Origin of the sequence: Seonamhaeicola sp., from assembly GCF_028281565.1 — a bacterium.
GTDB lineage: Bacteria > Bacteroidota > Bacteroidia > Flavobacteriales > Flavobacteriaceae > Seonamhaeicola.
Genome location: NZ_JANQJQ010000015.1, coordinates 1 through 57671, shown reverse-complemented (window position 1 = coordinate 57671; position 57671 = coordinate 1). Strand labels below are relative to the sequence as shown.

General features: G+C 37.7%; 54 protein-coding genes (1 of these 54 running past the window's edge). 32 read left to right on the top strand and 22 right to left on the bottom strand.

Going from position 1 to position 57671, the window contains the following annotated elements; genetic code table 11:
- The 11 genes from Q0983_RS07245 to Q0983_RS07195 all read left to right on the top strand — a co-directional run.
- Positions 1-625: the 3' portion of a VWA domain-containing protein gene (locus tag Q0983_RS07245; RefSeq protein WP_299550734.1), read on the top strand. The gene continues 413 nt to the left of window position 1, outside the view; only the last 625 of its 1038 coding nucleotides appear in the window; its start codon lies beyond the left edge, outside the window; its stop codon occupies positions 623-625.
- A gap of 95 nt (positions 626-720) precedes the next feature.
- Positions 721-1329 (top strand): peroxiredoxin-like family protein, encoded by a 609-nt coding sequence (locus Q0983_RS07240; RefSeq protein ID WP_299550732.1) that lies wholly within the window; start codon positions 721-723, stop codon positions 1327-1329.
- 5 nt (positions 1330-1334) lie between these two features.
- Positions 1335-2183 carry a tetratricopeptide repeat protein gene (locus Q0983_RS07235; protein WP_299550730.1) on the top strand — a complete coding sequence of 283 codons (849 nt, stop codon included), beginning with the start codon at positions 1335-1337 and terminating at the stop codon, positions 2181-2183.
- 27 nt (positions 2184-2210) lie between these two features.
- Positions 2211-3986, top strand: a complete 1776-nt coding sequence (locus Q0983_RS07230; RefSeq protein ID WP_299550728.1) for a BatD family protein — start codon at positions 2211-2213, stop codon at positions 3984-3986.
- Positions 3987-4014: 28 nt separating this feature from the next.
- Positions 4015-4773 (top strand): tetratricopeptide repeat protein, encoded by a 759-nt coding sequence (locus Q0983_RS07225; protein ID WP_299550726.1) that lies wholly within the window; start codon positions 4015-4017, stop codon positions 4771-4773.
- Positions 4774-4827: 54 nt separating this feature from the next.
- Entirely contained in the window at positions 4828-5124 is a 297-nt protein-coding gene (locus tag Q0983_RS07220) for a hypothetical protein (RefSeq protein ID WP_299550724.1), read from the top strand.
- Between the two features lie 90 nt (positions 5125-5214).
- Complete coding sequence (locus Q0983_RS07215) at positions 5215-6777, top strand: SulP family inorganic anion transporter (RefSeq protein WP_299550722.1); 1563 nt, start codon at positions 5215-5217, stop codon at positions 6775-6777.
- A 6-nt stretch (positions 6778-6783) separates the two neighbouring features.
- Positions 6784-7587, top strand: a complete 804-nt coding sequence (locus Q0983_RS07210; protein WP_299550720.1) for a universal stress protein — start codon at positions 6784-6786, stop codon at positions 7585-7587.
- A 42-nt stretch (positions 7588-7629) separates the two neighbouring features.
- Positions 7630-8307 carry a DUF2490 domain-containing protein gene (locus tag Q0983_RS07205; RefSeq protein WP_299550719.1) on the top strand — a complete coding sequence of 226 codons (678 nt, stop codon included), beginning with the start codon at positions 7630-7632 and terminating at the stop codon, positions 8305-8307.
- A 67-nt stretch (positions 8308-8374) separates the two neighbouring features.
- Positions 8375-10237 (top strand): SulP family inorganic anion transporter, encoded by a 1863-nt coding sequence (locus Q0983_RS07200; RefSeq protein ID WP_299550717.1) that lies wholly within the window; start codon positions 8375-8377, stop codon positions 10235-10237.
- Positions 10238-10262: 25 nt separating this feature from the next.
- Positions 10263-10892 (top strand): carbonic anhydrase family protein, encoded by a 630-nt coding sequence (locus Q0983_RS07195; protein WP_299550715.1) that lies wholly within the window; start codon positions 10263-10265, stop codon positions 10890-10892.
- A 47-nt stretch (positions 10893-10939) separates the two neighbouring features.
- Here the strand turns inward: Q0983_RS07195 and Q0983_RS07190 are convergent, their stop codons facing one another.
- On the bottom strand, positions 10940-11467 hold the full coding sequence (locus Q0983_RS07190) for a CvpA family protein (protein ID WP_299550713.1): 528 nt from the start codon (positions 11465-11467) through the stop codon (positions 10940-10942).
- Between the two features lie 69 nt (positions 11468-11536).
- Here Q0983_RS07190 and Q0983_RS07185 point away from each other — a divergent pair, with 69 nt between their 5' ends.
- The 3 genes from Q0983_RS07185 to Q0983_RS07175 all read left to right on the top strand — a co-directional run bounded on the left by Q0983_RS07185 (position 11537) and on the right by Q0983_RS07175 (position 13994).
- On the top strand, positions 11537-11893 hold the full coding sequence (locus Q0983_RS07185; protein WP_299550710.1) for a hypothetical protein: 357 nt from the start codon (positions 11537-11539) through the stop codon (positions 11891-11893).
- 145 nt (positions 11894-12038) lie between these two features.
- Positions 12039-13058, top strand: a complete 1020-nt coding sequence (pheS, locus tag Q0983_RS07180) for a phenylalanine--tRNA ligase subunit alpha (protein ID WP_299550707.1) — start codon at positions 12039-12041, stop codon at positions 13056-13058.
- Between the two features lie 18 nt (positions 13059-13076).
- A complete protein-coding gene (locus Q0983_RS07175; RefSeq protein WP_299550705.1) occupies positions 13077-13994 on the top strand; it encodes a bile acid:sodium symporter family protein in 918 nt (305 codons plus the stop codon).
- Between the two features lies 1 nt (position 13995).
- Here Q0983_RS07175 and Q0983_RS07170 read toward each other — a convergent pair whose 3' ends face one another.
- Positions 13996-14448: a pyridoxamine 5'-phosphate oxidase family protein gene (locus Q0983_RS07170; RefSeq protein WP_299550703.1), complete on the bottom strand. Its 453-nt coding sequence runs from the start codon at positions 14446-14448 to the stop codon at positions 13996-13998.
- A gap of 7 nt (positions 14449-14455) precedes the next feature.
- Positions 14456-16045, bottom strand: a complete 1590-nt coding sequence (locus Q0983_RS07165) for a sulfatase (RefSeq protein ID WP_299550701.1) — start codon at positions 16043-16045, stop codon at positions 14456-14458.
- A gap of 97 nt (positions 16046-16142) precedes the next feature.
- Between Q0983_RS07165 and Q0983_RS07160 the strand changes: the two genes are divergently transcribed.
- Positions 16143-16538, top strand: coding sequence for a hypothetical protein (locus tag Q0983_RS07160; RefSeq protein WP_299550699.1), 396 nt, complete (start codon positions 16143-16145; stop codon positions 16536-16538).
- 124 nt (positions 16539-16662) lie between these two features.
- Here the strand turns inward: Q0983_RS07160 and Q0983_RS07155 are convergent, their stop codons facing one another.
- Entirely contained in the window at positions 16663-17025 is a 363-nt protein-coding gene (locus Q0983_RS07155) for a DUF559 domain-containing protein (RefSeq protein WP_299550697.1), read from the bottom strand.
- A gap of 116 nt (positions 17026-17141) precedes the next feature.
- Positions 17142-18143, bottom strand: a complete 1002-nt coding sequence (locus tag Q0983_RS07150; protein WP_299550696.1) for an NAD(P)H-dependent glycerol-3-phosphate dehydrogenase — start codon at positions 18141-18143, stop codon at positions 17142-17144.
- Positions 18144-18276: 133 nt separating this feature from the next.
- Between Q0983_RS07150 and Q0983_RS07145 the strand changes: the two genes are divergently transcribed.
- On the top strand, positions 18277-19215 hold the full coding sequence (locus Q0983_RS07145) for a nicotinic acid mononucleotide adenyltransferase (RefSeq protein WP_299550695.1): 939 nt from the start codon (positions 18277-18279) through the stop codon (positions 19213-19215).
- A gap of 144 nt (positions 19216-19359) precedes the next feature.
- On the opposite strand, the gene Q0983_RS07140 is transcribed toward Q0983_RS07145, so the two are convergent.
- The 5 genes from Q0983_RS07140 to Q0983_RS07120 all read right to left on the bottom strand — a co-directional run bounded on the left by Q0983_RS07140 (position 19360) and on the right by Q0983_RS07120 (position 23003).
- Positions 19360-19722, bottom strand: a complete 363-nt coding sequence (locus tag Q0983_RS07140; protein ID WP_299550693.1) for a methylglyoxal synthase — start codon at positions 19720-19722, stop codon at positions 19360-19362.
- Between the two features lie 81 nt (positions 19723-19803).
- Complete coding sequence (locus tag Q0983_RS07135) at positions 19804-20853, bottom strand: hypothetical protein (protein ID WP_299550691.1); 1050 nt, start codon at positions 20851-20853, stop codon at positions 19804-19806.
- A gap of 61 nt (positions 20854-20914) precedes the next feature.
- Positions 20915-21493 (bottom strand): nicotinate (nicotinamide) nucleotide adenylyltransferase, encoded by a 579-nt coding sequence (gene nadD / locus Q0983_RS07130; protein ID WP_299550689.1) that lies wholly within the window; start codon positions 21491-21493, stop codon positions 20915-20917.
- A gap of 7 nt (positions 21494-21500) precedes the next feature.
- Positions 21501-22088 (bottom strand): guanylate kinase, encoded by a 588-nt coding sequence (gene gmk, locus Q0983_RS07125; RefSeq protein ID WP_299550687.1) that lies wholly within the window; start codon positions 22086-22088, stop codon positions 21501-21503.
- A 57-nt stretch (positions 22089-22145) separates the two neighbouring features.
- Positions 22146-23003: a YicC/YloC family endoribonuclease gene (locus Q0983_RS07120; RefSeq protein ID WP_299550685.1), complete on the bottom strand. Its 858-nt coding sequence runs from the start codon at positions 23001-23003 to the stop codon at positions 22146-22148.
- Between the two features lie 301 nt (positions 23004-23304).
- On the opposite strand from Q0983_RS07120, the gene Q0983_RS07115 reads away from it, so the two are divergent.
- Together Q0983_RS07115 and Q0983_RS07110 are read left to right on the top strand one after the other, a co-directional pair.
- Positions 23305-24330, top strand: a complete 1026-nt coding sequence (locus Q0983_RS07115) for a LacI family DNA-binding transcriptional regulator (RefSeq protein ID WP_366141002.1) — start codon at positions 23305-23307, stop codon at positions 24328-24330.
- A gap of 33 nt (positions 24331-24363) precedes the next feature.
- Positions 24364-25260: a hypothetical protein gene (locus tag Q0983_RS07110; RefSeq protein WP_299550683.1), complete on the top strand. Its 897-nt coding sequence runs from the start codon at positions 24364-24366 to the stop codon at positions 25258-25260.
- A gap of 203 nt (positions 25261-25463) precedes the next feature.
- Here the strand turns inward: Q0983_RS07110 and Q0983_RS07105 are convergent, their stop codons facing one another.
- The 10 genes from Q0983_RS07105 to Q0983_RS07060 all read right to left on the bottom strand — a co-directional run bounded on the left by Q0983_RS07105 (position 25464) and on the right by Q0983_RS07060 (position 37220).
- The gene (locus Q0983_RS07105; RefSeq protein ID WP_299550681.1) at positions 25464-27116 is read right to left on the bottom strand and encodes a sodium:solute symporter; all 1653 of its coding nucleotides are present in this window, start codon (positions 27114-27116) and stop codon (positions 25464-25466) included.
- A gap of 6 nt (positions 27117-27122) precedes the next feature.
- A complete protein-coding gene (gene xylA, locus Q0983_RS07100; RefSeq protein ID WP_299550679.1) occupies positions 27123-28430 on the bottom strand; it encodes a xylose isomerase in 1308 nt (435 codons plus the stop codon).
- A gap of 13 nt (positions 28431-28443) precedes the next feature.
- Positions 28444-29928 carry an FGGY family carbohydrate kinase gene (locus Q0983_RS07095; protein WP_299550677.1) on the bottom strand — a complete coding sequence of 495 codons (1485 nt, stop codon included), beginning with the start codon at positions 29926-29928 and terminating at the stop codon, positions 28444-28446.
- 332 nt (positions 29929-30260) lie between these two features.
- Complete coding sequence (locus Q0983_RS07090; protein ID WP_299550675.1) at positions 30261-30776, bottom strand: hypothetical protein; 516 nt, start codon at positions 30774-30776, stop codon at positions 30261-30263.
- On the bottom strand, positions 30766-31977 hold the full coding sequence (locus Q0983_RS07085; RefSeq protein ID WP_299550673.1) for a hypothetical protein: 1212 nt from the start codon (positions 31975-31977) through the stop codon (positions 30766-30768). Before Q0983_RS07085 ends, Q0983_RS07090 begins: the two co-directional genes overlap by 11 nt.
- Positions 31977-34184 (bottom strand): general secretion pathway protein GspD, encoded by a 2208-nt coding sequence (locus tag Q0983_RS07080; protein ID WP_299550671.1) that lies wholly within the window; start codon positions 34182-34184, stop codon positions 31977-31979. Before Q0983_RS07080 ends, Q0983_RS07085 begins: the two co-directional genes overlap by 1 nt.
- A 36-nt stretch (positions 34185-34220) precedes the next feature.
- Complete coding sequence (locus tag Q0983_RS07075; protein WP_299550669.1) at positions 34221-35630, bottom strand: GspE/PulE family protein; 1410 nt, start codon at positions 35628-35630, stop codon at positions 34221-34223.
- 3 nt (positions 35631-35633) lie between these two features.
- Positions 35634-36113: a general secretion pathway protein gene (locus Q0983_RS07070; RefSeq protein WP_299550667.1), complete on the bottom strand. Its 480-nt coding sequence runs from the start codon at positions 36111-36113 to the stop codon at positions 35634-35636.
- A 5-nt stretch (positions 36114-36118) separates the two neighbouring features.
- Entirely contained in the window at positions 36119-36532 is a 414-nt protein-coding gene (locus Q0983_RS07065; protein WP_299550665.1) for a general secretion pathway protein GspG, read from the bottom strand.
- A 10-nt stretch (positions 36533-36542) separates the two neighbouring features.
- Complete coding sequence (locus Q0983_RS07060) at positions 36543-37220, bottom strand: DNA-binding response regulator (RefSeq protein ID WP_299550663.1); 678 nt, start codon at positions 37218-37220, stop codon at positions 36543-36545.
- 375 nt (positions 37221-37595) lie between these two features.
- Here Q0983_RS07060 and Q0983_RS07055 point away from each other — a divergent pair, with 375 nt between their 5' ends.
- The 7 genes from Q0983_RS07055 to Q0983_RS07025 are packed head-to-tail and all read left to right on the top strand — an operon-like array spanning position 37596 to position 50499.
- A complete protein-coding gene (locus tag Q0983_RS07055; protein WP_299550661.1) occupies positions 37596-41177 on the top strand; it encodes an RHS repeat domain-containing protein in 3582 nt (1193 codons plus the stop codon).
- Positions 41178-41203: 26 nt separating this feature from the next.
- Positions 41204-41620 (top strand): hypothetical protein, encoded by a 417-nt coding sequence (locus Q0983_RS07050; protein WP_299550659.1) that lies wholly within the window; start codon positions 41204-41206, stop codon positions 41618-41620.
- Positions 41621-41631: 11 nt separating this feature from the next.
- Positions 41632-47517, top strand: a complete 5886-nt coding sequence (locus Q0983_RS07045; RefSeq protein ID WP_299550657.1) for a DUF6443 domain-containing protein — start codon at positions 41632-41634, stop codon at positions 47515-47517.
- Positions 47508-48122, top strand: a complete 615-nt coding sequence (locus tag Q0983_RS07040; RefSeq protein WP_299550655.1) for a DUF1629 domain-containing protein — start codon at positions 47508-47510, stop codon at positions 48120-48122. Before Q0983_RS07045 ends, Q0983_RS07040 begins: the two co-directional genes overlap by 10 nt.
- An 11-nt stretch (positions 48123-48133) precedes the next feature.
- The gene (locus Q0983_RS07035) at positions 48134-48706 is read left to right on the top strand and encodes a hypothetical protein (RefSeq protein WP_299550652.1); all 573 of its coding nucleotides are present in this window, start codon (positions 48134-48136) and stop codon (positions 48704-48706) included.
- 52 nt (positions 48707-48758) lie between these two features.
- Entirely contained in the window at positions 48759-49937 is a 1179-nt protein-coding gene (locus Q0983_RS07030) for an RHS repeat-associated core domain-containing protein (protein ID WP_299550651.1), read from the top strand.
- 4 nt (positions 49938-49941) lie between these two features.
- On the top strand, positions 49942-50499 hold the full coding sequence (locus Q0983_RS07025; protein ID WP_299550649.1) for a hypothetical protein: 558 nt from the start codon (positions 49942-49944) through the stop codon (positions 50497-50499).
- 53 nt (positions 50500-50552) lie between these two features.
- Here Q0983_RS07025 and Q0983_RS07020 read toward each other — a convergent pair whose 3' ends face one another.
- Positions 50553-50882, bottom strand: a complete 330-nt coding sequence (locus Q0983_RS07020) for a helix-turn-helix transcriptional regulator (protein ID WP_299550647.1) — start codon at positions 50880-50882, stop codon at positions 50553-50555.
- A 142-nt stretch (positions 50883-51024) separates the two neighbouring features.
- Here Q0983_RS07020 and Q0983_RS07015 point away from each other — a divergent pair, with 142 nt between their 5' ends.
- The 5 genes from Q0983_RS07015 (at position 51025) to Q0983_RS06995 (ending at position 55388) form a co-directional block, all read left to right on the top strand.
- Positions 51025-52605, top strand: coding sequence for a hypothetical protein (locus Q0983_RS07015; protein WP_299550645.1), 1581 nt, complete (start codon positions 51025-51027; stop codon positions 52603-52605).
- 36 nt (positions 52606-52641) lie between these two features.
- Complete coding sequence (locus Q0983_RS07010) at positions 52642-53577, top strand: tyrosine-type recombinase/integrase (RefSeq protein ID WP_299550643.1); 936 nt, start codon at positions 52642-52644, stop codon at positions 53575-53577.
- Entirely contained in the window at positions 53564-54448 is an 885-nt protein-coding gene (locus Q0983_RS07005; protein WP_299550641.1) for a tyrosine-type recombinase/integrase, read from the top strand. Before Q0983_RS07010 ends, Q0983_RS07005 begins: the two co-directional genes overlap by 14 nt.
- Before the next feature lie 203 nt (positions 54449-54651).
- Positions 54652-54930 (top strand): hypothetical protein, encoded by a 279-nt coding sequence (locus Q0983_RS07000; RefSeq protein WP_299550639.1) that lies wholly within the window; start codon positions 54652-54654, stop codon positions 54928-54930.
- A 239-nt stretch (positions 54931-55169) separates the two neighbouring features.
- Positions 55170-55388: a hypothetical protein gene (locus Q0983_RS06995; RefSeq protein WP_299550637.1), complete on the top strand. Its 219-nt coding sequence runs from the start codon at positions 55170-55172 to the stop codon at positions 55386-55388.
- A gap of 16 nt (positions 55389-55404) precedes the next feature.
- On the opposite strand, the gene Q0983_RS06990 is transcribed toward Q0983_RS06995, so the two are convergent.
- Complete coding sequence (locus Q0983_RS06990) at positions 55405-55809, bottom strand: hypothetical protein (RefSeq protein ID WP_299550635.1); 405 nt, start codon at positions 55807-55809, stop codon at positions 55405-55407.
- A 434-nt stretch (positions 55810-56243) separates the two neighbouring features.
- On the opposite strand from Q0983_RS06990, the gene Q0983_RS06985 reads away from it, so the two are divergent.
- The gene (locus tag Q0983_RS06985; RefSeq protein ID WP_299550990.1) at positions 56244-57107 is read left to right on the top strand and encodes a ribonuclease domain-containing protein; all 864 of its coding nucleotides are present in this window, start codon (positions 56244-56246) and stop codon (positions 57105-57107) included.
- Between the two features lie 12 nt (positions 57108-57119).
- Positions 57120-57470, top strand: a complete 351-nt coding sequence (locus Q0983_RS06980) for a barstar family protein (protein WP_299550633.1) — start codon at positions 57120-57122, stop codon at positions 57468-57470.
- Positions 57471-57671 lie beyond the last annotated feature (201 nt).

Genomic DNA, 57671 nt, shown 5'->3' with positions numbered 1-57671 from the left:
TAAAGCATTTCCCCAGTTGCCTATCACAACGGATTACGCTTCGGCTAAAATGTTTTTGCAGGGTATGAACACCGATATGTTGTCGTCTCAGGGAACTGCTATCAGTGAAGCCATAAAGTTGGCCACGACTTATTTTGATGATGAAGAACAAACCAATCGGGTGCTTATTATTATTTCTGATGGCGAGGACCATAGCGAAGAGGCAGCCGCTATAGCTGAAGAGGCCAGTGAAGCGGGGATCAGGATTTTTACTATTGGAGTAGGTGATGTAAAGGGAGGCCCCATTCCTATAAAGCGGAACGGGGTTGTTTTAAATTATAAAAAAGATAATCAGGGAGAAACCGTTATTACCCGTTTAGATGAAGACATGCTTAAAACCATTGCAGAAGAAGCTAATGGAGCCTATATAAACGGTAAGCATACCAAAGATGTAGTAGAGAATATCAGAGATATTTTGAGTAATATGGATAAAACTGAGTTTGAAGCAAAACAGTTTGCCGATTTTAAAGACCAATTTCAATGGTTTTTAGGCTTTGGTATTTTCTTTTTATTGCTGGATGTGTTCCTGTTGGAACGCAAAACAGCATGGTTAAAAAAGCTGAATTTGTTTAATGAGAATTTATAAATTCTTTAACGGAGAAAACATACAGGGTTTTATATATTAGAATTTAAAAGAACATTTGTCGCATTGGACACAGTTGAAGTGTTATGATAAGAAAAATGAAAAATAGAAATACCTATATCGCATTCATGCTTTTGTTTATATCAGCATTTACCTGTGTTGCTCAAATGGCGGAGAAAAACACTAATATTTCGCCTTTATTGATAAGTGAAAAAGTCCCTGATTTAAGTGTTACCTCCATAGAAGGCGATAAGGTGCCGTTAAAAGATGTCTTGAAAAAAGGCTCTTCAGTCATGCTATTTTATAGAGGCGGATGGTGCCCATATTGTAACAGACACCTTTCAGCAGTTGGTGAGATAGAGCATGAGATCAATGCGCTTGGTTATCAGATAATTGGTTTTAGTCCGGATTCACCTGAAAATTTAAAAGTATCTAAAGATAAAAACGATCTCAAATACAAACTTTTTTCAGATGCTGATGGAGCGTTAAGTAAGGCTATGGGCATAGCTTTTAAAGCTCCTAAGCGTCATGCGAGTAGACTGGATAAGTTTTCGGCAGGACTTAATCCCGGGTTTTTACCGGTTCCATCGGTATTTGTTGTAGATACACATGGCACCATCCTGTTTGAGTATATCAGCCCTGATTATAAGCAAAGGATAAGCTCTGAATTGCTATTGGAAGTTTTGAAACAATTAAAAGAAAAATAGGAAAGATGAAACGCGTATTATTTACCATCATAGTATTATTTGTATCTTTTTCTTTTGCGCAGGAGAAACAGGATAAAGAGAGACAATTGGCTTTAAAGAAGGCCAATAATTATGTTTATGAAGGAAATAGTTTGGTTGGTGAAGACGATTTCATTTCCGGTGAAATGGAATACAGAAAGGCTATTTCGGAAAACCCAAATTCGGTTGAGGGTAGTTATAATCTGGGAAATGCTTATTACAAAAAAGGCAATTATGACGAGGCATTGTATCGCCATCAAAAGGCAGCAAATAATAGTACCTCTAAAGAGGAAAAACATAAAGCTTTCCACAATATTGGTAATGTTTTAATGCAAAGAAAACGCTGTAGAGAAGCTGTTGAGGCCTTTAAAAGTGCTTTGAGAAATAATCCAACCGATGATGAAACGCGTTACAATTTAGCTTTGGCAAAAGAATGTGCCAAACAAGAACAGGAAAATAAAGATCAAAACGAGGACGATCAAAATAAAGACCAGAATAAAGAAGACCAGGAACAAAAGGAAGATAATAAGGATAAAAAAGATCAGGACGGCGATAATAAGGAGGACAATAAAGACGAAGGAGACGAAAAGGAAAAAGAAGGTGATGATAAAAAAGATGAAGAAGGAAAACCTAAAGATGAAAAAGACGATGAAGGAAAACAAGGTGACAAGAAGGATGATAAAAAGCAAAAGCCTAAACCTCAACAAGGGAAAATGTCTCCGCAGCAGATAAAGAATTTGCTTGAGGCCATGAATAATCAAGAACAAAAAGTTCAGGAAAAAATGAACGCTGAAAAGCAAAAAGGGATCAAAGTAAAAACCGATAAAGACTGGTAGCCGGGATAGAAGACTGAAGTTGGAAGCATGAAGATAACTAAACACATATCAATCATTGTATGGCTGCTTATTTCAAGTTTTGCAGTGGCTCAGGTAAAGTTTGAAGCCAAAGTAAGTAAACAAAAACTTGGGGTTAACGAGCGCTTGCGTATTGATTTTGAAATGAACAAGGATGGCGATAATTTTAATCCGCCAAGCTTTTCAGGGTTTACAGTTGTTGGGGGGCCAAACCAATCGGTAAGCAACTCATGGATTAATGGGGTTAGAACCTATAAAAAAACGTACAGCTATTTTTTAGCACCAAAAAAACGAGGCACTTTTACTATTGCTCAGGCATCCATAACCATAGACGGAGAAACTTATAAAACCACACCTGTAAAGGTAGAAGTTACAGCGGCTGTTGATATTCCCAAAGACCCCAATGACCCAAGTTATATAGCGTCTGAAAGTATTCACTTGGTTGCTGAAGTCTCTAAAACGGATCCTTATTTAAATGAAGCCATAACCATTGTTTATAAATTATATGTGTCACCAAAAATTGCGGTCGACAATTGGAATGAATTAGATAGTCCGAGGTATAATGATTTTTGGAGCCAGAATATAAATACGCAAGGTCAAAAAGTTCAAAACGGCACTTATAAGGGCGAAGATTATCGTTATTTGGTTTTAAGAAAGACGGTTTTATATCCACAGAAAACAGGAAAACTTAATATTGAACCTTTAACCTTAGATATTGCCATGCGTGTTCCAACCAATAGGCGGGATATTTTTGGTAGCCGCTTAATGACCCGTGTAAACAAAACGATTTCTGCGGGCAACAAGACCATTCATGTAAAATCCCTGCCTGAAGCCGGTAAACCGATTGATTTTACAGGAGCTGTGGGCAGTGATTTCAGGTTAAATGTTTCGGCTTCTAAAACAGAGCTGGATGCTACAGAATCATTACAAATAAAAGTAAGTGTTAAAGGGAAAGGGAATTTAAAACTGTTCAAGCTTCCTAAGATCTCCTTACCAAGTTCTTTGGAAGTTTATGAGCCGGAACACAAAGAACAAATAAAAACCAACTTAACGGGTATGCAGGGAAGTATTTCCGATAGTTATACAGTGGTACCTCAATACAAAGGGAAATACCCGATACCTAGCATTTCATTTTCTTATTTTGATTTAAAAACAGAGCGTTATAAGAGACTGTCATCGGAAGAAATAGTTATTGACGTGCTTAACGGACCGTCATCAAACAATGCCAGTTCGGATAATGCCGCGGTTTCAAATAATAAACAAGCTATTGTACTTAATAGCGACCAGTTTGCTTTTATAAAGACCAAGACAAATTTCAGCAGTATTAATCCGACATATTTCTTCAAAACCAAGGCGTTTTGGAGTTTGGTCATATTGCCTTTTTTAGCCATTCCACTAGCAATTGTTATTAGAAACAGAAAGGCCAGCAGGGACGCCGATGTTTACGGAAACCGAATAAGGAAGGCTGATAGATTGGCAAGAAAATATTTAAAAGGCGCTAAAAAATCGCTTGGACAAAAAGAAGCTTTTTATATCGCTCTGGAAAAAGCATTGCATAATTATTTAAAGGCGAAATTGCATATTGAAACCAGTGATTTAAGTAAAGATAAAATCATTAATCTGTTAAAAGGTAAACAAGTTGCAGAGGAAGTAATTAATGATTTTGTTAGTATTATAGAGAGCTGTGAGTTGGCAAGGTACACACCAATAGATCATGTTACCATGCAGGAAGATTATGAAAAAGCGGCTAAAACCATTTCTTTAATTGATAAACAAGCACGGTAATAGCATCCTGAACAAAGTAAAGAATCTAATGAAACATATAATTTACATCATTATTGCTTTGGTAAATTTTAGTGCTTTTGCTCAAAATCAATCCTTATTTGAGCAGGGGAATGCGTTGTACAATGATGGTAAATATGCCGAAGCTATCGATAAATACACAGCTATTATAGAAACCAATAATCATTCTGCCGATTTATATTTTAATTTAGCCAATGCACATTATAAACTTAATAATATTGCACCCAGTATCTATTATTATGAAAAAGCATTAAAGCTTGATCCTGATGATGCCGATATTAAGAACAACATAGCTTTTGCCAGAAACATGACCATTGATGCCATTGAAGTGGTACCGGAAGCAGGGGTTTCAAGATTAGTGAAAAACATGACCAATACCCTAAGTTTCGATAATTGGGCTAAAGCATCGGTGGCGCTGGTTTTTTGTTTTGTTATCCTATTTCTGATCTATTATTTTGCGTATTCTACCCTTATTAAGCGCTTAACCTTCATAGGTAGTTTAGCCGCTCTGCTTTTGGTTTGTGTAACCTTGGTATTTGCATTTCACAGATATAATTTAGACAAGAAAGATAATCCGGCTATTGTTTTTGTGCAGGAAGCGAAAGTTAAAAGCGACCCTAACTTAAGAAGCGAGGAAGCCTTCAGATTGCACGAAGGAACAAAGGTCCAGGTGATTGATGTATATAACGATTGGAATAAAATTGAGCTTTCCGATGGCAAAACAGGTTGGGTAATTTCAGAGGACATTAGGCTGTTGAACGATTTTTAATATATCCTTAACAAAAAAAAGTATATATTTGTTTTTTAAAATTTTTTAAAACGGGTGTCAAGACAGGTTATTTCTATATTTTTTTCATTGGTTTTTGTGTCTTTTTTGGTGGCACCATCAATCATTGTATTGGTAGATGATTCTGTTGACATTTCCATTTTTTATACATCTTCTGAAGAGGAAGAAAAGGGCAATGAGAAAAATAAAGACGTAGAAAAGCTATTTTTTGAAAGCCTTTGCGCCGATACGGCCTTTACCTTTTCTAATATGGAAAGTGAATTAGAGTATTACTATAAAAAATACGCTAAACCTCATTTAAATTTAATTTCTCCCCCTCCCGAGTTAACATAACGTAAATACTGGTTTTACTGGCATTTTTGCCATTCAATTAATTTTCAAATACCCTGAAATAATCTCTTAGGGTAAAAAAATATTTATGTTATGTTTAAAACAATCAAAAATGATTTGCCGGCAAGTATTGTCGTGTTTTTTGTGGCATTACCGTTATGTTTAGGTATTGCCTTAGCAAGTGGAGCACCACTGTTCTCCGGATTAATTGCAGGAATAGTAGGAGGTATCATTGTAGGGATCTTAAGTGGATCTCAAATTGGGGTAAGTGGTCCGGCTGCAGGATTAGCTGCTATTGTATTAACGTCCATAGGAGCACTTGGTGGCTTCGAAAACTTTTTGGTAGCTGTGGTGCTTGGCGGTGCTATTCAAATTTTATTCGGAGTCCTAAAAGCGGGAGTCATCGGTTATTATTTCCCGTCTTCAGTAATTAAAGGGATGTTAACCGGTATAGGAATTATAATTATCTTAAAGCAAATACCCTACTTTCTGGGTTATGTTTCAGAAAAAGGAGAAGGGACCTTTGAACAAATCTTCAATTCCTTTTCGAATATTAATTTGGGAAGTGCTTTAATAGCTGCAATAGGTTTGGGTATATTAATTCTATGGAATAATGTACTAACTAAAAAAGCAAAGATTTTTCAGTTAATACAGGGCCCATTGGTTGCAGTAATAGTGGGCATTATTTTTTATTCGGTTTTTGGTTCTTCAGAGACCTTGGCAATTCAGGAGGAGAGTTTGGTAAGCGTACCAATTCCATCGGATGTATCATCATTTTTTGGTCAATTCACATTTCCTAATTTTAGTGTCATTTTCCAGGGAGATGTATGGATCGTAGCCTTTACTATTGCCTTGGTGGCCAGTCTGGAAACCTTACTTTGTGTTGAAGCTACCGATAAACTTGATCCGCTAAAAAGAGTGACCCCAACCAATAGAGAGTTATTAGCCCAGGGAACGGGTAATATGCTTTCCGGGTTAATTGGTGGCCTGCCAATAACTCAAGTAATTGTAAGAAGTTCGGCTAATATTCAATCGGGAGGAAGAACAAAGCTGTCTGCCATTATACATGGTTTCTTCCTGATTATTTCGGTAATAGCCATTCCAAAATTACTTAACCTGATTCCACTATCGGTATTAGCGGCCGTTTTATTGATAGTAGGATATAAGTTAGCTAAGCCGGCATTATTTAAAAAGATGTATGAATTAGGATGGAAACAGTTTATTCCCTTTACCGTTACGGTTTTCGGTATTGTGTTTATTGACTTGTTATACGGCATTGGCTTAGGTTTAGGCGTAGGTATCATTGTTATTCTGCTGAAGAGTTATCAAAACTCTCACTTCCTTCATATAGAAGATAAAAGTAATGGCAAGCACAAAATTAAAATGACACTTGCAGAAGAAGTTACATTCTTTAACAAAGGAGCTATTTTAAAAGAGCTTGATAGTTTACCAAGGGATACCTATTTAGAGTTAAATCTCATAAAAACAAGATATTTGGATAATGATATTATAGAAATATTAGATGACTTTGCCTTTAAGGCCGAAGAGCGAAATATTGATATAAAACTAGTTTCTAAAAGAGGCGTTGTTGAAAACCCGGAGAGTTTTATAGAATTCTTTAAAACAAGACCGGCATCCAGTTTAAGTTTAAATTAAGAAATCATGAAAAATAATAACAAATACAAAATATTAGTACTAATAGATTTAAAAAACAGTTCGGATACTGTTTTAAAGACCACTGCCAATTTAGCCAAAATGATTGGTGGAGATATTGACCTTTTACATGTGAGAAAACCAGTTGACATTGTGAAAAACGATAACCAACTGTCTTCAATGCGTACTATTAACAAAGATTATATTACAAGTAAAGACCATATAGAAAGCATTGTAAAATCTGTGGATAAGGAATTAAATATAAGTTATAATTTAATTTATGGTAATGTGAAGCGGGAAATAGAAGAACATATACAGAGTGCCAATCCGGATATTATTGTTTTAGGAAAAAAGAGGTTTAACACCCTGAGGCTTGTTGGTGATAAACTTACTAAGTTTATTCTTAAAAAATACAAAGGGATTGTACTTATAGCTTCCAATAAGCATGTTTTAGGATATAATGAAGACTTATCTTTAGGTGTTTTTAACCACTTTGAGCATTCATCTGACAAAGATTTAGCAAAAAAATTAATGGCTTTGACTCAAAAGCCCATAAAGTCATTTAAAATTCAAAAGACTACAGATAGTTCGGGCCAGGGCCATAGTGATTTGGCATCAAAAGACACCATTGAATATGTCTTTGAACCCAATGACAACGCTGTTAGTAACCTGTCTAATTACGTATTAAAAAATAATATTGATTTATTGTGTATTAACAGAGATAAAATAGGTTCTAAAAATAAGGCAGTATCTAATTTGGATATAAACAACATAATAAAGAAGCTGCATGTTTCTTTATTGCTAACCGGGTGATAGCTAAATGCTGAAAACTCAGGGTTTCATTAAAATATTTTTATGATAAAGCAGGTATGGAGCGTTAATCTGGCAGCATTGGTAATTGGACTAATGCTGCCAATATTGGCTCAAGGTCAGGACAGTAATTTTGGTAACTGGTTAATTTACATTGGTAGTAAAAAATTAGACCAGAAGTGGAACCTTCATCATGAAGTTCAATACAGAAATTACGATGCGGCAGGTGACCTTGAACAACTGCTTTTAAGAACCGGACTGGGTTATACTTTCAATGAAGGCAAGAGTAATGTATTACTGGGTTACGGCTACATTCTTTCTGAAAATTATGTCGGTGATACTGATGATAAGGTTTCGGTTAATGAACACCGTATTTTTCAGCAATTTATTTCAAAACAAAGTATTGGTAGCGTCAGTTTAAGTCACCGTTACAGGTTTGAACAACGGTTTGTGGAAAGTGACTATAAAATGCGCTTTAGGTATTTTTTGGCGTTAAGAGTGCCATTCAAAAACAAGGAAAAGGAAAACTGCAAATTTTATTTATCAGCCTATAATGAGATATTCTTAAATACTAGGAGTGCTGTTTTTGACAGAAATCGCCTTTATGGTGGTTTAGGCTATACCCTTAATAAAAATATTAGAATAGAAGCAGGTTATATGAACCAGTTTTTTGAAACCGGAGGCAGAGACCAATTCAACTTAATAACGTTTGTGAATTTTTAGGCTTGTAAGAAAAATTTAAAAGTGCTATCTTTTTGTTTTTAAGTTAAACTAAAAACCAATCACAAAGATGAAAAACTTATTCTCTAACATTAAAGGCGATGCTTTCGGCGGTATTACCGCTGGTATTGTAGCGTTACCCTTAGCATTAGCTTTTGGGGTATCGTCTGGCTTGGGTCCTAGTGCTGGTCTTTACGGTGCTATTTTTATTAGTTTTTTTGCGGCACTTTTTGGTGGTACAAATACACAGATTTCTGGTCCTACTGCGCCTATGACGGCTGTAAGTATGGTAATTATTGCCGGGATCATAGCAGCCAATGATGGAGATGTAAATAAAGCACTTCCTGTAATTTTAACCGTCTTTTTATTGTCAGGATTAATGCAAATTGGTCTGGGCATATTGGGCCTGGGGAAGTATATTAGATATATACCATATCCGGTGGTATCAGGTTTTATGACGGCCATTGGTGTCATTATATTAATTACTCAGATTTTACCATCGATAGGTTATTACCCCAAGGAAGATGCAGAGCTTGTAGAAACGTATAAAATTCAGGCTGAAGATGTTATTCTTGAAAACATTATTGAGGACGAAGCCAATGAAGGGATTTTAGTTCTTGAAGATTTCAATGAGACTATTAAGCGGGCTAATGGAATAACTGAAGAAGAAATATTAATGGAAAGTAAGACATTAGCAGGTAAAGATGCTTCGGGTGTTTTAGGAACTCTTAAAGTACTGCCCAGAGCTATAAAACAAATAAACTGGTTAGAGCTGGCTCTGGCTTTAGGAACTATTTTTATTATCTATGGATTTAAACGGATCACAAAGGTGGTTCCAAGTACTTTAGTTGCACTGATTGTGATGTCCGGAGTTGCTATAGGCTTTGGATTAAATTACAGACCTATTGAAGAGATTCCCAGCGGACTACCAATCCTAAATATGGAAATCTTTACCCAATTTAAATTAAATAATCTGACGCCATATATTTTTACAGCACTTACTTTGTCGCTTTTAGGAGCTATAGATTCGTTGCTTACCAGTGTGGTGGCAGACAATATGACCAAGACCAAACACAAGCCAAATAAAGAATTGGTAGGCCAGGGTATTGGTAATAGTATTGCAGCCGTTTTTGGAGGGATCCCCGGAGCAGGAGCTACCATTCGTACGGTGGTAAACATCACTTCGGGAGGTAAGACCAGGTTATCCGGTATGATAGCCGGTCTGTTGCTTTTTATTATTCTTTTAGCGTTAGGGCCTATAGCTTCTAAAATCCCGGCAGCTGTTCTGGCCGGTATTTTAGTTACAGTGGGTATTGGCGTAATGGATTATAAAGGCTTAAAAGCTATACCAAGTTTACCAAAAGATGTTAATATCGGTCCTATCAAATTTAGTATGGAGGTTGTAATCATGCTAACAGTTTTGATCTTATCTACTTTCTGGAATTTAGTTTACGCCGTAGGTATTGGTTTAGTGATAGCGTCTTTAATGTTTATGAAGAAAATAGGAGATTTAACTGCCGAACGCTCCGATGTAAAACCATTAAAGGAAGAAGCCTGGGAAGACGAGGTTGGTTTCCCGGAAAGCCTGAAAGAAGAGGTATTCATCAAGCACATTAAAGGGCCTTTATTCTTCGGCTCTACAAGCGATTTCCAACAATTGGCAGCTCAGATTCCGGATACCGCTAAAACAGTGGTCATGAGGTTTGACAGAATGCAATACATGGATCAATCAGGGTTATATGCTTTAGAAGATATGCTGTTGGATCTGAGAAAAAAAGGGGTCGATTTTCTATTCGTCGACTTATTACGTCAACCGCGCTATATGATGGAGCGCATTGATATTATACCGGATTTTGTACCGGAGGAACATATTTTTGACACTTTTGATGAGTGTATGGTATGGATAAAAGAAAATATAGTAGATAAACATTGATTAAACTTAATAAGAGAAGATAATTATGAAAAACGAAGCAATTACAAAAGCAGTTCAGGATACATTAACACCGGCAGGTGTTCTGGAAGATTTATTGGAAGGAAACAAAAGATTCGTTGAAAACAACATGCAATCTGTAGACAACGGTGCGTTAGTATCGCAAACCGTTGGAGGTCAATTTCCTAAAGCCGTTGTCTTATCATGTATAGACTCAAGAGTACCGGTAGAAACGGTTTTAGACCAGGCCATTGGCGATATTTTTGTTGCCAGAGTTGCGGGAAATTTTGAGAACACAGATATATTGGGAAGTTTGGAATACTCTTGTAAGGTAGCCGGAAGTAAACTAATCCTGGTACTTGGGCATGAGCATTGTGGCGCAGTAAAAGCTGCCTGCGATGGTGTTGAACTGGGCAATATCACAGATTTGTTGGCAAACATTTTACCGGCGGTTAAACAATCAGCTGATGAAGTAGAAGGGGAAGCGAATTCATCAAATTCTGAATTTGTTGCCAAAACCGTGGAGAACAATGTCAAGCTTACCATAGAAAGGATCAAAGAGCGGAGCCCGATCTTAAATGAGATGGAAGCTAACGGTGAAATTCAAATTGCAGGTGGTGTATATATGCTGTCATCAGGGAAAGTGGAAATGCTTTAAAAGTTAGATATAATAATCAATAAAAAGCCACCTTTTTGGTGGCTTTTTTATGCTTCATTATTCATTTCTTCAGTATCGGAAGGTTCTTTATTCTCAAACTCCAAAATATAGGGAAATATAGTCGGTACTAAAGATTTAACCGGGTAGTAAAGTACAGATGCATTCAAATCGTCTTCTTCAGCAAAAGGGATCGTCTTATTAAACTTGTCAAAAACAATTAATATCACACTTAAGATTACCGCTATTTTTAAAGCGCCAAAAACACCTCCAAGGAGCTTATTTATAAACCCTAAAGCTGCAAAATCAGCTATTTTCGTCAGTGCTTTTCCAGCTAATGCAATGGTTAGTACAATCACTACAAACGTAATAGCAAAGGCTACAATGTTAATGTATTTTTGTTCCCAATCCACTTTATCCATTAAAAAATCGGCAGCAAAATTACTAAAGTGAATAGCACCGTAAACGCCGGCTACCAGAGCCACTAAAGATGCTACTTCAACAAAAAGCCCTTTCATCAGACCTCTGATCAGGCCGAACAGAATTAAAGCCCCCAGAACGATATCAATAACCCCCATAATATTTCAATTTAAACAAATATAAATAAGTCCTACCTAGTTTATTAACTTTGCAAATTAAAAATTAGTATGTCCAGAGACGAAGAATTAAAAGCACGTTGGGAGCAGGTAGTTGAAAAATTATCTGATCAGTTTGCAGACGGAGACACGTTAGACCTTGATGCCATCATCTATTTAATTGGTGTACAAGAACTTGGGCAACTGGACAGAACTTTTAAAAAAGATCAGAAGTTAGACCTCATGCATATAGCCATTTGCAAGCTGTTAGTGCCTTATGGTTATTATGAACTGGACTTTGTAGATCCTGACGGTTGGCCACATTACAAAGTGCTGGAAAAATTACCACATTTAAAAGCCGGTGAACAAAGTATATTAATGAAAGAGGCTATAGTGAACTATTTTCTGGAAACCGAATTTATTCAATAAATCAGCAAGTCTCTTTTCTTTTCTGTCATTCCTGCGAAGGCAGGAATCCATAAATGGTAAGAGTTCTAATGCTCATAATTATCGGGACTATCACTAACGCATTTCTAACAAAAATCATTAAATTTGCCATCATTTTAAGGATATCATGGTAGATAAATTAAAAGAACTTATTGCAGAAGCCGAGGCGTTTAAGGCACAAACAAAGGAAGAGGTAGAGGCGTTCCGTATAAAATACCTGGGTAAAAAAGGTATTTTAAACGATTACTTTGCCGAGTTTAAAAATGTGGCAAACGAGCAAAAGCGTGAGTTTGGTCAAACCATAAATCAGCTTAAAAAGACAGCGGAAGACAAAGTAGAAGCCTTAAAAGAAGAACTTGAAAGCAAAGAAGAAGTAAAAGGTATTTACGGAGACTTGTCGCGTCCGGGAGAACCTATCCAAATAGGGGCACGTCATCCTATTTCCATAGTAAAAAATCAAATTATAGATATCTTTTCACGTATTGGTTTTAATGTTAGTGAAGGGCCTGAAATTGAAGATGACTGGCACAATTTTACAGCATTGAATTTACCGGAATATCATCCGGCACGTGATATGCAGGATACATTTTTTATTCAAACCAATCCGGATATTTTATTACGTACACACACCAGTTCGGTACAGGTGCGTTATATGGAAAAGAACAAACCGCCTATCAGAACTATTTCACCGGGCAGAGTGTACAGAAACGAAGCTATTTCGGCACGTTCGCACTGTTTTTTCCACCAGGTGGAAGGTCTGTATATAGATAAAGATGTAAGCTTTGCTGATTTAAAGCAAACCCTTCAGTATTTCACTACGGAAATGTTTGGAAAGTCTGAGATAAGGTTGCGGCCGTCTTATTTCCCATTCACGGAGCCAAGTGCTGAGGTAGATGTTTATTGGGGCTTAAAAACCGAAACCGATTACCGTATTACCAAAGGAACCGGTTGGCTGGAAATTATGGGTTGTGGTATGGTAGATCCTAATGTATTGGAAAACTGTGGTATCGATTCTAAGGAATATTCCGGGTTTGCTTTTGGAATGGGTATTGACCGTATTGCCATGTTGCTGCATCAAATAGGGGATATCCGTTTGTTAAGTGAGAATGATGTTCGTTTCCTTGAGCAGTTCAAAAGTGCTCTGTAACCCTGTGTTTCCGATTTTATGAGAACCCTGTGTAAAAGCATTGAAACGTATTTTTACGTACTCATTGTACTTGTTGCCTTTATTGGTTTTCTGTTTCCCGAGTTGTTCTCCTGGGTAAAATCTTATGTAAAACAAATCCTAGGTGGTATCATGTTTTGTATGGGTGCTACTCTGACTTTTAATGATTTTAAAAGCGTCATTAAAACACCAAAATTAATTGGTGTTGGGATACTTCTTCAATATACTTGCATGCCTTTATTGGCTTATGCTATTTCAAAGGTGTTACAATTACCAACGGAACAACTTATAGGGATGGTCATTGTTGGTTGTTGTCCGGGAGGTACGGCCTCTAACCTTGTAACGTATTTATCAAAAGGAAATGTAGCATTATCAGTTACCATAACATTGTGTTCCACAATGTTGGCGCCTTTGCTTACACCATTAATTCTTTTTGGCTTATTAGCCGAAAACATGCCTATTGACGCGTTTACGCTTATGAAAAGTGTATTCTGGATTGTGGTTTTTCCCATTTTTGATGCCTTGATCATCAGACACTTTTTTGAGAAGCAATTTCAGAAAGTGGCATTTGTATTTCCCAGTTTAGCTATCATACTTATTTCGCTTTTGGTTGCTTTTATTGTGGGAGTAAACAAGGATTTATTAATGACTTTGCCTCTGTTGCTATTTTTAGCTATTGTACTCCATAACGGGTTGGGCTATACTTTAGGGTTTTATATATCGAAATTTTTCCGTTTTTCTACCAAAGATTCCAGAACCATTGCTATTGAAGTAGGTATGCAAAACTCCGGTTTGGGATTAGCCTTAGCCAATCAATTCTTTAGCGCGGCAGTAGCTTTACCAAGTGCATTATTTAGCATTTGGCACAATCTGTCCGGAGTCCTTATAGCTAAAAAATGGAGTGCTTCAAAGGGATAAATTAAAGCCCATAGGCCTTTTTAGCACTTGCTATCTGTTCTTCCACTGTAGTATCAGGATAAAGGATGTACCTGGGAGCAATAATGGGCTTAGCACTTTTTACGGTAATTTTAAAAATGGATGAAAACGGAAATTTACCTTCTGTAATTTTTAATAAAGGTTTTTCCAAAGATTCGAATGCATCTTCCGTTTTAGAAATGACACTTGCTTTGCCTTTTAATTGATACCCTTTTTGAACGAGGACATCGATAAAACTCAGGCAGATATTTGGGTTCTCCTTTATGTTTTTAACGGATTGAGGCGATGCGATGTTAGCAATAATAATGGTTTCATCATCAATAAAGGTAAAGATCTCTTTAGGAGAAACATTCGGGACATTTCCGGATGAAGACGTTGCCAGCCAACATAAAACACTCTTTTCAATATAGGCTTTTATATCTTCTGAAAGTATCATTCAAAATTTAATCTTTAGTGACTTTACTCTTCCACCAGTTAGCGTTAGGTTCAAAGTCAGCAGACAGGAATTTCATGCGCTCTTTTTCCTTATCAGGCCAAAGTTTGTTTACAATTTGATGATCACGTGCCTGATCTTTTTCGGCGTCATACAAAGCATCTTTCACGGGGAATTTAGCATTAACTTCATTTAACCAGGACTTCAACTGTTGTTCCATTTTAGAAGCCAATTCAGGTTGTTCACTGGCAATATCAGTTTGTTCCGAGGGGTCGCTTTCTAAGTTATAAAGTTCATTTCTGCCATTTTCCCAGTAGTGAATGAGTTTCCAATTTTGTTCTCTGATAATGGAAGAGGGCTCACCGCCCTGATTCCCGTAATGCGGATAATGCCAATACAGCGGGCGCGCTTCCATTTGGGTGTTTTTATTTTTCAAAACAGGTTTTAAACTAACACCATCAACATGTTGCTCAGGTAATAGGTCATGACCTGTTAAATCTAAAAGAGTTGGGTAAAGATCCGATCCCATAACAGGGTAATCTACACTTCCTGGTTCTATTCCCGGAGCTTTGATAAAATAAGGCTCCCGTATACCGCCTTCCCACTGATATCCTTTGCCACCTCTTAATGGTAAGTTAGAGGTTGAAAAGGCATCGCCTGAAGCCACCCCACCATTATCTGACGTGAATACAACAATGGTGTTTTCGTCCAAACCTAATGCTTTAAGTGTGTCTAAAACTTCACCTACGGCATCATCCATGGCTTCCACCAAACCGGCATAAACAGGGTTGTCCTGTACTTGTCTGATTGGAAGCACACGTTCCATTATATAACCGGTACTGTCTATGCCTTTTTTTTCAGCTTTGTCTCTGTACTTTTGCCATTTTTCCTGAGTGGTTTGTATGGGCCCGTGAACAGCGTAAAAGGATAAAAAAGCAAAGAATGGCTTGTCCTTATTTGACCTTATAAAATCTGCGGTTTCATTAGCTAATCGCATACTCAAGTTTTCACCATCTTCTTTATTGATTAACTTGGGGTTGTCCCAGGGAGAAAAATAACCCCCTTTGGGGCTACCGGCATCCCAGCCACCAATATTGATGTCAAAACCATGGTCTTCGGGGTGAGAGCCATCATCCCCCAGATGCCATTTCCCCGCAAAAAACGTATTGTAACCGGCGTTTTTCATGGCCTCAGCTAAAGATATATCATCTTTTGGCAAGTTATGAACGTACGCTGCCGGAAGTAATTTGTCGTACCTGTTTCTGGTACGCCATGCTTCTCCTGATTTTGCGCCAATCCAATCGGTTATACCATGCCTTGCTGTAAACTGACCCGTAAAAATACTGGCCCTGGAAGGACTGCAAACTCTACAGTTGGCATAGCCCTGAGTGAATATAGTTGATTGACTGGCCAGCCTATCAATATGCGGGGTTTCATAAAAAGTGCTTCCCGTACAACTGAGATCGTTAGCGCCTAAATCATCCACTAAAATGAAAACTATGTTTGGCTTAGTGGTTTCAATACTAGATTTTTCCTGTTTGCATGAGCTTAAAATAATGCTGAAGAGAAATAATGAAAGTAAAATCTTTTTAGTTGGCATAGCTGATGAAATAAATGATGACAACGAATTTAAAGGTTTTATTTCAAAACCAAATATTTAAACCCCTATTTTTGCAAACCGAACAGAACTGGAAAAAATGAAAAAGGATATTGAAATTCCACAGGTTGAAGGTGTTTATATTGCCGTTGTTAACGAGTATAATGACGTTTATAAAACGCAGGACTGGAATGCCTATATAATTAACGATAAAGAAGTTGATCTGGATATGGTCATCATTGTTACCGGTGGCTATTCCGAAAGTAAAACAACTTCGGTTTTAAGAAAGAAGCTTGATAAACTTCCCCGGAAGAGCTATGCTAAAATTGAATTGATGCAGGAAGGTCTATTTGCGTTGAATAATACCTTTAAAGTCTCTTTTTTTGAGGGAAATAAGATGTTTGATAAAACCTATTTGTTTAGAAAAAATACTATAAACCTAAAGGCGTTGCAACCCGTGCCGCTAATGAATGTACAAGGGGTTTTGGTTAAGTAAACCTGCCATTTTCGAAGGGAAGGGATTATACGCAATTTATAAAATTGTTTCTATACAGTAAATTCTCCTCCTTTTAAAGGAGGAGTGGCTTCAATTTAGCCAAACTAAATTGAAGACGAGGTGGTTATTCATTATTAAAACAGTTACTAATCCCTTGAAGAACCAAAGCTAAATTCTCAAACACCATTTTATTCTCAAATCGAATTAGGTTAAAACCCAGACTTTCTAAACGTTTAGTTCGTTCCAAATCATAATTTTGTTGTGCAAAATCTAAATGAACAGCTCCATCTAATTCCACAATAAGCTTTTCACCAGGGCAGTAAAAATCAACTATAAAATATTCAATACTGTGCTGTCTTCTAAACTTTCGCCCTCTTAATTGCTTTCTTTTCAAATGCTTCCAAAGGGTGGCCTCAGCTGAAGTCAGATTTTTACGAAGATATCTTCTACGCTCTTCCAGTTGTTTAAAATTATGAATATTGTCCATATCTTATTGAACCTTTCCATTTCAACCCTTCCGACTTTAATTCTTTAAAGAATTAAAGCCACCTTCCCTTTCAAAGGGAAGGAATTATTATAGCCTAATATTCCTTTTCAGTAATGCTAATTCAACTTTTCAGTTAATCGTTTAAAAACCTTTTTAGGGTTTTTACCTTCGTACAATATTTCATAAACAGCATTAATAATAGGAATGCGGGTTCTTTTATTGTTACGTACATAGAGCAGGTGGGCACTTTTAGTCGCATAATAACCTTCCGCGACCATATTCATTTCCATTTGTGCTGATTTCACGGTATAACCTTTACCAATCATATTGCCGAACATCCTGTTTCTTGAAAATGTAGAATAACCGGTAACCAATAAATCACCTAAATAAGCGGAATTATTAATATTTCGTTTCATTTTATGCCTTTTCTTAATGAAACGGTTCATTTCTCTGATGGAGTTGCTCATTAACACACTTTGGAAATTATCACCATAACCTAAGCCATGTGCTATTCCCGCAGCTATAGCATAAATGTTTTTCAGCATGACAGCGTATTCAACGCCTATGACATCATCGCTAATTTTCGTATTGATATAATTTGATGCTAAACTTTTTGCAATGTATTTGGCCCTGTTGGCATCAGAACAAGAAATGGTAAGATATGACAACCGTTCCAATGCAACCTCTTCAGCATGGCAAGGGCCTGCTATAACGGCGATATTCTCATAAGGAACCTTATAAAATTCATGAAAATGTTCCCCGACCAACAACCCCGATTCCGGCATAATCCCTTTAACAGCAGACACTATTGTTTTTTGAGAAATATCTACAGTCAGTTTTTCCAATTCACTATGAATGAAAGCTGATGGAATTACAAAAAATAAAACATCAGCCCAATCGGCAATCTCGTTTATATCATTACTTAGCTTTAATTGCTCTAAATGAAATTCAACCGAACTTAAATAATTTGGATTGTGCTGTTCTTTTAAAAGGTGTTCTTTGGTATAAACACTGCGCATATACCAACCCACTTCATCAAGATTTTCACAAAGCATTTTTACAATGGCTGTTGCCCAGCTTCCACCGCCAAAAACAGCATATTTTAAAGGCTTTTCCATAAAAAGTGTGTCTTTTTTGCGGTTCAAAAGTACATAAAAATATTAAAGCCATTTAGTTGCTTAATCTAATAATAACAATTTTTTGGCACGCGTTTTGAATTCCAGAAAGTATAAACCCTAAAACGAGAACAATATGAAGACTATAAAATTACTTTTCGCATTTGCATTAACGGCAACATTATTTACATCATGTTATACTGAAGTGCGTGTTGATGATTTTGATGAGCCCGCAATTTCTTTAAATCAGTTGTTGAGTTCCTATGAATTGTGGTATGTTGATATTAATGCCACAAAAGGTTTCGGCGAAACGCCTTTTTTACAAAAAGCATTTACTGTTTCTTTTAGAGGCGGTGTGGTCTATGCCAATAATAATATAGTTGGATTAGGAAATAATGGGAACGGGTTTGGCATTGATGTAGGTGAGTACGATGCATACGATATGATTTTAGATGTACATCATGATATTGACGGGTTTTCAACCTTCGATATTTATCAGATAGACGGGAATACCATTGAACTTTACAACCCCAATAACGATACCTCTTACTTTTTAGACGGTTATCAACGCAGTAATTTTGATTACGATTTTGTGTTCTATGATAATATTCACTATTTCCTGCAGGAATATGAAGCCTGGGAAAAAGTATATACCAGTGAGTTTGGGGCTATCAACGAATTTGATAACGAAAACTTTTTACAGTTTTTGCCCGGCGGCAATGATTCTACGTTCCAAAGTTCTCAGGATGATATCGGAACCAATGTAAATAATCTTATTTGGGATTACACAGGCGTTTATGGTGTAGGAGATGTTACCAACGATATGTATCTAAAAACTTTAACATTAGATTATGATTTCTTTGACAATGAATTCTTTGAATTGACCGTTATAGATGACGGAACCATAGAGTTGTACCATCCTACATCTGAAACCGTATACGAATTTAAAGGAAGGGGGTATATTCAATATTTGAAAATTACAGATGCCAAAGGAAAAACAACAACTGTTGAAAAGAAACGTAAGTTTAAAAAAGAAAAGAAAGACAACCCTAGAGAAAATACAAGAAACAAGTAGGATGAGATCCTGCGCTACAGCATAACAAAATTTTGGTTGGTTATTTAGTTTAGAAACCGTTTAAAGTAACTTCTCTTTAGGCGGTTTCTTTTTTTAGATCCGGCATTAAGCTAATCCAGTTGAAATTTCTACAAAGTCAAATGGTCAGAGTGCTCTAACAAGTAATTCAGCAGTGGCAGGGTTCGTTGCCAGTGGCACATCATGCACATCACATAATCGCATTAGCATAATAACATCCGGCTCATGAGGGTGCTTTTCCAAAGGATCTCTAAAAAAGATGACCATGTTGCATTTACCTTCGGCAACTCTGGCAGCAATTTGAGCGTCACCACCCAGAGGTCCGGATAGCATTTTAGTAACCTCTATACCCGCCTTTTCAACCTTACCTCCTGTGGTACCGGTAGATATGATATCGATTTTCTTTTCCTGAAGTTTTTCTTTGTGTTGATTTAAAAACTGAACCATTTCAGCCTTTTTACCATCATGGGCAATTATAGCTATTTCCATTTTATTTAGATATAAGAATATGAAACGAAGTTAACGTAATTTAAAACCTAAACCGCCTTGGGTATGGTTAAATTTTTGTGATTAATGCTTCGGAGCTCTTGCCAACCCGGAAACGCAATGCCCTTTATTCCAATCGGGGCCATTTAATCCGGCATACAACATATAATAATAGTCACCCATTTCGAAGACTTGTGGGGTTAACAAGCCATCAGAATCCCAGGCATTTTCATCTTCAGCCACTGTTAGAATGGGGTTATACGGATTGGGTTCAAAGGTTTTAAAATCTTTAGTTCGTACATGGCCTATTTGAAATATGCCCTCTTTATCCCTGCCTCCGTAAAATATGTGAAAATATTCAGGGCCTTTTAAGATTTCAGCTTCTCTAACGCCATAAGCATCCCAGGCTTTCCCACTACCTTTAAAAACAGGGTTATCAGGGTTTTTTGTAACCTTTTTAGGGTCGTTCAATGGGGCTGTTGCAAGACAAACTGCAGGATTGTGGTCGTAACTAATCAGGCTGGTATAAATGATATGAATGGTGTCTTTTACAATAGCTACAGCCGTATGGCCGGCCACAATTTTTTCATGTTCAAATTCGGAATAGATGACCGGATGATCTACAACACGTTTCCAATCACCCATGTCACCATCACTTACCAAAAGGCCGGTTTGTTTAGGCGACATGGTTCCCGGGATGTTTTCTTTAACCAGATAGTACATATAGAATTTTTTATCCAAAGGATTATAAAACGGACAAGGGTATTCAATGGATTTACTATCCATGCCTGTTTCCGGAGGTGATAATATAGGGTTTCTGCTATCATGAACAACCCGTTCCGGATTTTCAACCGGAGCGTAACTATGCCTTAAATCCCAAAACTTGTGTTCATCACGTTTGCTCCAAAAATAATGAATGGTGTCTTTAACAATCAAAGTATGGGCTGCTGCTGCCCATTCCGGTGGATCAACTGTAATCAAAGGGCTTGCGCCTTCCACACGTTCAAATTTTGCAAAGACTTCAAATGGAATACTGTTGTCAATCTGCTTTTTTTGTTCCGCTTTTTTATTGCATGACGCTATTAGGATCAGTAAAGAAAATACGGATAGCGGGAAGAAGTAATTGGTTTTCATTTAAAACGATGAAATTAATTGTCTGCTCTGTTTTTTCCCTAGTAAGGTACTGAAAAAAGAGTTACTTATAAAAATTCATTTCGTCCAGATACTCCCAAACATGTTGTGGCAACATGGGCTGCACATTTTTACCTTCTTTAATGGATTTTCTAATGAACGTTGAGGAGATTTCCATAACCGGAGCATCAATAAAATGCACCTTTTCGTGGTCATCAAATTTGGTTTCTACGGTTTGCTTCGGAATTCTGGGGTAGACGTAGATGTGATAATTTTCAAGAATTACATCAGCGTTTTTCCACTTGTGAAAATGCTTTAAATTATCCTCCCCCATGATCAGACAAAATTCATGCTCCGGATATTTTTCTTCTAAATGAGCCAGTGTGTTAATGGTATAATTAGGCTGTGGCAGTTTAAATTCAATGTCGCTTGGTTTTAATTTGGGATACTCTTTGGTGGCTCTGTAAACCATTTCCAAACGCTGGTAATTATCCAGTAACGTGCTTTTCTTTTTAAAAGGATTATGAGGCGTTACTACAAACCAAACCTGGGACAGGTCACTATACTCCGCAATATGATTTGCAATAACTAAATGCCCAACGTGAATGGGGTTAAAAGATCCAAAATATAAACCAACCTTCATTATTACGTTACGAGTTTACAAAATCGTTGACTAAAACTTCAGCTTCGTTAAGGGCGTTTTCCAAACTATCATTTACAACAATTTTATCAAACAAAGGCGCTGTTGCCAATTCGGCTGAAGCCTTTGCAACACGCATGCTTATCTTTTCGTCGCTTTCAGTTTGTCGTTGTTTTAATCTGATTTTCAGCTCATCAATACTTGGTGGCTTTACAAAAACAGCTAAGGTTTGCTCAGGGAATTTACGTTTTATTCTGAGCCCGCCGGAAACATCAATATCAAAAATCACATGTTTACCCATGGCCCATATGCGCTCTACTTCGGTTTTTAAAGTCCCGTAAAAATTATCTCTGTAAACTTCTTCCCACTCTAAAAATTCCTCGTTCTTTATTTTGCTTTTAAAGGCTTTGGTTGAAAGGAAATAGTAGTCTTTACCGTCCACTTCATTACCTCTTTTATCCCTGGAAGTAGCCGAAATAGAAAACTCTAAATTCAAGGCTTCAATGCCTAATAAATGCCTTACTATGGTTGTTTTACCGGAGCCTGATGGTGCCGAAAACACTATTAATTTACCTTGTTTTTTATCTTTTTTCGTCACAAATACACGACAATTTTATTATTTACTTGAGAACTGTTTACTGCAACGGAGACCGTGCTAAAGCACATTCAGCAGCTGTTCCTTAATTTTTTCAAGTTCGTCTTTCATTTGTACCACCAATTGCTGCATGGGTGCGTAGTTACTTTTAGAACCAATTGTATTTATTTCTCGGCCTATTTCCTGCCCGATAAACCCTAATTTTTTACCGTTGGAGTCTTTGGAATTCAAAGTCTCGATAAAATAATTCAAATGGTTTTTTAGACGCACTTTTTCTTCGGTGATGTCAAACTTTTCTATGTAATACACCAGCTCCTGTTCAAAGCGGTTTTCATCGTATTTTTCCTTTAATTCTTCAACACCTCTAAGCAAGCGTTCCCGAACGGCTTCAATACGATCAGGATCCATTTTAATGACCTGATCCAGTAAAACGTCAATGTTTGCGATGCGTTTTATAAAGTCGGTTTCAAGTGCTTTGCCTTCATCTTTTCTATAGGTGTTCAAAGCAGTGACCGTATTATTTATTTCGGTTTCAATAGCGTTCCATTCAGCTTCATCAATTTCTTCTCTTATCGTATTTAAAGCATCCGGAAATCTTACGGCCATTTTCAACAATTCAACGTCATCACCATCCACCACCTCTTTTAATTGCTTGATATACTGATTTACAACCGGTTTGTTTATTTGAGACGAGGTGTCATCGGCCGTGGCTTCAACATAAATGGAAAAATCTATTTTACCGCGTACCAGTGAATCGGCAAGTAATTTTCTGATGGCCAGTTCCTTTTCCCTGTAAATGGTTGGCATTCTTGCGTTTAAATCAAGGTTTTTGCTGTTGAGAGACTTTAGCTCTATGGTGATTTTTTTAGTAGGCAATTGCAATACAGATTTTCCGTAACCTGTCATTGAATATATCATAAACTTGTGTATTAAGTTTACAAAGGTAAATAAAAGAATTTCTTAAAACTAACCACTCTGGCAAGCGCAAGCTAAAAGATGTATATTATGAGATACATTATTTTCGGAGGTTATAAATCAAAATGCTTTTATTTTAGATTCCCGCCTTGGCGGGAATGACAATTTAATTCGAGAACCTCAACGCAACTCGTTGCGGAGTTCTTTTTCGATTAAAACCAAAAAGGATAGAAAATAACTAGCCTAAGGAAAAGAATACTTTATTAGGCTTAATTAATTAAATTAGCAATTAGTTACTTTTTTGATGATGAAAAAACGGATTACTCTAAAACATATTGCCAATGAGTTTGATGTGTCTATTGCCACGGTATCAAAAGCGTTGAGTGATAGCTATGAGATTAGTGTGAAAACCAAGGAAAAGATTCAACAGTACGCCAAAGCACATAACTACCAGCCCAATAGTGTGGCGTTGAGTTTACTGAATAAGAAGACCAAAACCATTGGTGTGATCATCCCGAACATTATGAATAACTTTTTTGCCAAGGTGTTTGTGGGAATTGAAGAACGGGCTACAGAAAAAGGCTATAGTTTGATTTCCTGTATTTCTAACGAATCGCATGAAAAAGAACTTAAGACCATGGAACTTTTAAAGAATGGCACACTGGATGGTTTTATTTTATCCTTAGCTGAAGAAACGCAAGCGAAAGAGGAATATCAACATCTTAAAAACGCTATTAACGAAGGGGTTCCTATGGTGATGTTTGACCGCGTAACAGATGCTATTGATTGTGATAAGGTAATTGTGGATGATTTTGAAGGGGCACGTCATGCCACCAATCATCTTATTAAAACTGGGTGTAAACGTATAGCTCTGATCTCGGTGATTGATAATTTAAGCGTTGGAAAACTTCGGGCTAAAGGATATGAACAGGCCCTGTCTGAAAATCAAATTGATATAGACAACAAGCTTATTGTAAAAATAGGTAAACGCGAAGATTTTGAAACCGCCATGAAGATCGTGCTGGCAGATAAATCTATTGACGGTTTATTGTGTTTAGAGGAGAGTTCTGCGGTACAATCGCTTGAAATTGTTAAACGTATGGGTTATAACATTCCTGAAGAACTATCTATTATTTGTTTTACCAATGGCCCGCTTCCACAATACGTATCGCCTAAGATCACCACTATAAGCCAACATGGTAAATACATTGGTGAAATGGCAGCCAATATGCTTATGGAACGCCTTGAAGGTAACTCAGATACACCATTCCAAACTAAGGTGATCAAGACCAGTCTGATTGAACGGGAGAGTACGAAGAGAAGTGTTTAATTTTTTGGTTTTGTACTAAAGCTCGAATACAGAATGAAACTATCCGGGAATAACTTCATAAAAGCAAGGGACTTTATATTGACAAATGCGAGAATGATAGAAAGGCGTTTGTTTCAACTTCATTTTGAAAATGAAGGTGCCGAAGGCGTTTTTCATGCAGTTTATGCTTATCGAAATTCTGACGGTGGTTTTGGACATGGTATGGAGCCCGATACGGCATCCCCGGAAAGCCAGCCACTCTTTAGTATTATGGCTCTAGAGACTTTAGATGAAATAGGTTACCTAAATGCAGATTTGATACAAAAAGACTTCATGCCATACTTTGAAAGTATCACTACAGAAGCAGGAGGGATTCCATGGATGTTCAAACCCAAAAGTACTTACCCCTGTGAAGCACACTTTAAAACGGTTAAAGAGTGGGCCGCTTTGAGTACTACGGCCCCTTTATTGGGAATTTTGGAAAAGCATGGAGTGGATATTCCCTGGATGAAGAAAGCAGAACAATTTGTTTGGAAAGAGTTTGAGCGGATTAAAGAAAAACACATCTTCTGTTATCTGTGCGTACCAAGATGGCTCATGTTTTTGAAATACACTAAAAATAAGATTAAAGCGGAAAAAACAATTAACGATTTGCAGAACTGGATAATGGCGGATGGCGTACTTTGCAAAGACAAATCGGACGCTAATTGGGGGCTTTACGGAAAACCTCATAGCTTAAATTATGCACCTTCACCCGGGAGCATTCTATATCCTATATTTTCCAAAGACATGATTAATTCAGACATAAAAGAATTGATTAACCGACAAAAGAATGATGGGAGATGGGATACCTGGTATGGTATTAGTGAAGGGACAAAACTGGAGTGGGCTGGCATCCAAACCTTGTGGGCACTAAAGACCTTGAAAAATTATAACAGCATTGAAAAATAACTATAAGGACTACACTATAACCCAATGACGAGAGCCGTTACGTGAATCCACTGGGAATCGCTTTAACGGAATGGGAATAACTTAAAATTCGTAATTGGTCGTTATTCGGGACTGTCACTCAATATTTAGGAAATTATACTAATAAAAAAGGCCTGACAGATACTTCTGTCAGGCCTTTTGAATATTATATAACTATTATTTTATCACCCTGTAAAATAGCTTAGTACGCCAATTACCAAAATGACTAATATTACGGACAGTACAATGTCGATGGTATCATAACTGCCTTTGTTCTCTTGTTTTTGTTCATCGGTAAGAGTTCCAAAGGACAGTCCGATAATCGTTTTATAATCCGGAGCCGTAGTTGCTAAACTTACAGACACACAAAGTATCACCGAGAATATGAACATAAAGATAGCCATATGTGCGAAGTTAATGGTAGCGAATCCATACAACAGACCATCCACAGCGTCTCCGGCACTAATTTGTGGCTGATAATATATCTCGGAACTTAAACGTAGCACCAATAAAAATAATCCGGCTAACAGGGTTGTAATAGCTGCTTTGGCATTAACGCGTTTCCAGATAATACCCAAAAGGAATACAGCTGTTACCGGAGGTGCAATATAGGATTGTACATTTTGAAGGTACTGATACATAACCCCACCGCCAATTTTTTCCATAATAGGGATCCAGATAATACCTAACACCACGATAAAACTGGTAGCTACTTTACCGATGTTTAATAGTTGCTTTTCAGATTTTTCAGGTTTTAATTTCTTGTAAATATCAATAGTAAAAATAGTAGAACAGGAGTTAAACACCGATGCTAATGAACTCATCAGGGCCGCCATTAATCCACCGGCAACTAAACCTTTCAACCCAACAGGCAATAAAGTTTTTACCAACATGGGGAAGGCCCTATCGGCTTTTGCTACTGAAAACACTTCCGGGTTTTGAAGGGATAAGGCAAAAGCTATAATACCCGGAACCAGAAAAATCAATATGGGTAAAAGCTTTAAGTAAGCTCCAAAGATGGCACCGCGCCTACCAATTTTAATGTTGTTAGCAGCAAGGGTTCGTTGTACAATATATTGATCCGTACACCAATACCAGATCCCAACAATGGTACCACCAATCAATAAGCCGGTCCATGGGAATTGTGGATCGCTCATAGGGCGCCACATATTAAAATGGTCCGGACTTACAGCCGTTACGGTATCACGTAATTGACCCCAGCCGCCTACTTCCTGTAACCCTAAATAGGTGATGATCACAGAACCTAATATTAAAATGATAGTCTGTAAAGTTTCGGTATAGATCACCGCTTTCATACCACCAATAACGGTGTAGATCCCGGTAAATATAACAATGCCAATGGCTCCGTACCAGAATGGAATTCCTAATAATTCAGAAACCACAATACCGCCGGCATAAATGGTTACCGATACTTTGGTCAGTACATAAGCGACTAATGAGAAAACCGATAAGAACCAACGTGAGCGCGAATCAAAACGTTTTTCCAGGAATTCGGGCATGGTAAAAGCGCCACTTCTGATATAGAATGGCAAAAACAACCACCCAAGTAATAACACTATCCAGGCATGTAATTCATAATGCGCCATGGGGGTCCCCGATTCAAAACCGGTACCCGCAAGGCCCACCACATGCTCTGATCCAATATTAGAAGCAAAGATAGAGGCTCCAATCACGAACCAACCTACATTCCTTCCTGCTAAAAAATAATCTTCGGTGTTTTTATTCTTTTGAAGTACTACCCAGACTGCTACCGCAACCAGGGCTAAAAAGTAGATGCCTAAAACTACCCAGTCTAAACCTTCTAATACTGAACTCATGATCTATTAAATGTATTGGTTGATAATATTTTCAAACAATTCCTGCTTACCGCTTTGCAATTCCAATTCGCCATTATCCTGTGCAATGTCGTAAAGTGCTTTCAGGTCAAGCTTTCCATCTTCAAAATCTTTCCCTTTTCCTGAATCGAAAGAACTGTATCTTTTTTGTCTCAGGCTATCGTATTGTGAAGACGTTATAATTTTATCAGCTGTAATTAATGCTCGGGCAAAAGTATCTGCACCACCAATATGCGCTAAGAAAACATCTTCTAAGTCGGTAGAATTTCTTCTGATCTTAGCATCAAAATTAATACCGCCGCCTTGTAAACCACCGGCTTTAAGAAATACCAACATAGCTTCGGTAGTTTCCTGGATATTATTTGGGAACTGGTCTGTATCCCAGCCGTTTTGATAATCCCCTCTGTTGGCATCAATACTCCCCAGCATACCCGCTTTTGCAGCCACAGCCAATTCGTGTTGCATGGTGTGCTGCGCTAATGTGGCGTGATTCACCTCAATGTTCATTTTAAAATCTTTATCCAGGCCATATTCTTTTAAGAATCCAATAGCTGTAGCCGAATCAAAATCGTATTGATGTTTCATAGGCTCCATTGGCTTCGGCTCAATAAAGAAAGTGCCTTCAAAGCCCTGGCTTCTGGCATAATCTCTGGCCATGGTTAAAAACCGGGCCATATGATCTAATTCTCTGCCTAAATCAGTATTCAGCAAAGACATATAGCCTTCACGTCCACCCCAGAACACATAATTTTCACCACCTAAAGCAATGGTAGCATCTAAAGCTAATTTTACCTGTCCACCGGCTCTTGCCACCACATTAAAATCCGGATTGGTAGCAGCCCCGTTCATATATCTTGGGTTTGAAAAACAGTTAGCGGTTCCCCAAAGCAATTTTTTACTATAAGCACTTTGCTTTTCCTTTAGATAATCCACAATAGTGGCCAATCGTTGCTCTGATTCAGCAAAAGTTGGTGCTTCCTGAACCAAATCATAATCATGGAAACAGTAGTAATCAAATCCCATTTTATCAATGAATTCAAACGCCGCATCGGCTTTGTCTTTTGCCGCCTGAATAGGGTCTGAAGCCTGATCCCAGGCAAAGTTTTGAGTGCCCGGTCCAAACGGATCTGAACCTTGTCCGCAGAAGGTGTGCCAGTAAGCAATGGCAAATTTAAAATGCTCGCGCATGGTTTTTCCGGCTACAACCTGCTCGGGGTTGTACCATTTAAAAGCTAACGGATTGTCAGAATCGCGTCCTTCGTATTGTATCTTATCTATACCTTTAAAATATTCCATAATGTTTAAAGTTTTATTTATTAGTTAGTATAATTTCCAGTTCTTTCTTCCAATTTAAATAAGCCTCCCGGTAAGGTTCTTTGTTTTTCAGAGGCATAAACGTCATGACATGATCGTTCTTAGTAATATTGGCCCCGAATTTCTCAAAATCACCATCGGTCAATCCTGCTGCTCTTGCAGCACCAACAGCACCGGTAGTGTTATAAATTTCAATTTCGTGACCAATAAGTGTTGCCACGGTATTTGAAAAGATCTCGGCCCGGAATAAATTATCATTTCCGGCTCTGATCACCTTTATTTCTGCATTGTCATTTTTTAGGATCTCCATGCCGTAAACAAAGGCAAAGGCAATACCCTCTAACGCAGCTCTGCACAAATGGGCGTTGCTATGAAGATTTAAATTGAAGTTTAAAAAGTGAGCTCCAATATTCTTACTGTTTAACATGCGTTCAGCACCATTTCCAAAAGGAATGATAGCTACACCATGAGACCCGATAGGGACTTCAGCCGCTTTATTATTCATGGCTTCATAAGAATCAATACCAATATTATCTTTTAACCACCGGTACATGATACCACAGCTGTTAATACATAGTAATTTTCCAACGGTTGTGTTTTCCGGTGTATAGTTTACATGAATAAAATGGTTGATCCTTGAAGATTCTTTAGACTTTAATGTATTGGTAACCGCATATACCACACCTGATGTGCCCCCGGTGGCGGCTACTTCCCCATGATTAAAAATATTTAGTGATAACGCATTATTTGGCTGATCGCCCGCTCTGTAGGTCACAGGAACACCTGCAGGAATTCCGGTTGCTTCAAAAGCTTTTTCATGGGTAACCCCCTGATCTGTAAAATTAGCTACAATGGTTGGGGTTAAATCTTTATCAATGCCATAATGATCTAACAATGATTCAGCTAAAGCATCCGCTTTGTAATCCCAAAGAATACCTTCGGATAAGCCATTTTTAGTCGTGGTAATCGCTCCTGTTAATTTATAAGCGATGTAATCTCCGGGTAACATATATTTATAAACCTGTTCATAAATGTCAGGTTCGTTATCCTTAACCCATTTTAATTTTGAAGCGGTAAAATTCCCTGGGGAATTGAGTAAGTGCTCAGCACAAAACTCTTCTCCCAGTTCTTGGTGAGCATTTTCACCAATGGCTACGGCACGACTGTCGCACCAAATGATAGAATTGCGCAACGGTTTCCCCTCTTTATCTACAATAACCAAACCATGCATTTGATACGAAATACCAATACCCGAAATTTTAGAGGCATCAACTCCGGTTTCAGTAAGAACACGTTTAATAGCTTTACAAACATAGGTCCACCAAAGTCCCGGATCCTGCTCAGCCCAATCATTTTGAAGAGCTAAAATCTCCATTTCGTTGGTAGGCTCGTTCAGGCTTAAAATATTTTCTCCGGATTCGGCATTTACAAGTGCTACCTTTACCGAAGAGCTTCCAATGTCTAGTCCTATATAATACACACCTTTTAGTTTTTTGAAACGTTGAACCAAATAAGATAAGGTTCAAAATGAAATAATTTCTGGTTTAAAAGTATTTATTTCTTGTTAATTTCTATATAAATGCCGAAGAATTAAAAACGAAGGCTTTCGTGTTAAAAGACTGGAAGTTCAATAGAAAATCAAAACTCTTTTCTCTAGAAATAGTAACAAATACTAAAGGTTTAGACGATTTTAAGTTTTTAAAAGAACAACTACCGGAATTTACTTAAACCTTTAAGTAACTTTTGGATAGTGTTTAGGTTTTGTTATCAGAAATTTTAATCAAACTGAAATATTTGCAGGTAAAGTCAGGTTTAATTACCAAAGTTCCTAAGCATAACATGGGCCTGTAAATAATACGTGTTGGTTCTAAAATTCTTTTTCTTTTCAAAATGCAGGCTAATAATCTCACCAAATCTGGTCTCTTGCTCCAGTTTATATATTAGTTTAATCATAGCATTGTAATTGCCTTCTAGTGAAAATTGGTAGGTGTTTATTTTTAGAGCATTTTGATTGATAACATGCGGTTCTGAAAATGAAACGACCTTAATGTTACTACTATCCGCAAATGTATTTATGGCCTTTAATAAATTGTTTTGTAAAGAACTTCCATTAATTTGGTGCTTAACCAGTATAGAATCGTAATATTTTTGTTTTTGTTTTAAAAGCGATAGTTGTTTAGGTGTACTTTCAAATAAAAGATCTTGCTTTTTTAAAGTCTTAAACTCTGTTTTTAAAGCTAAAGTTTTTGATAGGGCTAATTGATAGCATAAAACCAGAGCCAGAAAAAAACCGATGATTAATATGATATTTTTAGTTTTAGATTTCAATTATAAGATTTAGCTTTAGATTAAATGTTGACTCAGATACAGAAGCATCTTCATAACCCAGAATATCCACACCATGCACCCAGGTTAAACTTTCCAGACTGTTTATCCATTTTGAAAAGGATTCGCTATTGTTTGACACACCTGAGATCAAAATGATGTTGGTATTGGTTTCAACAGGTTTATCCTTTTTAATACGTTTTAAAAGGGGTTGATAGTTTAATTCGGACAATAATACCGATTCCGGCAAACTTTGAATAATGGCATTAACATAGAATGAGCTTTTCGAGGCATTACTCTTAAGCATATCATCTACCATTTTTTGAGATTTGCTGACTGCTTCGTTTAATTGAAGCAAATCCTGCTTTGAAACTTCATTAATTTGAGACGTCTGTTGTAGATCATTAACCTGATCAAAGTAATGATTGAAAACAAAAAAGTTTACTAACAAAATACTTAGGATCAATACTAATCCGGTTTTTAAGAACAGGTTATAGAATCTGGATTGGAAAAAAGTATCCTTAAGAGATAGTATAAGGTGTTCAAAGTTAGTTTGACTATTGTAAGTTCCAATAACGGTTTCTAAAGCTCCGGATAAAGATAATAGGTCGGTATTACTCGTTTGTAGCCCATTGATATCATATTCTGCAGTATCCATGGAGGCTCTCTTTTCTATAGACTTTATCAGGCCGTCCTCTATAAAAATATTGGAGTTAGAGGAACTAATTTGCCTGTTAGTTGTAAAGCCCGTAATGCCGGCAATGACATTATTTCCTAATGACACATTAATAATTTGAACACCGTAACCTTTAAACTTTGTTAAGAGTGCTTCCAAATATGATTTTCTGCAAATGGAAACAAAATGTTTTCCGTTTTGATCAATTATTTCATAATAAAAATCATCTATATTCAGGTTAGGGAAGGCATTGTAGACTCGATTGTTCTTATTTGAGTTGGTCTGATCTTCAACACATTTAGTAAGAACATTATCATTATTGATTACTAAAAAAATATGCTGATTTTTAGAAAGTTTTGAAGCTAAGCCCTCAATAGAAGTAACCCTGGAGATAGTATCAATATTTAGTGTTTTTTTTGCTCTTTTTAAAACGGTTACATATAACATATCCTGCTCATCTTTCAGGGTGTATTCAACCCCGCAAAAGCGATTGCCATATAGCAGATATGTTTTAAGAGTATCTAACATTAATAAATAACTGTAGGCTTTATAAGTACTGTTAATTTTGCTTTAGAGTCTGTACGTTTACGTTGGCTGAACAACCACTTTATAACAGGTACTCTGGCTAAGAAAGGCACTCCGGAACCGGAGTCGTTTTTTTCTTGTTCTTCCAATCCTCCTAAAACCACAATATCCTGGTCCCTGACACGAATGATGGATGTAAATTCCCTGGAACTTAGGTCCGGTGGTGCATCTTCTGCCACACGAGCCCCAAAACTGGATTGCACAACAAAAACATCCAGGGTGACTTCTCCATTACCCGAGACCATGGGTTTTATGGTTAATCCTAATTCGGCATCTATGGGCTCATAATTTGTGATCTCAGAGGTTTGAGGGTTATCCGTCCCGTAAATGTTGCGTTGGGTGACAGCATAGTATGAGGTTTGACCATTAGAAAACGTGGCTCTATGACCATTTAAAGTAGATAGTTTAGGTGTAGAACGAATTTTTAAGTTCCCGTTAGACTCCATAGCTTTAATAGTAGCAAAGAAATTCGGTACTACTTTACCTATGTTTACATGTCCAAAGCCATCAAAACCATGTAATACTTTGTTAATGGTTTTGGCGCCCAATGTTAAATCAGCCTTCGGGAAAATAGCACCTTTGGTTTCTACAGGAGCTTCACCAATCCCCCAGTTAACACCGGATTCTATAGTGGCATTCCTGCTTACTTCAATGAGCATGACTTCAATAAGTATTACAGGAACCGGTTTATCAATTTTTTTAACGAAGGTTTTAAAGCGTTCAATATTGGCGCCGGGGCCGGTAACATAAAAACTGTTGAGTTCAAAATCTATTTTGATATCCAGGTCTTTTGTGATTTCATCCGGGAGTACACTTATAAGGGCTTCGGCTTTATTGCCTGAATTGCTAAAACTGTTTCTGTTTACCGGATTAACCGAACTTCTGTTCAAACTATTATTTGAAATGGAATTACTATTATATCCGTTGTTATAGTTTCTGTTTAAAGACGCATTGTAGTTGTTGTAACTGCTATAACTGTTGTAACTGTTTTGGCTTCCATAAGTTCTGCCAACTGTTCTGTTTCTCATGGTACCACCTGCCGGGTCGGATAACAATTCTACGGAACGATATTGCAGATGGACAATTTCTACCGAACGTACGCTTAACTGATTTTCAGTACCAAAAAAATAGATATGGCCTTCCTTTTTAAACGTGAATTTGTTTGAAGAGGTTGCATTCTGATTTGTAGTGCTTCTGTCTCCGTTTTGATTAGCAATAGTTGCTGTTTTTGACTGAACTGCCTGGTGCTGGGACTCAAAGATCTTAGTTAGCAGGTCATCAAAGGAAATAGATTTGGTTTTAAAGGTCACATTGCCGGCTTTGTCAAGAGGGGATGCCGTGAAAATATCTATTTGAAGTTCATTACTAATGTCCTGAATGATACCTGAAATGGGCGCGTTATTAAAATCGACTTCCAATAGCTTTGACTCCAGGTCTAAAACCGTAAAGTTCAGGTTTGACCGTCGCCAGGAAGTACCGGTATTGGTATTGGCTCCTTTGGAAGGCGTATCATCTTCAAAGACATAAAAGTTGTCTTTTGTTTTTTCCACATACATGTGATTTGCCAAAGCCAATTTATCCAGGGCGGCATCAAATGGCATTTGTTTTATATAAGATGTGACCAACCGGTTTTCCATACCCGGAGTGAATACCAGGTTTTTACCCGATTCGTCCATAATACGCTTGAAAAGTTCATATAGTTTATCACCTTTAGCATCAATGGAAATGGTATTGTCAAGCGGGTGAAACGTAACAGGAATAATACGTTCTTCAGGGACTTCTTCAGGCGGGACATACTTTTTTACAGAAAGAATGTTTCCGGTAAAATCTATAGTTAAATCATACGCTTTACATAAGAAAACCAGCAGGTCACCTACCGTTACATTATTAAAATTATTTACGATGTTTATTTGGCTGAGTTCCGGGGCCAGGTTTAAATTAACCTGATGAATTTCAGATATGGCCAGTAAGAAACTGGTTAAGGAAATATTGTTCACATTAATTTCGGTTTTAACCTGTTCGGTTAAGCCGGCATTATCAATTGCTAAAGCCTCCAATTGATTTTTAATGGATTCAATACGGGCAGTGTCATCCTGAGAGAACCCCGATATGGAAATTAACAACAGTGTTATAAATAATAGTTTCTTCATTTCAATATAAATTAAGCCCCGGCCTTTTATGTCTTTTTAATCTGATAATAATGCATAGACCTCTTCAACCGAAGTGATCCCCTGTTTTATTAGATCAATAGCGTTTTCTTTTAATGTTGCCATATTATTTTCCGTTAAATAATTATCTATTTCCAGGGCATTGTTCTTTATATGTTTTGTCAATGCTTTATTTATTGGAATAATCTCGTAAATGGCTTTTCTGCCTTGATAGCCTGTATGATAACAAGCATGGCACCCTACAGCTACGTAATGGGATTTTAGGTCTTTTGGAATGTCAAAGTGTTCCGGAAAGAGCTCCTTAGCTATTCGTTCTTCTTTTTTACAGGTATTACAAAGTTTTCTAACCAAACGTTGCGCTACACTTACGTTTAAGGTACTTGCAATTAAAAAGGAAGGAATCCCCATATCAATGAGCCTGGAAACCGTTGCCCAGGCAGAATTGGTATGAATGGTTGATAATACCAAATGCCCTGTAAGTGCTGCTCTGATAGCCATGTTGGCTGTTTTCACATCCCTGATTTCACCTACCATGATAACATCCGGGTCCTGGCGTAAAAATGTGCGGAGGGTGCTGGCAAAATCCAGTCCGATGTTTTCCTTCAGTTGTACCTGGTTCACACCTTCCAACGTATATTCAATAGGGTCTTCAATGGTAACAATATTAGTTTTATCGTCATTGAGTAATTTTAAGGTGGCATATAGCGTTGTGGTCTTTCCGGAACCTGTTGGCCCTGAAATAAGTATAATACCATTTGGTTTTTTAATGGTTTCCGTATAAGTCTTTAATTCTTTTTTTGTAAAACCTAAATCTTGCAATTGGATGTGGTCTGCATCCTTACTTAAAATTCTAAGCACCATTTTTTCACCATGAAGGGTTGGTAAAGAGGATACCCTGATATCAAATTCCTCGGCATGGGTCTTTATAGTGATGCGTCCATCCTGAGGCAAACGTTTTTCCGAAATATCTAACCCCGCTTTTATTTTTAGCTTATTAACAATTACCGGATATTCAGATAAAGCAATAATATACTGTTCTTTTAGTTTGCCATCCAATCTGTAACGCACGCGGCATTTTGTTTCATAAGGTTCAAAGTGTATGTCACTACTGCCAATATGTTTGGCTCTTAGTAATAGTTTTTCAAGGAAATCTGCACTGTACTCCAGGTGTTCTTTAACGTTATTGGATTGTTGCCGGAAATTGGTTGTAAGGTATTGTTGTATGTTTTCAGAACTGTCTTTTAGTAATTTAATTTGTTTACCCAGTACTATTTCTAATTCCTGTTTAAGTGCTTTGGAAGGATGAGTCGTTTTAAAAACAATATGTCCGTTTTTGGCTTCCGAAGGAATAATATTGTAATGATACGCCTGCTCACTGCTGATGAGTTGCACTAAAGAGGTTTCAATATTAAAATCTGTCTTTACCATAGGTTAGATTAAATAAAGTGAATTAATTAGCCCTGCCCAGGATCCTATAAAAGCAATTCCAAAAAATAAACTGATATAACCGGCTAAAGGCACTGTAACGGTCTTTTGCTTTTTGGATAAAAAAAGATGCAGAATCAGGGCAAAGATGAAAGCACATGTTAAGAGGACTATAAATGATACGGTAGCACATCCAAAGACTAACACCATAATAAGCAGGATATCGCCCAGGCCTATAACCTGACCAATCCCGGTTTTAAGTTTTAGTTGGGCGTACAGGAAAATAACTCCGAAGAGTATGCTTATGAACACCAAATTATTTAATACCGAAACCAGGAAGAGCTCCGGGAGGGTATTCAAAAAAAACAACAGACCAATGCAGACACCAACCAAAGGAAACAGAAACCAGTGGACGGCTCTGTATTTTAGGTCCTCATATAGGATGCATCCGAACAACAAGATCAATATTATTTTTAAAAAGAGCATAAACATTAATCTTTTACTGTTTGTTTAGGTGTCCCGTTTTCATCTATTTCCCAGACATTGAATATACCGTCACTGTCAAAATCGGTAATGGCTGTGGCTCTCACTTTAAAACTGCTGTTATCGGCACTCAAAATTTCGTATACATAGTTACTGTTGCCACCGTCGTTTACAGTTTTAGGAGGTTCAAAATCTATGGCGTTTAAATCGGCAGAATACTTTGAATACATATACCTATGGCTTGTTTGTGCATTGTATATATATTTTAATTGCGTTTGGGCCTCAATACTTCTGGTCCTTGTTATTAGGGGCATTAAGTTTGGTAAAGCCAACAGTAGTAGTATACCGATTATACATAGTACAATTAAAACTTCCTGTAAGTTATAGGCCGGTAATTTGTTACTTAAATGTTTAGTTTTCATGACTTGTGTTTTATAAAAAACCTTTTTCCTTGGCTAGTTTTAAAAGTAATTTATCTGATTTTTCATCCAGGTTAAAAACCTCAATAAGCTTTCGTTTTCTTTTTTCTATGCCGGCCTGAGACAGGTTGACAATCTCTGTTAGATCTTTTGTTTTGGCACCTAAAGACAAATGGTAAAGCATTTGCCTGTCTATATCGTCTAAATTCAAATCATTAGACAGGTGACGCCTTATAACTTTGAGTACGGAATCACTATAAAACGGAATGTCATTCAGAACATCTAGAACCGCTTCAACAAAGTCTTCAGGTTTTAATTCTGATTTAACAAGCAGGCCATCAGGTTTCACATTTTTTAGAATATTGACTAACCTGTAGTTATCATTCAGCTGCGTTAAAACAATGATCTTCACTCCCGGAAAATGAAACCTTAGTTTGATAGCCAGATCATCTCCACTTACCAGCTTTCCGTTTTTAGACGGAGGTAAGTTAATATCAAGCAGGACCAAATTAATAATATTGTAATCTATGGCATGTTCGATGTCCATAATGGCTTCATCATAAGATTCGGCAATTCTTATTTTAAAATTTAAAGCATCATATCTGGAAGCGATGGTTTCCAGAACTCTGATATATCCATCAAGAACTATGGGCTGGTCTTCAATAATTAAGGTCTGTAAAGGATCGATCATTTTAAAACAATTTTTATAACATAGGCAGCGTAAGGTTCGTAACGGGCTTTTTATTGAGTTATCAATTTAAACTCAATAAAAATATTTATAAAACCCTTACTTCGGGTAAGGTTTTCCCTTACTTTAAGTAAGGTTGTTACCTATAAAGTTATCAACAATTCAGCGCCCTCCTTTAAAACCGCTTCACAAAAGGGGTTTCGTCATGCCGGATACCCCTTGCGGCGCTTAATCAACAAATCGAATATTTGTAACACATTGATTATTAAATAATTATAAAAAGTTATTAACCCTTACCCGAAGTAAGGGTTTCCCTTACTTTTAATTTCAGGCGTAGGAATACATTTATAAGCTCATAGTAATTAAAACCATGTAATTATGAATGCAAAACGTCTTATACTTATTTTAAAGGTCCTAGTCAGCACATTTATTGTAAATGCTCAAACAGGATCCTACAATGCGGAAAATCCCAACTTATCCATGGAACCGAAATCTCCTGAAGCGGCAACTTTAGGGAAGTATATTACTATGCCGATGAACTTAAGTTCGGGAGCGGCAAATATAGAAATTCCAATATTTGAAGTTCAATATGGGGATTTAAATGTACCCATAAGCCTGAGTTATGACACTTCTGGAATTCGCGTCGATGAATTATCAGGCTCTGTGGGCCTTAAATGGAACTTAAACTACGGTGGTGTTTTGTCCAGAACCGCCAGGGGCAGAAGAGATGAAGGCAACTACGGAAATGATAATTACTATAATTCAGCCGGTACACCACCCAATATACGCGGCTGGTACAATAATTCCGGATTAACGGATCTTTATACTTTTTTAGGAGATTCTTCAACCAATTTAGCAGAGACCCAGGGTTATAATACCTTTATAACCAATTTAGGGAACGGCTATTTTGATAGTCAACCGGATTTATTTGCCTTCAATGGCGTAGGGTATTCGGGCAAATTCTTCTTCGATCAGAATAAAACACCCGTACTATTTACTCAAAGCGATGCCGAAATCATAAATACCAACCCATCGGGTACAACCTTAGACTGGTCGGATTGGGTATTTAAAATGTCGAATGGCCATCATCTAACCTTCGCAGAGTCAAACAATGCCATAGAGCTTAACGGAAGTACGGATATATCAGGAAGCACACCTTTAGACATGATGCCCGATGCGTGGTATCTTACTACATATAGCAGTAGTAAAACAGGTAGAGAAATTACGTTTAGCTATGATACTGAATCGTATGAAGAGATAAGTATGACATATCCTGACGTATCCTCAGTTGCAATTTTTCCTGCGGCCACATGGAGCAGACCGGATTTGGATCCTATTTTGGAAGAATATATTAGGGCCGTCTTTGGGACGGGTGCCCTGACAACAAATTCAACTTTCGGGGTATTCAGTACATCATATGCGCCATGTGAAATGTCATCTAACAGAATAAACGTGGCAGTAAAAGAAAAACCAATAATTAAAGAAATAATTGCCGGTGATACTAAGGTAAGTTTTGTTTATACGGACAACAGGCTGGATCTTTTTCCTGTGCCCGCGGGGGAAAGTCCAAAAACATTGAATGAGATCATTGTGTATCATAAAACCAGTGTTGTAAAAAAATTCAAGTTTATTTATTCATACTATTCGAAAGATCCTGGAGTTACAATTTCATATCCCACAGCCTATACAAACAGTAGCGCAAAAGCCTCGGCTTTTATTCCGTATGCAGAAAAACGCCTGAGATTAGATACTTTGGAAGAAACCGATGCTGCCAATAATGTTGTCCGTACTTATAATTTTGAATATAATAGCGATTATCTGACCTCCCGCCTGTCCAGAGGAAAAGATATTTGGGGGTTTTATAATGGTCATGACGCCAATAAGTCCTTATATCCAAAGAGTGATTACATAAACGTATTACTGGCGGAAAGTAGTACCTGGCAGGATGAGTCTACTAAAATGAATGCATGGGGGATCGTTTGGAATGGTAGGGAAGTTTCAACCACCCACGCAAATCAAGGCAACTTAAGCAAGGTAACATATCCCACTGGAGGCAGTACCGAATTAGAATATGAAAGTCATGAGTTAGAGGCGCCCATATCTTCCGGATATCTGCAAAGTTTTAGTGAAATGTCCCTTTTTGGTTCATTTAACAGTCTGGGTGCTACGCAGGGAAACATAGCGGTCAAGCATTTTAATACATTCAATGTAGTGTCCCCGTATTTGGATTATACCATACAGGGAGGGCCACCCTGGAACCCGCAATTAGGAGGGGCCTGTAATGTAGCATCTAATTGGCAATTAAGAATATACGATAATGATACCAACCAAATCTTAATTAGTAAAAGCTTATCCAGCAATTTATATTCCACTCAGGGAACTGAACCCTTGCCCTTGAACAAAAATCTTCGGTTAGAACTGGACCCGGTATGGCAAACAAATGGTGAATACTGTTACTACTCCCGGGCCGAGGTAAAACACTTTAATGCATCTCAACCTACTTCAACGCTGGTTGGAGGCCTTAGAGTAAAAAAAATGCAATTTAAAGATTCAGGTGGCAGTTTAGCCTTCGAAAAAGTGTATCAGTACGAAAACGGGAAACTGGTTCATACACCGTTTATGAGCAATCTATTTGAATGGGATTACGGAGATTGGACAAGAGGAGGCCGAATTGATATGACTTTAATGCCGGAGCATGCGCAACAAAGTGATTATAAAGAAGGAAAGTTTTATTATTTTTCCCCAAACGGGACTTCTCCTTTTAGAACCGACTTTATAGGAAATCATATTCTTTACGGGAAGGTCACTGAACTTGCAAATGAGGGCACAACGGAGTCTACTTTTATTCTACCCAAAACATTTTATGAACTGGAGGAGGACTATCAATGGAGCTCAGCACTTCAAATGCTTCCTTTCCCGCCGCATATTCAAACTGATATGTCCGGAAAACTTGCATCCAGTAAGGTTTATGATAAAAATAGCACCTTAGTTCGTCAGACTACCAATACCTATGAGTCTTTTAAGCAGCCTACGGGTGTTGATGCATTATTGGCATCAAACTTCATGGTGAACAACACCTTAATACCATTAGATATATGGTATACTATAGAACCGGAAGTAAGCAGGCTGATCAAGACCACAGAAAAAGTGTTATTCAGCTCAGGTGAAGTGGAAACCTCTAAGGAGTATCTATATGAAAGCAGCAACCACTTTCAACCTACTAAAGAAATTACCCAAATAACAAATGGAGAGGAGTTAATAGTCAATAGAACCTACCCACCGGATTTAGTCGGCGCCGAACCTTATATGACTGAACTGGTACAGGAGAACCGAATCTCTCAGCCCATAATAACAAAATCTTATAAGGATACCAAACCCTTACAAACGAGTAAAACGATTTTCAAATCTGAAAATGGGCATATACTACCTTTTAAGGAAGAAAGTTTAAAGGGAACCGATGACCCGGCCAATCTTGAACACCTTTTAACATACAACGCTTATGATAGCCACGGCAATTTACTGGAAATAAAGAAAGAAAACGGGATTTCCATTACTTACATTTGGGGTTATAGCAAGGAATACCCTATAGCCAAGATAGAGAACTTTACATCTGCTCAGGCCAGTTCCATACAAAGTTTGATCACAGCTGCAGAAACGGCTTCAGGTGCTGATAATGACAGAACCGTGGATATTATCAATCCGGATGGCAGTATAAACTACCAGGGAAATGAAGGGGCCTTACGTCAGGCATTGGCAAATATCAGGAGCCATAGTAACTTAGATAACGCCCTGGTTACCACCTATACCTATGATCCGCTTATAGGGGTTACCAGTATCACCGACCCTAAGGGCTATACTACCTATTACAAATACGATGACTTTAACCGCTTAGAATCGGTCAAGGATGCCAATGGCAACATCTTATCCCAAAACCAGTACCATTATAAAGGGCAGCAGTAACATCTTCACTATTAAAACACACACCAATGAAAAATATAGTATATCTCCTGGTAATAACATCCATACTTACATTAAGCACCTGGGCAGTATCGGCCCAAACAGCACCCTTAGCATTTACGCTAAAAAGTAACCTGGCGTCCTTTGAACAACGCCAGACCATAGTAACGTCAACTGTAAAGAGAAACGGTAACCTGCTTACCTGGGAACAGACCAACCAGGGGGTTTCAACCACTACGGTATTCCATATAAACAATACCATAGAAAACTGGGATCCACAGACCTCCACGGGAAACATTGGTTTGGCAATGAGCTTAAACGGAGCTCCGGTAGATTTTAATCTGCAGAGTAATGCCCAGGGCATAACAGCTGCCATAATTATGAACCCAAATACGTCTGACGAAGACATCTATATCCTCAATATAAATCAGGTGTTATACCAATAAAAGCTATTACCATGTTACATAAAATGAAATATTCAGATATCAGTAAAACACTTTTAATAGTTTTTGTTCTATTGGCCTCTCAGCTAATAGCAGGGCAAAACGTTAGCGGCCCAACATCCGTATCGGAAAACAGTACGCATACTTATTCCTATGATGACGGAAGTACCCACAAGCTTAAATGGACGGTAACAGGAGGTACTATAGGCCCTAAATCAATAAACGGGACACAATACTCCGTGACGGTCAATTGGGGTAGTGCCGGATCAGGCATGGTCTCCTGTGCCGATGGGATGATCCTTTTAGGCGGCCTAAATGTGGTGATAGGGTCCACCCCGCCCACACCTACCTTAAGTGCCGTCAATCAACCTACCTGTACCACAGCAACTGGAAACTTTCTTATCATCAATCACAATTCGGCATATACTTATTCGGCAAGCCCGTCAACGGGGGTTAGTTTTTCAGGAGCCACGGTAACAGCCCCACCGGGGACCTATACCATAACGGCCACTTCAGGGTCGGTGTCTTCTAATCCGTCGGCCAGTGTTACGGTGAATGCGCAACCTTCAACACCCGGTACGCCACCTGCTCCTACTATAACCAATAACTGCGGCAATACGGTACTTACCAGGGGAAGTCATCCCAGCGGACAGACTTTATATTGGCAAAGTAGTTCCAGCGGCACCAGTACTTCTAATTCAGCCTCAACAGTGACCCGTACCAGTGGTACGGTCTATTACCTGCGTGCCAGGGACAATTCCTCCGGGTGCTGGAGTACGGCCAGAACGGTCAACTATACTATTAACAACCTCCCTGGGACACCTACGGCTCCAACGGTGCAAAGCACTAACTGTGGGAACACCGTATTGGCCAAAGGGTCTTCCCCAGGCGGGATTACCTGGTATTGGCAAAGCTCTTCCAGTGGGACCAGTACTTCTAATTCGGCTTCAACAGTAACTCGTACCAGTGGTACGATCTATTACCTGCGTGCCAGAAACAATACCACCGGGTGCTGGAGTACGGCTTCCAGTAGTGTGAATTATACTGTTAACAGTGTTCCTGCTACGCCTGCTACACCTACCATTACCAATAACTGTGGCAATACGGTACTTACCAGAGGAAGCCATCCCAGCGGACAGACCTTATACTGGCAGAGCTCCTCCAGTGGGACCAGTACTTCTAATTCTGCTTCAACAGTCACCCGTACCAGTGGTACCGTCTATTACCTGCGTGCCCGAAACAATACTACCGGGTGCTGGAGTACGGCCAGAACAGTGAACTATACCATCAATAGTGTTCCTGCTATACCTGATATGCCTGCCATTACCAATAACTGTGGCAATACGGTACTGACCCGTGGGACACCTCCCAGTGGGATTACCTGGTATTGGCAAAGCAGCTCCAGCGGGACCAGTACTACTAATTCTGCTTCAACAGAGATCCGTAACAGCGGTACGGTGTATTACCTGCGTGCCCGGAACAATACCTCCGGATGCTGGAGTACGGCCAGAACGGTGAGTTATAGTATTACCCAACCCTCTACCTGGTATGCCGATTCGGACGGGGATAGCTATGGGGATCCTAATACTTCGCAATCGGCCTGTTCCCAGCCTTCAGGTTATGTGTCCAACAACAGTGATTATGATGACTCTACGGTACACATTACCAACATCGCCCCCCAGAATTTTTACCAGGATATAGACGGGGATGGTTTCGGGGACCCGGCAGTCAGTGTTTTTTATAGTGTGGCCCCCGCAGGGTATGTCACCGATAATACAGACCAGTGCCCTACCATTTCAGGGGTGGCGGCCAACAATGGCTGCCCGGACTGTAGCTTAAGTGATGAAAACTACGTATATACCATAACCCCCAGGAAGCCAACTACGGATGTGTCCGTCGGATTGGGCTATGACGATAAAATTGAAAGTGTTACTTATTTTGACGGCCTGGGCAGGCCCATGCAAAGCGTTGGTATGCGCGCCGGGGGGAACCGTGAAAGTATTGTGACCCATATAGGTTATGACTCATACGGCAGGCAGGACAAAGAGTTTCTACCATATCCGGTAAGTGCTTGTGCCGCTTTTCAAAGCAATGCGGAAAGTGATACTAAAACTTATTACTACAATGCCAGCAGGTTTGCCAATGATTTTACAGGGATGACCCAGAGTACGGTCAACCCCTATGCTGAAAAGCATTTGGAAGCTTCACCGCTTAGCAGGGTCTTGGAACAGGCAGCACCGGGAGCGGATTGGGCTTTGGACAAACAAAACGATACGGACCATACCATAAAGTTTGACTATCAAACCAATACGGGGAGTGAAGTCAGACGCTATGAGGCCGGTACTACACCCAGTACTGTTGACAATGTTATAACTTATAACCCTACCCTGGTTCTGGATACCAGTGCCGGGAACAACAATGGTTATTATCAGGCCGGGGAGCTTTATAAAACCATTACTAAGGATGAGAACTGGACCAGTGGTACCAACCATACCACCGAGGAGTTTAAAGACAAACAGGGCCGTGTGGTCTTAAAGCGTACGTATGGGGCCAGTGATATTAATATGGACGGGGACACTTCAGATCCGGGAGAGGCCAATGCGGCGCATGACACTTATTATGTGTATGATGATTATGGTAACCTTAGCTATGTACTCCCTCCAAAGGCGGAGGCGCATACCTCCTTGCCGGATGCTACCGAGCTTGCGGAATTGTGTTATCAATATAAATACGACATCAGGAACCGTTTGGTGGAAAAGAAAATTCCCGGGAAAGACTGGGAATATATTGTGTATGACAACCTGGACAGGCCGGTATTGACACAAGATGCCAACCAAAGGGTGCCTTCTACTGACGAATGGTTGTTTACCAAATATGATATCCTTGGCAGGGTGATCTATACGGGGACTTATGATTCCAACAGCACCAGAACCGGTTTACAGGATACTTTTAATAATAAAAGTGCTGCAGATAATTACGAGGCTAAGGTCACATCAGGTACAGGTTATGCCAATACCTATTACACTAATGATGATTTTCCTAATGCAAGTATTGACATCTTAACCGTTAACTATTATGACAACTATACCTTTGACTTAGCTGGTGGTGCCTCAGAGAGTGCTTATGGGATAACTCCTGAAACCAATGTTAAAGGCTTAGCTACGGGAAGCAAGGTAAAGGTATTGACTACCAGTGACTGGATCACCACCGTGACCTATTATGACGACAAATCCAGGCCGGTCTATGTCTATAGCTTTAATGATTATCTGGATACGACTGATAAGGTTAAAAGCAAACTGGATTTTACAGGGCTGGTAGAAGAAACCACTTCTACCCATGATAAAATAGGGTATCCTACTATTACCTCCAAAGATTTTTTCACTTATGATCATGTGGGACGCTTAATATCTCAAAAACAAAAGATCAACGCATTGGCTGATGAGCTTATTGTCTTAAACGGTTATGACGACCTGGGCCAATTGGAGCACAAAAAAGTTGGTGGGGATGTTGACAGTACCATAGAAAACTCTTCCGGGTTACAAACCGTAAATTATGCCTATAATATCAGGGGCTGGTTAAAACAGATCAATAACCCTGCAAGTTTGGGGAATGCCCTATTTGGCTTTAAAATAAATTATAACACAATAGACCATCATACCAGTAACGACAAAAAGCTATATAACGGTAATATTTCCGAGACCGAATGGAAAACAGCCAACACCGATAACGGTTTAAAATGGTATAAATACAGTTATGATGCCCTTAATAGAATTACCAGTGGGACCAACATTTCAAGTAATTATAACCTGAGCTCAGTGGCCTATGACAAAAATGGCAACATTACTAGTTTAGTAAGACAAGGTGTAAGGACTATGAGTGGCAGTACGGTTACCAGCTATGGGGAAATGGATAATTTAACCTATTCCTACCAGGCTAATAGTAACAAACTGTTAAAGGTAGCTGATGCCGCCACACTGGACCAATACGGATTTAAGGATGATGCTGTTAATGCTGCCACCGATACCGCCAATGATTATACATATGACAGTAACGGTAACATGTTAACGGATGCCAATAAAGGCATTTCATCTAATATTACTTACAACCATCTAAATTTACCTACACATGTAGTACTAAGTAGCGGAAATATTTCTTACATTTACGATGCCACCGGTGTTAAAATGGAAAAGAAGGTTGTAGAAGGTGCTAATACTACTTTTACTTATTACGCCGGTAACTATGTATATGAAGATACAGGCACCGGCAGTTCTTTGAAATTCTTTAACCACCCTGAGGGATATATAGATACCTCCAGCGGTTATGAGTATGTCTACCAGTATAAAGATCATTTGGGGAATGTGAGGTTGAGCTATCAGGATAATAATTCCGTTACATTAGACAATGATACTTTTGACTCCGGAACAGGTGGTTGGCAGGGGCAATCGGCAACTTTAGTTAATGAGAATCAAAAGTTAAAAGTGACAGCTTCCAACCAATGGGCTGGCGTACAGAAATATTATGATGTAACTGTTGGAGATAAGATCAATTATCAACTGTTATTGGATAAAGCCACTACAGAAAAACTGGTACTGGTTATCTATGAGCATGATAACAATTATGTAAAACTTAAAACTACAGTTATTGATTCTGATGCTAATGGATTTATTAGTGGTTCTTATGATGTTACCACCGGTTCTAAGATCAGGATAAAAGTAGAAAAAGGGATAGCCGGTGATAACGGTACTTCTACTTATTTTTATTTGGACAATGTATTAGTAATCAATTCTAAAATAGAAATACTGGAAGAGAACAACTACTATCCTTTTGGTTTGAAACATCAGGGATATAACAACAACCCTATATCCTCGAATATTGCTTTAAAATGGAAATATAACGGTGTTGAGTATGAAGAGGCTTTAGGGATGAATCTCTATGAAATGGATGTTAGAAGTTATGACCCAGCCATAGCTAGGTTTACTTCTATTGACCCAGTTACTCATTATAGCCAATCTACATACACAGCCTTTGACAATAATCCAGTGTTTTGGGCTGACCCCAGTGGAGCGGATGGTAATATGCCAAGTTGGATGCAAAAACTATGGGATGCATCAGGAAGTGGTAGAACAGATTGGTTTCCCGATGGAAAAGGAGGTTTTACAAATACTCCAAATGAGGGGCAAACAAAAACTGAACATATAAAGAGGAGATCTGGAAGGAGAGGAATTGTAACAAAATATTATCATGCTGGTGGAGTTGATAGCTCTAAGCCTGCTGGCTGGTATTCCGCGGTAGAATATGGAAAAATAGTCGCTCCAATAGCAATACAGATGGCAATTGAAATCTTTGGATGGAATACAAATACTGGTACATCTATGGTTTTTTCTGCTAGTTTGGATACATTTCTAGAAAGTAGAACTTTTGCTAATGGATATTTTGGCTTTCTGTTATCATTTGGGTATGAGCTAAAAATAAAGGAACAAGAAAGAATAAATACGAGGGCTAGTGGTCTCGTATCTCCAATGGGTATAGATTCACCATTTTTCTTAATAGCTCTTGGAAACGCTGGCAAATTTCTTGGTTTTAGTAGAGTGGCCGCTAGTGCTTTACCGACACAAATACATCATTTTGCAACAAATAAAAATAAGTTCTGGACACCACTAATGGAAAAGATAGCTCACCGATTCGGTCTTAGTTTAGATGGAGCATGGAATAAAATGGCTTTACCTCATCATTTAGGACGTCATCCAAATGAATATCATAAATTTGTATATGATGGTATGATAAGAGCAGCTCATGGTTCAGGTGGTAATCAAGCCAAATTTATTCAACTGTTCAATGCTTATGTTAAAAAACCAGTAATAAAGAACCCACAATTACTAAGAAAAGCAGGATGGAAATAGTAGAAAAGTATTATTCAATAAATTGGCATAATAGAGGAAATTCAACCCCTAGTGCTTTTTACGGAGAGCAAGGAATTTTAGGTTTTGAGTTAATTCCCGTGCTAGAATTAAAAAATAGCTTTCCAGAAGATTTTACTCTAAAAAAGATAACAGAAACATCTAAAGGAATTGATGTGAGTGAAGATTTCAATGGTGAAAGTGAAATATGGTTAGACTATTTGCCTAATGACTTAGCTTTCCCTTTAATGTCTAAAAGAATGAAAAAGATTATAAATGATAAAATATCAGAAAGGGAAGCAATTAAATGGATTGAGGCAAAAGTAAATTATAAAGGAAACTCTAAAGAATATTTTGTCCCATTATTTACTAAAGCTTTAGATGTGCTAGATGTTAAAAGAACAAAGTATGTTCCAGGAACCGACCATATTATAAAAGCTTTTTTCTCAAAAGAAAAAGTCATCAAATATAATTTATTCCATAAGCCTGCATCAGAAGACCACTTATTTAAAATCACATCAGATATATATGTTTCAAGTGAAATAGAGAAAGTAATTACTAAGGAAAAATTATCAGGGATATTGTTAGAAGAAATAAAAACTTTATAGATTAAGGTGCAATGCGTGTAATTTTTAAATTTTTATGTCTCATTATAATTTTTAATAGACCGTGTTTTTCTCAAGAATACAAGTATGAAGTTTTAAATAATGAATTATTAAAAATATCATTTGCACAGGATAGTTCTTTTGTAAGATTTAAAAATGAAGCAGGAAATTATTTAAATGGGCAAAAGAAAATTATATATTTAGATGGTTCTCGCTCTTTGGTTTCGTTCATTGATGGCTTTCCTGATGGCAAATGGGTTATAGAAGATAATGAAGGGGTTATCATAAGTATCTCCGATTATAAAAAAGGAATGAAACATGGTTATGCTATTTACTATTATTTAAATGGTAATAAAAGGTTCGTTGCAAAATATATTAACGGCTACCAAGAAGGCAAGCAAGAAATGTATTATTATAGTGGAATTTTAGGAGGTGAGTTTTATTGTAAACATGGCAAAAAACATGGTATTGAAACTTGGTATAACGAAGAGGATAATTCCATAAAAAAAATATCTTATTTTATAGAGGGTAAAGAAGTTGACAAGTCTGAATATTTGAAAAGAGAGTTGGGTAGTATCCCAAATTAGGACATGGTTTGAAAACAGGATTTAAATAATTGAAAAACAGTGGTTAACAGGAATGTTAATCACTGTTTTTCTATGCCAATCTCTACATTCAAGAAAATTAAAGTTTACACAATTAGAAAACGATAAAATTTCTTACATTTACGATGCCTTAGGCACTAAGTTAAGTAAAACGGTAAGTACAGGTAATACTACCTATTATGCCGGTAACTATGTGTATGAAGGCAGTTCTTTGAAATTCTTTAACCACCCCGAGGGCTATGTGGATACCTCGAATGGGTACGAGTATGTTTACCAGTATAAAGACCATTTGGGGAATATACGCCTAAGTTACCAGGATAGTGATAATGATGGTATTGCAGAGACTTCTGAAATACTGGAAGAGAACAACTACTATCCCTTTGGCATGCGCCATAAAGGATACAACAATGTGGTAAACTCTACCAATCCCGCACAGAAATATAAATACAATGGTAAAGAACTTAATGATGAACTTGGATTGGACTGGTACGATTATGGTGCAAGGAACTATGACCCTGCACTTGGTAGATGGATGAACCTAGACCCACTTGCAGAGGAAATGAGAAGACATAGCCCATATAATTATGCGTTTAACAACCCTCTTAGGTTTATAGACCCTGATGGAATGGCTCCTGACGATATAATCATTGGTAGGTCTAGAGGTATGTCTGATGAAGATTACGAGAAATTTAAAACTCAAGTTTTGACAGATTTACAGAAGCTTACAGCAGAAACTTTAGAAGTAGACAACGACGGCAACGTAACTATTAGTGGTTGTGGAGGAACTGATACTTGTTCTGCTGGTACAGATTTAGTTTCAGATTTAATTAATGATGATAGTAAAACAACTATTTTTAAATCTTCAAGAAACCAGACTATTCCAGATAATAGAGATGAAAGAAGTGAAGTTAAAGAGGACGGGACACCTGGTGCGGGCTCTGATTTTGTGAAAGTTAATTATAATCCAGATTTAACTGATGGGGGAACAGATGTTAACGGAAGTGACCAACGTCCTGCTTTTATTGGACTTGGCCATGAATTAGGCCATGCGAGAAGTGCCGTTGAAGGTTTACGAGATAAGAGTTCATCTGGGGTTAGAGACCCTGATGAAGGGGCTGTGCCAAACACTTTAAGTAAAGAAGAGTTAAAGGCAAGAAAATTTGAAAATAAATTAAGAAAAGAACACGGGATACCGTTAAGGAAAGTAAACTAATTTAATGATGAATTACAAGTTTTTATTTCTAGGAATAATATTGAGTCTTAGTAGTTGCATTAAAAAACAAGATTCACACAAAGAGTACGTAGACTTATCTTTTAATTCTTGGAAATCAGCTACCGAAAGCACTTTAAAGACAGATGTCCAAATAGATGAGCTCACAAGGTTGAATATGTCTAATTTATTCAAACATATCACTAAAGCTGATTTTGATGAACTTAAAAAAATGATTAAAGTAGAAAATTTTCACAAGCAATATTTTTTACTCCAAAGTTATGAAGGTGAAGTGGCTTCTTATGATTTGCATTACATTATTCAAAAGAACAATAGCTATTATTGGTCATCTTTGAAAATTGGAAATGAAGAAAAAACTTTTACTAAAGGTAAGTTTGTCTCAAAAGTGGACTTTAGTGAATTAATCGATAAAAAAGTTCGCTCTGAACTGGCAGGGTTAAATGTTATAATCACCTATAAAGTTGATAAAACACTAGATTCCAAATATTTAATTTTGAATGATGAGATTCTTAACTTTATGAACAATATTAGTAATGCCAAATAAAGTTTGTAACTCTGAGTCTTTATAAAAATAAAACCACCTTCGGGTGGTTTTTTTTATGTGTATGCTTTTTTAGCCTTAAAATCACGAATGGACATATCGATAAAGTAAAAAAGCTTCTCCCTTACTTCCTGTGGCAGGTTTTGCACTTCAAGAATACGCTGCAAGGTTTTATTGTCCAGCTCCACATCCGTTTTACCTACCAAATAATCCAAGGACACTTCGAGCAGGTCGGCCAGTTTAGTGGCCGTCTCGATGGACGGCTTCATCTCGCCACGTTCGTAACGTCCGATAACAGGAGCTTTAGTACCAAGATGGTTGGCCACTTCTTCTTGTGAAAGCCCTTTAGACTTCCTTACTTCTACCAAACGTTTACCAAAACTCATAAGTGTTTATTATTACAGTTAAATCAAGTATTTAGCAAATGTACAGAACCTAAAAGTATTTATCAAATCGTATTAATGTTGTTTATTTAGAATTGATTAGTTATTTTTGAAACTGAAAAGTACTATCAAAATATTTTTAAAAATGTTAGACACTTCCAATCCGAACAACTACCAGTACACCACCAAACATTTAGAGATACACGTTCTGGGCGGTATAAAGCTTAACAAACTGGAAAGTTTACGGGTAACCGTGAGCATCCAAAAGCCAAAGCAACATAATGTTCTAAGGCACTCCATAGACCTGTACAACGACAACCAAGTAGAAAAGTTTACCCGAAAGATTGCAGAACGCTTGGAGATAGGCACGAGCGTAGCACGCAAGACATTACAGGAACTGACCAAAGAACTTGAAAACCACCGCTTTTTGTTGCTAGAAAAAGAAGCCGAACTGCACAGACCCTATTTTAAGGAGCTATCGGCAACAGAAGAAAAACAAGCCATAACCTTTTTAAGGTCTAAAGACCTATTGAACAAGACCAACAAATTGATAGGTCAAAGCGGTGTCATTGGCGAAGAACACAACAGGCAAACCATGTACCTGATATTTACGAGCAGAAAAACAAACAACCCGTTGCATTGTATAAGCTTGGGAAGCTCCGGAGTTGGAAAAACACATTTACAAAGTAAGGTTGCGGAACTCATCCCGGAAGAAGATAAAGTGGAAATTACCGTACTATCAGCAAACGCCTTTTATTACTTCAACCGCACAGAATTACAGCACAAATTAATATTGATAGAAGACTTGGACGGTGCGGAATCTGTACTCTATCCACTCAGGGAACTGCAATCCAAAAAGCGCATTACAAAAACGGTAGTCCATAAAGATACCAAAGGTACAACCAAAACGGTACACCTAACGGTTGAAGGCCCTGTAAGTGTTGCAGGATGCACCACACAGGAGAGTATCTATGAAGATAACAGCAACCGCAGTTTTTTACTCTACATAGACGAAAGCGAAACGCAAGACCAAAAAATAATGGACTATCAGCGATTGATAAGCGCAGGTAAAGTAAACGAACAGCAGGAACAAAAAGCCAAAGAATTATTGAAAAATGTACAAAGGGTACTCAAACCAATCAAGGTCATAAACCCTTTTGCAGAACATTTACAATTACCGAAATCGGTCTTTAAACCACGTAGAACCAACAGCCATTATTTACAGTTTATAGAAGCGATAACCTTTTACAAACAGTACCAAAGGGAAAGGCAATATGACGAGCAAACAGGCGAAGAATATATCGAAACCACAATCGAGGATATACAGGAGGCTAACGAACTGATTATTGATGTTCTGTTACGAAAAAGCGACACCATTACAGGAGCATGCAGAAACCATTTAGAGAAGTTGAAAACCTACTTAAAGACCAATAATCAAAAGACTTTTACAAACGCTGAAATTAGAAGAAACCTACGAATAAAGGAAACCACGTTAAGACGTTACAATGCACAATTGTTAGCAGAGAATTATATACAAAGGGTCAAGAAATCAAAGACCAAAAGTTACTGCTTTGAAGTGGTGGACGTGGACGAATATACCAATCTGAAAGCACAGATAAATGAAGCATTGCAGAACTGTATCGTACAGATAGAACTCGCCATATCGCCACAAAGTCGCCACCAACAAAATGGCGAGGTTAAAAACAAGAAAGTCAGTCAGTTATAGCAACTCGCCACAAAAGTCTAAAAAACACATACCGAAGTGAAAAAATTAAAGCTAAAGAACGACGTATTTAAAATGTTCGTTGCCAACTACAAAGAATGGTTGGATATCCTCGGTTATGCAGAAAGTACGGTGTATTACCTGCCAAACCATTTACAGGAGTTCTTTTATTACGTGGAACAGCAGAACATCAAGACGCTTACCGAAATCACGACCAAGACCGTAAAGGATTATTATAGCTCGCTCAAAGAACGGGCTAACGAAAGGCGCAACGGCGCACTTAGTAAAAGCTATCTGAACAAGCATCAACAGGCATTAAAGAAGTTCAAGGAATATTTACAAAACCACAATTACAAGCACTTTAACGTACACCTGAAAAACGAGACCAACCCTACCGAAGAAAAGCTAAATATATTGACACAGGCAGAGATAAAGACACTCTTTAATGCCACGGAGCATAGCCATGACGCACAGCGCATCAGGCTTCGGGACAAAGCCATATTGACCGTTTTATATAGTTGTGGGCTGCGCAGGAATGAAGCTGTAAACCTCGATGTTAGCGATATCCTTTTTGACAAAGAACGAGTGTACGTTAGAAAGGGTAAGAACTACAAAGAAAGGTTCGTGCCTATCAACAGGAAAAATGCCGAGATATTAGAGGATTACATTTATGAGGCACGACCAGAGTTTTACCAGAGCCATTTAAGCGAAGCTTTGTTTATCAACCAAAAAGGTACACGTATGCAAGGTATGAGCTTCGCCAACAGGTTAAAGGCCATTGTACAGGCTGCAAACGATAAGACCATTGCAGAAAAGCATATCACACCACATATACTAAGGCACTCCATAGCAACGCACCTATTGCAGCACAACGTCGATTTAGAGACCATAAAGACCTTTTTGGGGCACACCTCATTGGAAAGTACGCAGATATATGTCCATTTACTTAAAACCATAGAAAATGAAAACGTATAAGCAATATTTACAGGAGCAAGCTTACAGCGAAACCACCATTACGGGCAATGAAAAACAGGTAGAAAGCTTTAAAAAATGGTGCAAGCGTAACCATACCACGCCCATAGAAATCGATTATAAGACCTGCTTAAAGTTCATTAAATACCTGAACAGAAAAGGTACAGCAAAACAGACGGTCAACCACAGGGTCAGGAGCATAAAGACCTATTTTAACTACTTGATTGACGTAGCTTACAGGACGGACAATCCCATAGATAACATTATTATAAAAGGAGAACGGAGAAGCATTAATTACAATCTGTTGGAAGCTGACGAACTAGAGGATTTATACTACTCTTTTGAAACAGAAAACATCAAGGACAAGTACCACAGATTAACAGCAAAACGAAGTAAAGTAATAACGGGATTAATCGTCTATCAAGGCTTAAATACAACAAGTCTGAATAAGTTGAAAACAGAACATTTACAGCTTAACAAAGGTAAAATCTATGTGCCGAGTACTAGGAAAAGCAATGCAAGGGAACTGGAATTAAAGCCCTGGCAAATCATGGAATTTATAGAATACCAAAACGAAGTGTTGCCACTGTTACAAAAGCGAATCAAAAACTATACGGATTTACTGTTCCCAATTAATACGAGGTTTAATGTACTTACTTCACAGATAACCAAGAAGCTGAAAAAGTACAACCAGAAAGTAGAAAACCCGAAACAGATTAGGGCATCGGTAATAACCAACTGGTTAGGACAATACAACCTTAGAAAAGTACAATACTTGGCAGGACACCGTTACATAAGTTCTACCGAAAGGTATTTACAAGATGATTTAGAGAACCTGCATGAAATGGTAAATAACTTCCATCCAATAAGCTAAAAATATATTCCATGAAAACACATAACAGAAGTCCATAAAAAAACAATGCATATTTATTCCTTAAAAGTATAACACAAATAATAACAAAGTGTATTTTTACAAAATCCCACTACGCTTACAGGTCAAGGAAACTCCTGTGCTGCCGTTATACGCAGAAGGAAAGCTACGGTGGGTATCTTTTTAATCCTTTAAAGTATAACAAAATGAAACCACAAGAATTTAAGTCAAGGTACGGTTGTACCCTGCAAACAGACCCCGAAACCAAACAGCACTATATTAAACTTCCAGTTACTGATTTTAACCAACTTGCCTATATGCAAGAATCGTTACTCGAAGGTATATTATTGTTGACCCAACTGGAAGAAAGGCACTATAAAAGAGAACAGTTACAAAGCGTGATGTATTGGCTCTGTAAACTGGTTTTACTTACCTATCCACATGATGAACTGGAAGGGCTGTCAAAATGGTTAGAATCTGAATAAACTAAGTCCACGCAAAGCAAGTCCAGTATTATCGTACCTCAAACACCTCTGTACTTGCTTTGCTTCCTTACCACCGCATCACCCAAGCTAAGTTACATAATTGGCATTATAATACTGCCGCTACATCCCACCGAAACCAAAGCCGTAGTTATAATGTAAATTATGTAAAATATCCGCTAAATCCGACGCACAAATACGAACGGAAAAAGAACAAAAATTTAATACTTCAAGATGTGTGCGTGTGGCCACAAATAGCCCAAAACATTACGGGACGTTCAATCGGCACTTTGCCTATCATTTTAAAAAGACGAAGATTGCCCAGCGCAGGATCCGCAACAGCTTTAAATCTTCATCTTTTTAAAACGTTTGCTTCCGATGAAAACGTTTTAAAAGTTGATGTAACAGAGGTCGATACATGCGGTTGGGTTGCATCAGCTTTTAAAATGGAACAACCGTAGGGCGTTAGCACTTAAATTATAACCCCTTTTTATTACTCTTTTTAAAATATATGGAAGGGAAATCTTTATCCTTTAATTTTAAATCTTTCCTTATGGATTTTATTAGTTCTGTTAGATAAAGGTCGTGTAAACTCTGTTCTTTTCCAGCTCCTTCATGCTCATATTTTAACATCTTTTTTATTACATCTTCATTAGCTATTAGGAAAAGCTTATCTCTGGCAAAAACATATTTATTGATATTATCCTCGATATTGTCAGCAATAAGGTTGTGGAGAGCTTCAATGTAAAATATATAATGGTCTTCTTTTAGCTTCCTTGTTTGTAATGCAATGGTATTTTTATTAGCCAACCAAGCACCAATAAGTGAAACTATTATTGCAGAAAAAGCTCCTAGAATAGAAATTAAAATACCTGTTTCCAAATCATTTAGTTTTAATTAAAAGTAATAAAAATTAATGTTCTGAACTTCAGGTGTCGGAAGTTCGGATGCAGGGAGTATTTTACATAAAACTGGTTATAGCTACGCCATTGGTGGTGCGAGGAAGTACTATAACCCGTTTTATGTAACTTGACGAGGGAAAGGAAGCAAGTAAAAGATAGAGGGTTTTTGTTCGAGCAAAAAACTAGGTTTTACTTGCGCGGGATTAGATAATAACCAAAAAATGCCCTCTTGCTAATTATAGGAAATTGGTACTCCGCTCTCAAAAAAGCCCATTAAAAAACTAAGGTAAAACCACATCGGATTTAGTAGGAAAACAGTTATATTTACATCAGTAAAACGTTCTTTAAAAATTTTTTTGTTGCTGCTCTTTGAATAGGTATGCCGTAAAAGTGCGCCAGAGTTGAAAAAAACGCATAAACTACTATCCCTTTGGTGGGAAACACAGAGGTTACAATTATAACGTTGCCTCTACTAATATTGCACTTAAGAGAAAGTTCGGTGGTAAGGAGTATCAGGATGAATTAGATTTAAATTGGTACGATGTTACGGCACGTAACTACGACCCGTATCTTGGCAGGTGGATGAACATTGACCCGTTGGCCGATGCTCAGTTCAATTATTCTCCATATCATTATGTATATAATAATCCAATTCTATACAATGACCCAACTGGTATGATTGGTGAAAGAGCTATTGGGTGGGCTACTAAGGTTATTAATGAGGATGACCCAAGTCAAGTGATTGACATAGATGATGGTTATGATTTTGAATTTTATGTAAGTAGTGAGGTTTTTAATATTATTAAGGAAAAAGGGAGTATTAAAGGCACTGGAGCTTATTATAGGTGGTATATAAAAGCCCTTGGTTATGAAATGAAGAAAACTGATGGTAGTGCGTCCGATGAAGTATCAAGTTTTCTTCTAAATGATGCTATAGGAGATGTTTTAGTTGCAGTATCAGAGAAAGATATTAGTGGAGGAGTCTATAATATAGCGGCTTCTAAACTTAAAAAGCTCAAAAAACTAAAAAAATGGATTAAAAAAAATAAAGGCAAAATTCCTGGAACTAAAAAAGGTGATGTAGAGTTTAAAAATAGAGAGGGAAAACTTCCGAAGACAGATGCCGATGGCAAACCTATCACTTATAAAGAATATGACATAAACCCTGCCCCTCCAAAAGGACAAACCAGAGGAACTGAAAGGATGGTAAAGGGTAGTGATGGTAAAGTTTATTATACTGATGACCACTATAAAACCTTCACAGAAATAGAGGATTAAACAATTTTATATATGATTATTGATAAAGATAGTTTTGTGGGTTCAATAAATGGACTACAATGCCCTACTAAAAGTGATGCTTTACGTGAGTTTGGAAATAGTTTTCTATTCCCAAAATACTATGGTAATAACTTGGATGCTTTAGAGGATTGTTTAACAGACCTCTCTTGGATAAAACAGTCTAAAGTTATATTAGTCATTAATGACTTTGATTTATTTTTGACTAATGAAACAGAAGAATTTAAATCTAGTTTTTTAGAGTTGTTATATGATGTACAAAAAGAATGGAATGAAGACCAAAATAAAGAAGATAGTAAACAATTTTATTTTGTAAACAATTTTCTTGCTGAACGAAGTTGGTAATGGGTCAAAATGGCGCTTTCTAAAAAAAGTATCATTTTGTTATTGATTATCAGAAATTTAAATAAAAAATGAGCCTCGATTAAGAGGCTCATTATAGTTCCTTGAAAGATGAAACATCTATTAAAACCTATTAAATAAAGTTTTCTTATCCCTACGTAGGTCAAATTGGTGCTTGGTTATATTTGTGGTCATGAATTGTAA

Excerpts from the sequence above, each read along its gene's own strand:
- Q0983_RS06980 (WP_299550633.1), top strand. The coding sequence starts at position 57,120 with ATGATTATTGATAAAGATAGTTTTGTGGGTTCAATAAATGGACTACAA.
- Q0983_RS07120 (WP_299550685.1), bottom strand. The coding sequence starts at position 23,003 with ATGATATATTCAATGACAGGTTACGGAAAATCTGTATTGCAATTGCCT.
- Q0983_RS07155 (WP_299550697.1), bottom strand. The coding sequence starts at position 17,025 with ATGGACAATATTCATAATTTTAAACAACTGGAAGAGCGTAGAAGATAT.
- Q0983_RS07215 (WP_299550722.1), top strand. The coding sequence starts at position 5,215 with ATGTTTAAAACAATCAAAAATGATTTGCCGGCAAGTATTGTCGTGTTT.
- Q0983_RS07190 (WP_299550713.1), bottom strand. The coding sequence starts at position 11,467 with ATGGGGGTTATTGATATCGTTCTGGGGGCTTTAATTCTGTTCGGCCTG.
- Q0983_RS07145 (WP_299550695.1), top strand. The coding sequence starts at position 18,277 with ATGAAGACTATAAAATTACTTTTCGCATTTGCATTAACGGCAACATTA.
- Q0983_RS07175 (WP_299550705.1), top strand. The coding sequence starts at position 13,077 with ATGAGAACCCTGTGTAAAAGCATTGAAACGTATTTTTACGTACTCATT.
- Q0983_RS07200 (WP_299550717.1), top strand. The coding sequence starts at position 8,375 with ATGAAAAACTTATTCTCTAACATTAAAGGCGATGCTTTCGGCGGTATT.
- Q0983_RS07105 (WP_299550681.1), bottom strand. The coding sequence starts at position 27,116 with ATGAGTTCAGTATTAGAAGGTTTAGACTGGGTAGTTTTAGGCATCTAC.
- Q0983_RS07045 (WP_299550657.1), top strand. The coding sequence starts at position 41,632 with ATGTTACATAAAATGAAATATTCAGATATCAGTAAAACACTTTTAATA.
- Q0983_RS07230 (WP_299550728.1), top strand. The coding sequence starts at position 2,211 with ATGAAGATAACTAAACACATATCAATCATTGTATGGCTGCTTATTTCA.
- Q0983_RS07055 (WP_299550661.1), top strand. The coding sequence starts at position 37,596 with ATGAATGCAAAACGTCTTATACTTATTTTAAAGGTCCTAGTCAGCACA.
- Q0983_RS07050 (WP_299550659.1), top strand. The coding sequence starts at position 41,204 with ATGAAAAATATAGTATATCTCCTGGTAATAACATCCATACTTACATTA.
- Q0983_RS07080 (WP_299550671.1), bottom strand. The coding sequence starts at position 34,184 with ATGAAGAAACTATTATTTATAACACTGTTGTTAATTTCCATATCGGGG.
- Q0983_RS07015 (WP_299550645.1), top strand. The coding sequence starts at position 51,025 with ATGTTAGACACTTCCAATCCGAACAACTACCAGTACACCACCAAACAT.
- Q0983_RS07035 (WP_299550652.1), top strand. The coding sequence starts at position 48,134 with ATGCGTGTAATTTTTAAATTTTTATGTCTCATTATAATTTTTAATAGA.
- Q0983_RS07135 (WP_299550691.1), bottom strand. The coding sequence starts at position 20,853 with ATGAAAACCAATTACTTCTTCCCGCTATCCGTATTTTCTTTACTGATC.
- pheS (WP_299550707.1), top strand. The coding sequence starts at position 12,039 with ATGGTAGATAAATTAAAAGAACTTATTGCAGAAGCCGAGGCGTTTAAG.
- Q0983_RS07235 (WP_299550730.1), top strand. The coding sequence starts at position 1,335 with ATGAAACGCGTATTATTTACCATCATAGTATTATTTGTATCTTTTTCT.
- xylA (WP_299550679.1), bottom strand. The coding sequence starts at position 28,430 with ATGGAATATTTTAAAGGTATAGATAAGATACAATACGAAGGACGCGAT.
- Q0983_RS07185 (WP_299550710.1), top strand. The coding sequence starts at position 11,537 with ATGTCCAGAGACGAAGAATTAAAAGCACGTTGGGAGCAGGTAGTTGAA.
- Q0983_RS07140 (WP_299550693.1), bottom strand. The coding sequence starts at position 19,722 with ATGGAAATAGCTATAATTGCCCATGATGGTAAAAAGGCTGAAATGGTT.
- Q0983_RS07160 (WP_299550699.1), top strand. The coding sequence starts at position 16,143 with ATGAAAAAGGATATTGAAATTCCACAGGTTGAAGGTGTTTATATTGCC.
- nadD (WP_299550689.1), bottom strand. The coding sequence starts at position 21,493 with ATGAAGGTTGGTTTATATTTTGGATCTTTTAACCCCATTCACGTTGGG.
- Q0983_RS07085 (WP_299550673.1), bottom strand. The coding sequence starts at position 31,977 with ATGTTAGATACTCTTAAAACATATCTGCTATATGGCAATCGCTTTTGC.
- Q0983_RS07195 (WP_299550715.1), top strand. The coding sequence starts at position 10,263 with ATGAAAAACGAAGCAATTACAAAAGCAGTTCAGGATACATTAACACCG.
- Q0983_RS07205 (WP_299550719.1), top strand. The coding sequence starts at position 7,630 with ATGATAAAGCAGGTATGGAGCGTTAATCTGGCAGCATTGGTAATTGGA.
- Q0983_RS07225 (WP_299550726.1), top strand. The coding sequence starts at position 4,015 with ATGAAACATATAATTTACATCATTATTGCTTTGGTAAATTTTAGTGCT.
- Q0983_RS07060 (WP_299550663.1), bottom strand. The coding sequence starts at position 37,220 with ATGATCGATCCTTTACAGACCTTAATTATTGAAGACCAGCCCATAGTT.
- Q0983_RS07115 (WP_366141002.1), top strand. The coding sequence starts at position 23,305 with ATGATGAAAAAACGGATTACTCTAAAACATATTGCCAATGAGTTTGAT.
- Q0983_RS07040 (WP_299550655.1), top strand. The coding sequence starts at position 47,508 with ATGGAAATAGTAGAAAAGTATTATTCAATAAATTGGCATAATAGAGGA.
- Q0983_RS07210 (WP_299550720.1), top strand. The coding sequence starts at position 6,784 with ATGAAAAATAATAACAAATACAAAATATTAGTACTAATAGATTTAAAA.
- Q0983_RS07110 (WP_299550683.1), top strand. The coding sequence starts at position 24,364 with ATGAAACTATCCGGGAATAACTTCATAAAAGCAAGGGACTTTATATTG.
- Q0983_RS07030 (WP_299550651.1), top strand. The coding sequence starts at position 48,759 with ATGTTAATCACTGTTTTTCTATGCCAATCTCTACATTCAAGAAAATTA.
- Q0983_RS07240 (WP_299550732.1), top strand. The coding sequence starts at position 721 with ATGAAAAATAGAAATACCTATATCGCATTCATGCTTTTGTTTATATCA.
- Q0983_RS07020 (WP_299550647.1), bottom strand. The coding sequence starts at position 50,882 with ATGAGTTTTGGTAAACGTTTGGTAGAAGTAAGGAAGTCTAAAGGGCTT.
- Q0983_RS07065 (WP_299550665.1), bottom strand. The coding sequence starts at position 36,532 with ATGAAAACTAAACATTTAAGTAACAAATTACCGGCCTATAACTTACAG.
- Q0983_RS07005 (WP_299550641.1), top strand. The coding sequence starts at position 53,564 with ATGAAAACGTATAAGCAATATTTACAGGAGCAAGCTTACAGCGAAACC.
- Q0983_RS07000 (WP_299550639.1), top strand. The coding sequence starts at position 54,652 with ATGAAACCACAAGAATTTAAGTCAAGGTACGGTTGTACCCTGCAAACA.
- Q0983_RS07070 (WP_299550667.1), bottom strand. The coding sequence starts at position 36,113 with ATGCTCTTTTTAAAAATAATATTGATCTTGTTGTTCGGATGCATCCTA.
- Q0983_RS07025 (WP_299550649.1), top strand. The coding sequence starts at position 49,942 with ATGATGAATTACAAGTTTTTATTTCTAGGAATAATATTGAGTCTTAGT.
- Q0983_RS07170 (WP_299550703.1), bottom strand. The coding sequence starts at position 14,448 with ATGATACTTTCAGAAGATATAAAAGCCTATATTGAAAAGAGTGTTTTA.
- Q0983_RS07150 (WP_299550696.1), bottom strand. The coding sequence starts at position 18,143 with ATGGAAAAGCCTTTAAAATATGCTGTTTTTGGCGGTGGAAGCTGGGCA.
- Q0983_RS07075 (WP_299550669.1), bottom strand. The coding sequence starts at position 35,630 with ATGGTAAAGACAGATTTTAATATTGAAACCTCTTTAGTGCAACTCATC.
- Q0983_RS07165 (WP_299550701.1), bottom strand. The coding sequence starts at position 16,045 with ATGCCAACTAAAAAGATTTTACTTTCATTATTTCTCTTCAGCATTATT.